Below are 56595 nucleotides of genomic sequence, written 5' to 3'. Positions count from 1 at the left end.
CAAAGTATGTGCAGAATGATTCTGGCGCATGGCAGGTTCGACAGCGCTCAGATTCTGGAGGCGGCGCGCGCCATGAGCTGCGGCGAAGGAGCCGAACACGATGGCCCAATTAAATCCCATCCCAACGGCTGGGGCTGCCTGTGGCTGGAAGCGGGGGAGATCCGCACCCTGCACGGCACAGGCGCGTTTGCGGAAGCGCTGCCGGACATCGATGTGGATCGGCTGCGCAGTCCGTTTCTGGCTGTGCATGTGCGCCACGCCACGCTGAGTAAAAATCAGGGGCTGGCCTTTTCTCATCCGCTGACGCGCCACAGCGCGGGTCATCAGTGGTACATGATGCACAACGGCTTTCTGCCGACCATCCACCGCCAGCTTGGCCTGGCGGAATCCCGTTTCGATTCAGAAGAGTACCTGCGCTACCTGGTCGATCAGACCACGCCCGCCGACTTCACCCGCGACTATCTGCGCGCAAAGATGGCGCAGGTGGAACCCGGCGGCAGCGCAGGCAATGCCATTTTCGTCACCCGTGACAAAGCCTGGGCGTGGCAGTGGTATCCCCACGACACCCCCTGGCCTGACTATTTTACGATGCATTTTCGGCAACAGGAGGATTGCACGCTGATCGCTTCTGAACCCGTGACAATACCAGGCAGCGCCGGCAGCTGGCGGCGAATGAACAATCATGAACTCTATGAAATTCCGTTTAGGGAGTGATAAACATGGCTATTTTCAATCAGTTCCGCGTGATTAATCCCAGCATGTTTGTGGAGTCGACCTGGCTGGATGACATCGTCACGGCGCGTGTGCCGCTGCTGGTGCTGCGTAATTTCCTGACGCCGGAGGTGCGGGAAGCGGTGGTGGCGGATCTGCAGCGCTGCCGGGAAAAGATCCGTGTTTCTCACTATCCGAATGGCGCACTGACCACGCTCGGTCCCTATCTGGCGCGTCACACCGCGGAGCCCGATAACTATTTTACTGAGCTGCGCGATATCCAGCCGGCGCTGCCCCCTTCACTCACCACCCTGCGTGAGCAGATCTACCTCTGGGTTCAGCATGCGCTGCGGCTGGAGAGCCTGCGCATCGCCCTGGAGCCGGGCCACGGCGACTATGCCGGTTCTATCGTCCGGTTTCATGCCGATGGCGTCGCGAACCCGTTACACAACGACAATATCGTGCGTGATGCCGCCGGAACCGGGCTGGCGGTGACGCAGATTCTCCATCAGCTCAGCTGCGTGGTCTGCCTGCAGGAGTGCAACGCGGGCGGGGCGCTGCGGATCTACAACAAAAAATGGGCACCGGAGGATGAGCGGTTCAAAACGGCCGGTGAGCTGGGCTATCCCGCTGAGGTGATTGAACACAGCGAAGTCTGCGAATTTTCACCACGCAGTGGCGATATCTATCTGTTTAATCCTGCTTTTTATCACGAGATTGATCGGGTTGAAGGTGATACCCGCATCACCATGGGATTCTTTTTCGGGCTGACCGATAAAAAAATGAAACACGCTATCGCCTGGAGTTAATCCGGTCCGGGCCAGACAAGGAGAGGGATATGACGACGTTTGAAAAAATCACCGCGCTGCTGGATCAGCATCAGGCCAGCTACCGCGTCGTGGAGCATGAGGCGATAGGGCAGACCGACCAGATCAGCCAGATACGCGGTAATGCACTGGGTCAGGCGGCTAAGGCGATGGTGCTGGAGGTCGTCATGCCGGACGGCGCGCCGCCGCGTCCGCTGCTGGCGATTGTGCCGGGCGACTGCCGGATCAATTTTAAAAGTGCGGCGCGCGCTATCGGCGGAAAGAAATCCTCTTTCGCCGCGCCGGAGCTGGCGCAGGCGCTGACCGGCTGTGTGATGGGCGCGGTGCCGCCATTCAGTTTTGATGACCGGCTTGCGCTGCGGGTCGATACCCGGCTGCAGCAGGTTGGAACGTTATGGTTTAACGCGGGCGAGCTGGATAAATCGATCGCGCTGGCTGTAGATGACTATTTTCGCATCGTGGGGGAAGCGTGCTGTGCTGACATCGCGACCCCGATTGCGATCACCGCCTGACGGCGGCTCAAGGAGTTTCTGATGTCGGTAAAAGATATGCTGTTAGCGTTGTGCGTGGTGGTGGCGTGGGGCGTCAATTTTGTGGTGATCAAGCTGGGGCTGCAGGGGATGCCGCCTTTTCTGCTCGCCGGACTGCGATTCACGCTGGTCGCCTTCCCTGCCATTTTCTTTGTGCGCCGTCCGCCGATCCCGCTGCGCTGGCTGGTGGTTTACGGTATGACCATCAGTTTTGGTCAGTTTGCGTTTCTCTTCCTGGCGATTCAGCTCGGTATGCCAGCAGGCCTGGCCTCCCTGGTGCTGCAGGCGCAGGCGTTCTTTACCCTGCTGCTGGGGGCGCTGCTGCTGGCGGAGAAGCTGCGCTGGAACCACATCACCGGGATTATCATCGCCACGCTGGGGATGTTTCTGCTGGCTACGGCAGGCATGGAGGGACAGACCAGCGCCGGCATTACGCTGACGACTATGATGCTGACGCTGTCGGCGGCCCTGTCATGGGGGCTGGGTAACATTACCAACAAGATCATTATGCGGAATCGCAGCGTGCCGATTATGTCGCTGGTGGTCTGGAGTGCGCTGGTGCCGGTCATTCCTTTCTTTGCCTGCTCGCTGCTGTTTGAGGGGCAGGAGGCTATCGTCAGCAGCCTGCTGCACATCGGGCTGCAGACGGTACTGGCGCTCTTCTATCTGGCCTTTGTCGCCACCATCGTCGGCTACGCCATCTGGGGAAATCTGCTCAGCCGTTACGAAACCTGGCGCGTTGCCCCGCTGTCGCTGCTGGTGCCGGTGGTCGGGATCATTACCGCTGCGCTGGTGCTGGATGAGCATCTTTCCGGGCAGCAGATGCTGGGCGCCTCGGTGATTATTGCCGGCCTGCTGATCAACGTGTTTGGCGGCGTACTGGGACAGCGTTTCGCGATGCGAACGCAGCCGTAAGGGCAAGGCCGGCGTCAGATATAAGGGCAAAAAATACTGCCTTGAGGTCAGGTGACAGGCTCAGGGAGCATACGCCTTTCGCAAAGACGCAATAGACGCCATCCCTGGCATGCTCAGCGCGGCCCATCCCTGGTCCGCGATGCTTTGCTACAGGCGTATGCTCCCATCGCTTTGAACTTATCAGCCGTCTGAAACAGGGGATCGGAGCAACATTTTTTGCCTTATGAATCTCCACTGATCTTAAAAACGAAAAACGCCGCATTAGCGGCGTTTTTTATGGTTACTTCATAAATTACTTCAGAATCTCAATACGGCGTGGTTTGGCTTCTTCCGGCACCAGACGTTCAAGATCGATACTCAGCAGACCATTTTCGAGACGAGCGTCGCGCACCACGATGTGGTCGGCAAGCTGGAATTTCCGCTCGAAGTTACGCTCGGCGATACCCTGATACAGGTATTTACGCTCGGCCTGCTCTTCCGGATGGGCACCCCGTACAGTCAGCACATTGTCGTGCGCTGTGATATCAAGCTCGCTCTGAGAGAAACCGGCCACCGCGATGGTAATGCGGTAGTGATTTTCATCGACCAGTTCAACGTTATAGGGAGGATAACCCCCGTTGCTCTGATTCTGGTTTGATTCGAGCAGGTTAAACAGGCGATCGAAACCGATAGCTGAGCGATAAAGTGGGGTGAGATCAAAGTTACGCATATTAAGACTCCTGAATTTCAGCAAGTTTTGGCAACCTTCCACTACTGGACAGGCTGGATCCGGCACCTCACTGTCCCTTTCGGCGACGGTGAGCGCGTCCGTAAACTAAAAATGGGTGCCAAAGGAGAATTTTCAAGCGTGCAGAATGCAATTTTTTTCGCCAATCTCAGGAAATGACATACACTCAGAACACCTTTTGTCAGACCCGAACGGACTTCGCCCCAGAGTGTTGACGTTGTCTGGCAAGCCAACTCAGCCCGGCGCATGTCAGGGCTGAAGGGATGATGATAATGAAATTGATGAAGACCTTACCTCTGGCTGGAATGGTTTGCTGCGCAATGGCGACAACCGGTTGTTCCAGCGTGATGTCACACACAGGTGCGAGTCAGGGCTATTATCCAGGCACCCGGGCCAGCGCGGATATGCTGACCGACGGGGACACCAGCTGGGCGCTGAAGCCGCTGGCGCTGATCGATCTTCCTTTCTCCGCCGTGATGGATACGCTGCTGCTGCCGTGGGACTACTACCGCAGCGACAAAGATAAATCACTCGACTCCCCGCGGGAACGCATTCTGCAGAGTGAAAAGCTGGCGCACACGCAGGAGAGCCTGGCGCAGGCGCAGCCTATGCCTCCGCTGCGCCCTCAGCCGCAACCGTAAACAGCTGCCGCCAGCCCTCCACCTCGCGCATATACGCAATCTGCGTGCCGTCAGGTGACCAGACAACCGCGTCGCCTGAGGGGGCGTCATCCGTTCTGCGCGTCAGACGCTGGCACTCGCCGCTCTCAGCGTCACAACGCATCACGCTGTTATCACAGATAAAGGCGACGGCCTGGCCATCAGGATGCCAGCTGAAGGCGGACTGAATGCTGCTGCCGAGACGGGTCACCTGACGCGGTTCGCCGCCGTTGGGAGAGACCGTCCAGAGCTGGATCACCCCTCCGTCATCTGCCATCAGAAACGCAATCTGGCTGCCATCGGGCGCACTGCGCAGCCAGTGGCGCGGTTGCAGCGCCAGACCACGACCGTACGTCAGACGGCGCTGCCTGACGCCAGCCGGGGGCGCAGGTAACTGCTGGCTGCTGCCCTCCAGCGGGCTGGCACCGGGCCGGGCGTAATCGTCCAGGGCTTCGGGCAGATCAACAACAAACACTTCAGGACGCTTCTCTCCCTCCGCCGTCAGCGTGTCGCCGATGAACGCGATGGCCCAGCGCTGCCAGCGGCCGTCCGGTTTCTGATAGCCGCGGTTACCGATCCAGCACTCTTCATAGGCACGGTTGATCTGGTCGCTGCCCGGCTGCGGTGCCGGATGCGTCTCGCTCACCAGCAGGCAAAAGTAGCTGCCGTCATACTCCCGCGGATGCTGCTTAACCGGCGTGACTGCGCGCAGCGGCACCGCGATGCCGACGTTGCGCAGATCCAGCCGGGTATCCTGCTCATGCATGACATGGTCATTGTAGGTAAAGCTCAGGCGTGAACCGTCGGGACTGAAGACATGCACATGCGACCCGCCCCGCAGCGCGCCAGGCGTAAAGGGGGGCGTGATATCGCAGGCATCCAGATTGATGGCGGTGGCGTTCTGAACGATTACCCCGCGGCGGTGATGGAAATCATACTGCCACCGGGCATCGGGATGTTCCGGGCCATGAATGCAGACGTAGCGCGGCGGCATATCGGGGCTGACCGTCACCACGCCGACATGAGCCCCGTGCTGTGCCTGATAGAGCACCTCCACCTCACCGGTCATCACATTGACCCGCTCAATGGTCTGGCTGGTAAAGGAGGCGCCCGAAGGACGCACGTCAAATGCCAGCCACTGGCTGTCGGCAGTCCAGACATTGATATTGGTGAGCTGATGCTGACGGGCAGCAAAGGTGATCTGTTTTTCTGACATGGTGAAACCCGTGCAGGAAGCGATGCCCGACAAATTACGCGATTCTGTTTCGCGCTGCAGCTTTTTTACCGGGTTCCGGGCCAGCGCGGCCCGGAAAGCGCAGGGCGGTTACAGCACTAACTCTTCAATGGCATGTGCGACGCCATCTTCCATATTGGTTTTTGTGATGAACTGAGCGATAGCCTTGACCGAATCAATCGCATTGCCCATGGCGACACCCGTGCCGGCATACTCAATCATCGCCAGGTCGTTCTCCTGGTCACCTATCGCCATCACCTCTTCCTGCTTCAGGCCGAGCTTCTCCGCCAGCATTCTGACGCCCTGACCTTTGTTGACCCGGCGATCGAGGATTTCCAGATAATAAGGCGCACTCTTCAGGATGGTATAGGTCTGCTTAGCATGCTCTGGCAGGCGGGCAATCGCCGCGTCGAGCAGGGCCGGACGGTCGATCATCATCAGTTTTGGGAAGCGCGTCGCGCGGTCCATCTCTTCCACCGCACGATAGCGCACCGGAATCCCGGTCAGGCTCGCCTCATGGATGGTGTATTCGCTGATGTCTTTGTTGGGTGTATAGAGATGGGATTTGTCGAACGCCTGGAAATGGACGCCAAGTTCACGCGCCAGCTGCTCAATGTAGAGGTAGTCGTCAAAGGTCAGCGTCACTTCCGCCACGCACTCACCATCTTCAGCCTGATGAACCAGCGCGCCGTTGTTACTGATCGCGTACTGGCCGGGGGTCTGCATATCCAGCTCCATCAGATAGCGCTGGATACCCACAAACGGCCGGCCGGTGGTCAGCACAATCGATACCCCCTGCTGGCGGGCGCGATCAAGGGCAGATTTCACCCCCGGCGTGATCTCATGCTGCGGATTGAGCAGGGTGCCATCCATGTCGATAGCGATCAATTTAATAGCCATAGAGTCCTCGTTGCGTCTGGGTTTGGTTCAATGCTAGCGCGATTCAGCGCGTATTGACCAGTTTCATAGCAGGCGGGCACCCCCGGCCGACCGTCAGTGTCAGGCCGTAAACAGATCGCGGTGAATTTTAATCACGGCTTTTCGGATAATGGCGGGTTCACCCGGCGCGCAGCAGGGGCGATGAATATCGTGCGGAAAAAAGATCGCGAACATGCCGGGCAGCAGCGTGATCACCGACTCATTCAGCGTCTTCTGATAAAAGACCACGTCGCGTTGCTGAGCAAAATCCTCGGTCACTCGCTGATCGGGGTGGGCACGGGCCACGCCGATATTCTCGCTGCCGGCCAGCAGAAACTGAATGTCGATGTAGCTGAAGTGGGATTCTGCCCGACGCGCGCTCGCCGGTTCGGTCATCATCTCCTGCACCAGGCAGAACATCTTATCCTCAGGCAGGATGGCATATTTACCGGTGTCGAGCTGGCTGAAGTCGGTGTCAGTAATCCAGCGTATCGCCTGATCGATAACCGGATGAAAGGCGTGACGTTCTCTGTTCCAGTCGTGACAGTCGCAGACAATCATAAGGTAACTCCCTGTATTAACGTTGTGCGCGCTGAAGGCGCAAAGAGAGGCAAGCGTAAAGGAGCAGGGCGAGGGAAAACGTGATCGGTCTCGCAGCACCGGGCGCGGCGTTCGCCGCGGCGGCATAAAAAAAAGGCCATCACCGGAGTGATGGCCTGTCCGGTCTGCGACCAATCAGATATCGATATTGGCTGCTTTCAGCGCATTCTCTTCGATGAAGGCGCGGCGCGGTTCAACCGCATCGCCCATCAGCGTAGTGAACAGCTGGTCAGCACCAATGGCATCTTTGATGGTGACGCGCAGCATACGACGGCTGTCCGGGTCCATGGTGGTTTCCCACAGCTGATCCGGGTTCATCTCGCCCAGACCTTTGTAGCGCTGAACAGAGAGGCCGCGACGCGACTCTTTAACCAGCCACTCAATCGCCTGTTCGAAGCTGGCCACCGGCTGACGACGCTCACCACGTTCAATGTAGGCATCTTCTTCCAGCAGGCCACGCAGTTTGCCGCCAAGATCGCAGATTTTGCGGTACTCCGGCCCCTGAATGAACTCCGCTTCCAGCGGGTAGTCGGTATCCACACCGTGGGTGCGAACGCGCAGAACCGGCTCGAAGAGGTTCAGCTCGCGGTTTTCGCGAACCTGGGCCAGATAAGTACTGCCGTGCGCTTCGCGTTCAGTCAGATAGCTCACCAGGCCGTTCAGCCAGGTCGTGACCTCCGCTTCATTGGTCAGATCGCTCAGCGTGTCGTGATAAATCAGCGCGCGCAGCATGGCCATCGGATAACGGCGCTCCATACGCTTGATCATCTTCTGCGTGCTGTTGAAGTCAGAGACCAGCGTCTCCAGCGGCTCACCGCCCAGTGCCGGAGCGCTGGCGTTGGTGTGCAGCGTGGCACCATCCAGCGCGATGGCGATCTGATACTGATCCATCGCCTCGTCATCTTTGATGTACTGCTCCTGCTTGCCTTTCTTCACTTTGTAGAGCGGCGGCTGGGCAATATAAACGTGGCCGCGCTCAATGATTTCCGGCATCTGACGATAGAAGAAGGTCAGCAGCAGGGTACGGATGTGTGAACCATCAACGTCGGCATCGGTCATGATGATGATGCTGTGATAGCGCAGCTTGTCCGGGTTGTATTCGTCGCGGCCAATGCCACAGCCCAGTGCGGTGATCAGCGTGGCCACTTCCTGAGAGGCGAGCATCTTATCGAAACGCGCTTTCTCAACGTTCAGGATCTTACCTTTCAGCGGCAGGATCGCCTGGTTTTTACGGTTACGGCCCTGTTTGGCCGAGCCGCCTGCGGAGTCACCCTCCACCAGGTAGATTTCAGAGAGCGCCGGGTCGCGCTCCTGGCAATCCGCCAGTTTGCCTGGCAGGCCAGCCAGATCCAGCGCGCCTTTACGGCGGGTCATCTCGCGGGCGCGACGGGCCGCTTCACGGGCGCGCGCGGCGTCGATGATTTTACCGACCACGATTTTGGCGTCTGCCGGGTTTTCCAGCAGGTATTCCGCCAGCAGTTCGTTCATCTGCTGCTCAACCGCCGATTTCACCTCTGACGAAACCAGTTTGTCTTTGGTCTGTGAGGAGAATTTAGGGTCCGGTACTTTCACCGACACGACGGCAATCAGGCCTTCACGGGCATCGTCACCGGTGGCGCTGACTTTGGCTTTCTTGCTGTAACCCTCTTTATCCATGTAGGCGTTCAGGGTACGGGTCATCGCCGCACGGAAACCGGCAAGGTGCGTACCGCCGTCACGCTGCGGGATGTTGTTGGTAAAGCAGTAGATATTTTCCTGGAAACCGTCGTTCCACTGCAGCGCCACTTCCACGCCGATGCCATCTTTCTCGTTTGAGAAGTAGAAAACGGTCGGATGAATCGGGGTTTTGTTTTTGTTCAGGTACTCAACAAACGCCTTGATACCACCTTCGTAGTGGAAGTGATCCGTTTTGCCGTCGCGCTTATCTTCCAGACGGATCGAAACGCCTGAGTTCAGGAAGGAGAGTTCACGCAGGCGTTTCGCCAGAATGTCATACTCAAAATCGCGGACATTGGTGAAGGTTTCGTAGCTCGGCCAGAAACGGACGCGGGTACCGGTTAAATCGGTATCACCGGTCACGGTCAGCGGCGACTCGGGAACGCCGTGGACGTAAATCTGCTGATGCACTTTGCCTTCGCGACGAATGGTCAGCTCCAGCTTCTGCGACAGGGCGTTAACGACCGAGACACCCACGCCGTGCAGGCCGCCGGAGACCTTGTAGGAGTTATCATCGAATTTACCGCCCGCATGCAGAACGGTCATGATCACTTCAGCGGCGGACACGCCCTCTTCTTCGTGAATACCGGTCGGAATGCCGCGTCCATCATCCTGCACCGAGACGGAGTTATCCGCATGGATGGTGACCACAATGTCACTACAGTGACCAGCGAGCGCTTCGTCGATTGCGTTATCCACGACCTCGAATACCATGTGATGCAGACCGGTACCGTCATCGGTATCGCCGATATACATGCCCGGGCGTTTACGTACCGCATCAAGCCCCTTCAGGACTTTAATACTGGAGGAGTCATAAGAATTCGACATCAACGTTTCTCGCTCATTTTAATCTTCAGGTTGAACCGCTATTTTACCCTGTTCCACGCGGAACATCTTGCCCTTTTCGTCGCTCATGTCGATTACATGTCCGGCCGAAATGGCGCTGACAAAGACCTGAGCCTGGGTGGCTTTTAACCGTTCCGCCAGCAGGCGTCGGCGGCTCTCATCCAGCTCAGAAGCAAAGTCATCAATGAGGTAAATACAGCGGCGTCCGCTCTGGCTTGTCAGGAACTCGCCCTGTGCCAGACGCAATGCACACATCAGCAGCTTGAGCTGCCCGCGTGAGAGTAAATCTTCCACCGGCGTCCCTTCAGCCCGGATTCGAAAGTCCGCTTTATGGGGGCCGCTGGCGGTGTAGGTCAGTGCACGATCGCGCTCAAAGTTACGCTCCAGCAGATCGCCATAGTCGCTCTCTTTGTCCCAGCCGCGCTGGAAGGAGAAGCGCAGGTCAAATTCCGGCAGGAACTGGCTGCAGGTGCCGGTGATTTCGGCGGAAATGGCGGCACTGTACTCCGCCCGCCACAGGCTGATCTGTTCAGCCAGCGGCACCAGCTCCTGATCCCAGGGACGGATCTGGCTGTAGCGGGTGACCTGACGCAGCGCGGCGTTGCGCTGCTTAAGCAGGCGACGCAGGTTGTTCCAGGCGTTGAAAAAACCAGGCGTGTTATGGAAGCAGCCCCAGTCAACATAGGCTCTGCGGTATTTGGGGCCGCCATTAAGCAAACTAAAGCCTTCGGGCGTAATTAATTGCATCGGCAGCAGCTGTGCCAGCTCGGCGACTTTGTGCCCGTCGCTGCCATCAATGCGCACTTTACTGTCACCGGCCCGGTTTTTGGTCAGTCCGACCGAAATTTCCCGCTCTTTGCTCTCGAGCCGTCCGTGCAGCACAAAGGCCGCCTCGTCGTGACGGATGACGCGCCCCGCCTGCAGGCTGCGAAACGACCGGCCATGCCCCAGCGTATGGATCGCCTCTAACACGCTGGTTTTGCCGCTGCCGTTGACGCCGACCAGAAAATTAAAGCCGGGAGCCAGTTGCAGGTCAGCCTGTTCGATATTACGAAAATCTTTAATAAGAAGGCGGGTTAAAGCCATGAATCAGTCCAGCGTGAGGGGCAATGATCGGGATAAAATGGTAAAAATTCAGGACTTACCTTTAACAATCCAGGGCGTCGACGGCGAAGCAGGTTTGCCCGACATCCCCGTCACCAGGCCGTCGGCGTCGCCGCCAGTCTGGTTCCGGCCAGCGCGCAGACCCTGGGAGCATACTGAAGTATGTGACCAGGGGCGAGCACTGCCCGGAATCAGAATGGCAAGTAAGCCAGGCCGATATGTAACACCTACAAGCGCATGGGCATGACGACATAGGCCGCAGCAGGACTCGCCACATCCTCAATCTGCACGCTCGACACCGAATCGGTCAGCAGCAGACGCACGTTCTCACACTTCAGCGCGTTCAGCACATCCAGCACGTAACTGACGTTAAAGCCAATCTCCAGTTCGGTGCCGTTATAGCTGACATCCAGCATCTCTTCCGCCTCTTCCTGTTCAGGGTTATTGGCAGTGATCTTCAGCTGGTTTTCGGTGATATAGAGGCGCACCCCGCGGAACTTCTCGTTGGAGAGGATAGCCGCACGGGCAAACGCCTGTTTGAGCAGGTCACAGCCCGCTTCCAGCACTTTGTCGGGATTCTTCGGCAACACGCGGCGATAATCGGGGAAACGACCATCAACCAGCTTAGAGGTGAAGATGTAGTCGCCGACGTGTGCACGAATATTACTGCCGCCAATCTGCACCTGCAGCGGGGTCTCGCCGCCATCCAGCAGACGCAGCAGCTCAATCACGCCTTTGCGCGGCACAATCACCGAATGACTCGGCAGCGCCTGGCCAACCGGCATTGAGCAGACGGCCAGACGGTGACCGTCCGTCGCCACGGTGCGCAGTTCTTCCCCTTCGGTTTCAAACATCATGCCGTTGAGGTAGTAACGCACATCCTGATGCGCCATGGAGAACTGAGTCGCTTCGATCAGCCGCTTCATCGTCGCCTGCGGCAGGGTGAATTCGACTTCACTCTGCCAGTCGTCAAGATTCGGGAAGTCACTGGCGGGCAGGGTGGACAGCGAAAAACGGCTGCGTCCTGAGCGCACCAGCATGCGATCGCCTTCCAGCGCCAGCGTGATCTCTGCGCCATCCGGTAAGCCACGACAGATATCGAGGAATTTACGCGCCGGAACGGTGGTCGCGCCAGGCTCATGCGCCTGCGTCAGCGCCACGCGTGCCACCATCTCCATTTCCAGATCGGTACCGGTCAGCAGCAGCGAACCTTCTGTTACCTGCAGCAGCAGGTTTCCAAGGATTGGCAGCGTTGGACGCCCGCCCAGCGGGCCACTTACTTGTTGCAGCGGCTTCAGCAGCTGCTCACGTTCAACAATAAATTTCATAGCGTCACGAAGATAATGTTCTGATGAGATTAGAGAAATCTTCTTTGATATCGTGGCTCTCTTCACGCAGCTGCTCAATCTTGCGGCAGGCATGAAGCACCGTTGTATGGTCGCGTCCCCCAAAAGCGTCGCCGATTTCCGGCAGGCTATGGTTCGTCAACTCTTTCGCCATCGCCATCGCCATCTGGCGCGGACGTGCAACCGAACGCGAACGGCGCTTGGAAAGCAGATCGGCGACCTTGATTTTGTAGTACTCAGCCACGGTCTTCTGAATATTATCGATGGTGACCAGCTTTTCCTGCAGCGCCAGCAGATCGCGCAGCGCTTCACGCACGAAGTCGATCGTAATCGCCCGGCCGGTAAAGTTGGCGTTGGCGATCACGCGGTTCAGTGCGCCTTCCAGCTCACGCACATTGGATCGTAAACGCTTGGCAATAAAGAAGGCGACTTCACCCGGCAGGCGGATGTCATTCTCATCCGCTTTTTTCATCAGGATCGCCACCCGCGTTTCCAGCTCAGGCGGCTCGATCGCCACCGTTAACCCCCAGCCGAAACGGGATTTAAGACGATCTTCCACCCCGTTGATCTCTTTGGGGTAACGATCCGAGGTGAGGATGATCTGCTGATTGCCTTCTAATAAGGCATTAAAGGTGTGGAAGAACTCTTCCTGCGATCGCTCTTTATTGGCAAAGAACTGAATGTCATCGATCAGCAGGGCATCTACTGAACGGTAATAGCGTTTGAACTCTTCGATCGCATTGTTCTGCAGGGCCTTAACCATGTCCTGCACAAAACGCTCGGAGTGCATGTAAACCACTTTTGCATTGGGTTTACGGGCAATGATGCCGTTACCTACCGCATGCAGCAGGTGCGTTTTACCCAGACCGGTGCCGCCATACAGAAACAGCGGGTTATACGCGCCGCCGGGATTATCCGCCACCTGACGTGCCGCCGCGCGCGCCAGCTGGTTGGATTTACCCTCGACGAAGTTGTCGAAGTTATGACGGTTATTCACATTCGAGCGGTAGGTCACGTCGGCCGGTGCCGGCACATTGTCCCAGCTGGGACGCACGATCTGCGTCGGTGCCGGACGAACATGGCTCTGCACGGGCATTACCGGTGCGCTGACGCTGGCCATAACCGGCTGGCTGACCGCTGCCGCCTGCTGCTGAACCGGGCGCGTGCCGACTTCAAAACGCAGCGCGGGCACATTCGGGCCACAGAATTCATTCAGCAGCGCATTGATACTATTGAGGTATTTATCCCGGACCCAGTCGAGTACGAAGCGATTTGGAGCATACAAGGCAAGCGTATTGTCGTTTAACTCAGCCTGCAGTGGACGGATCCACATGCTGAATTCGGTGGCAGGAAGCTCATCCTGCAAACGGGCAAGACACTGTTGCCAAAGCGTAAGTGACACGGCGGACTCCACTCGTACAAATTCGATAAGAATAGTAGGCGTTACTCTAAGAAACGTTCATTTTTTGACACAGACGAAAGAAAGCGCCTGCGACCGCTATCAGCGGTTTTCCAGCCTGCAATCAGCGGAGGATCGTCAGCGGAAGGGCGGATCATAGCGCAAAGCGAGACAGAGATCTTCCCTTTCTACACAGTTTTGATCCTTTTTATCCACAGGCCTGAGGCGCGCAAAGAAGTTTACGCCAGTTGCCGGAAAAACCCGCAGGGATCTGGCGAAAAGCGTCAGAATTTCGGACGATGTCTCGTTTTATCCCCACGATCCCGCCTCCCGATCGTAATAAGATCCCGTACGATCCTTGCGCTTTAGAGCGGAGCCCGTATAATTCCCCACCCGACATTGCGCCCCAAAGCAAAATGTCGGAACTCAGCGGGCTGTATGCGGGTTTTCAGGTACCGTGCCACGCGAAGTAAATTGACTCGGGACTGTACAATTATTACAATCCCGCCTCTTTATTAAAGACACATTGAGGCGTCGGTCGATTTACTGGCCCGAAACGCGTCACCCAGTGAAAATTTTCAAGTTTAGGTAGAAACCGCCATGAAACGCACTTTTCAACCGTCCGTACTGAAGCGCAACCGTTCACACGGTTTCCGTGCTCGTATGGCAACAAAAAATGGTCGTCAGGTTCTGGCACGTCGTCGTGCTAAAGGCCGTTCTCGTCTGACCGTTTCTAAGTAATAAAGCTAGCCCTGATGGGTAAGCTCGCATTTCCCAGGGAGTTACGCTTGTTAACTCCCACTCATTTCACTTTCGTCTTCCAGCAGCCACAACGGGCTGGCACGCCGCAAATCACTATTCTCGGCCGCCTTAACGCGCTGGGGCATCCCCGCATCGGTCTTACCGTCGCTAAAAAACATGTGAAACGCGCCCACGAACGCAACCGGATCAAGCGATTGACCCGCGAAAGCTTTCGTCTGCGTCAACATGAACTGCCGTCGATGGACTTCGTGGTGGTCGCGAAGAAGGGGGTTGCCGATCTGGATAACCGTATGCTGGCGGAAGCGTTGGAGAAATTATGGCGTCGTCACTGTCGCCTGGCGCGCGGCTCCTGATCGTCCTGATACGCGTCTATCAACGCGGTATCAGTCCATTACTGGGACCACACTGTCGGTTTCACCCGACCTGCTCTCATTACGGAATTGAGGCGTTACGCAGGTTCGGCCTGATAAAAGGCAGTTGGTTGACATTAAAACGCGTATTAAAATGCCACCCCTTGAACCCGGGTGGTGACGATCCTGTGCCGCCAAAAACCTTTGATACCAGAGAACATTAACGATGGATTCGCAACGCAATCTCTTTCTCATCGCTTTTCTGTTCGTGACCTTTATGATCTGGCAAGCCTGGCAGACGGACCACGCTCCGCAGCCACAGCAGACGCAGACCACACAGGGCACCAACAGCGTAGCGGGTGATACCGCCAGTCAGGGTGTACCGGCCAGCGGTCAGGGCCAGACGATCACCGTTAAGACTGATGTCCTGTCATTAAATATCAACACCCGCGGCGGTGATGTAGAACAGGCACAGCTGCTGACTTTCCCGGACAAACTGGGTTCTGACCAGCCGTTCCAGCTGCTTGAAACGACGCCAGCCTTCCTTTATCAGGCGCAGAGTGGTTTAACCGGCCGTAATGGTCCGGATAACCCCAACAACGGTGCGCGTCCGCTGTTCACCACGGCACAGGATCACTTCGAGCTGGCTGATGGCCAGGCTGAACTGCGTGTGCCGATGACCTATACCGCTGAAAATGGCGTGGTTTACACCAAAACCTTCATCTTCAAGCGTGGCGAATATGCCGTTAATGTCGACTATCATGTCAACAACACCACCCAGCAGCCGCTGGAAGTGTCGCTGTTTGGCCAGCTGAAGCAGACTATCGATCTGCCTAAGCATCGTGATACCGGCAGCAACAACTTTGCACTGCACACCTTCCGTGGCGCGGCGTACTCCACCAGCGAGTCGAAATATGAGAAGTACAAATTCGACACCATCGCGGATAACGAGAACCTGAACACCACCACCAGCAATGGCTGGGTGGCGATGCTGCAGCAGTACTTTGCAACCGCATGGGTTCCGCGTACCGAAGGCACCAACACCCTTTACACCAGCAACCTGGGTAACGGCGTGGCGGCGATTGGCTATAAATCTGCACCGGTGACCATCGCGGCAGGCGCACAGCAGAATCTGGGCGCAACCCTGTGGGTCGGCCCGGAAATTCAGGACAAGATGGCTGCTATTGCGCCGCATCTTGATCTGACCGTGGATTACGGCTGGTTGTGGTTTATCTCTCAGCCGCTGTTCAAGCTGCTGAAATTTATCCACAGCTTCATCGGTAACTGGGGCTTCTCCATTATCGTGATCACCTTCATCGTGCGCGGCATCATGTACCCGCTGACCAAAGCGCAGTACACCTCGATGGCGAAGATGCGCATGCTGCAGCCGAAAATTCAGGCGATGCGTGAGCGTCTGGGTGATGACAAGCAGAAGCAGAGCCAGGAAATGATGGCGCTGTATAAAGCAGAGAAAGTGAATCCGCTGGGTGGCTGTCTGCCGCTGGTGATTCAGATGCCTATCTTCCTGGCGCTCTACTACATGCTGTCAGGCTCGGTTGAACTGCGTCATGCGCCATTCATTCTGTGGATCCATGACCTGTCTGCGCAGGACCCGTACTACATCCTGCCGATTCTGATGGGCATCACCATGTTCTTCATTCAGAAGATGTCACCGACCACCGTGACCGATCCGATGCAACAGAAGATCATGACGTACATGCCGGTGATCTTCACCGTCTTCTTCCTGTGGTTCCCGTCAGGTCTGGTGCTGTACTACATCGTCAGCAACCTGGTCACCATTCTCCAGCAGCAGCTGATTTATCGCGGCCTGGAAAAACGTGGTCTGCATAGCCGCGACAAGAAGAAAGCGTAAGCGATCCAGCGCGGGAGCCATCCCGCCCTATATAGTCTATTCTCAGGCGGTCAAAGTGACCGCCTGTGTTTTTTGTAGCGAGAGAAAATTTATGAGCCACAGCGATACCATTGTTGCCCAGGCAACACCGCCCGGACGCGGCGGCGTCGGCATTCTGCGCGTCTCTGGCGCACAGGCGGCAGAGGTCGCCCGCCAGCTGCTGGGCAAACTGCCTAAGCCGCGCTACGCCGATTATCTGCCGTTTACCGACAGCGACGGTAGCGTGCTGGATCAGGGTATCGCGCTGTGGTTCCCTGGCCCCCACTCCTTTACCGGCGAAGATGTGCTGGAGCTGCAGGGCCACGGTGGCCCGGTGATCCTCGACCTGCTGCTGAAGCGCATCGTGGCCCTGCCAGGCGTGCGGATTGCTCAGCCGGGTGAGTTTTCCGAACGGGCGTTCCTGAATGACAAGCTCGATCTGGCGCAGGCCGAAGCGATTGCCGATCTGATTGATGCCAGCTCCGAACAGGCCGCTCGTTCTGCCGTTAACTCGCTGCAGGGCGCTTTCTCGGCCCGTATTCATCATCTTGTGGAAGCACTCACGCATCTGCGCATCTACGTCGAAGCCGCGATCGACTTCCCGGATGAGGAGATCGATTTCCTCTCAGACGGCAGAATTGAAGCGCAGCTGAATACGGTGGTCAGTGACCTGGATGCCGTCCGTGCCGAAGCGCGTCAGGGCAGCCTGCTGCGTGAAGGGATGAAGGTGGTGATTGCAGGCCGGCCAAATGCCGGTAAATCGAGCCTGCTGAATGCGCTGGCGGGCCGTGAAGCCGCCATCGTGACCGACATTGCGGGCACCACCCGCGACGTGCTGCGCGAGCATATTCATATTGATGGCATGCCGCTGCACATCATCGACACCGCCGGTCTGCGTGAGGCCAGCGACGAAGTGGAGCGCATCGGGATTGAGCGGGCCTGGCAGGAGATTGAACAGGCGGATCGCGTGCTGTTTATGGTGGACGCCACCACCACCGATGCCACCGAAGCGGCGGCCATCTGGCCCGATTTCGTTTCGCGTCTGCCGCCACAACTGCCGATCACGGTCGTGCGTAATAAAGCGGATGTGACCGGTGAGTCTCCCGGTCTGACGGACGTCAATGGTCACTCACTGATTCGTCTGTCGGCACGCACCAGCGAGGGCGTCGATGCGCTGCGGGATCACCTGAAGCAGAGCATGGGCTTCTCCGGCAATATGGAAGGGGGCTTCCTGGCGCGTCGCCGTCATCTGCAGGCGCTGGAGTTAGCGGCAACCCACCTGCAGCAGGGCAAAGCACAGCTGCTCGGCGCCTGGGCGGGCGAGCTGCTGGCTGAAGAGCTGCGCCTTGCTCAGCAGGCGTTAAGCGAGATCACCGGCGAGTTCACCTCTGACGATCTGCTGGGACGCATCTTCTCCAGCTTCTGTATCGGTAAATAATCCCTCTGGCCTGGCGGCGTAGGCTGTCAGGCTGGCTTTCCCGCCGTGCGCGTTCCTCCGTTATTCCCCTCTCTGCAGTGATTCTTGCCGATATGTTATTTTGCGGCGGCACGCCATTATCGTATAACGGTAGAGGCGCCGATCTGATGTGCCGCCGTGAGCGATCCCGCTCCCGCCGCGTCAGGCCGCAAGCCAACCCTATACGTGAAGCTATTCGGGCGAACCTTTTCGCCTGCTACAGGAGAGTTGCATGAGTACACCGCTCGATAAGACCGCTCTGGACACGCTGTTTAACGACGCCCGCACCCACAGTTACTGGCAGGATAAGCCGGTCGATAATGCCCTGCTGGAACAGCTCTATACCTTGACGGCTCTGGGGCCAACGTCGGCAAACTGCTCGCCTGCGCGTTTTGTTTTTGTGACCTCGGCGGAGGGGAAAGAGAAGCTGAAACCGGCCCTCTCTTCCGGCAACCTGGACAAAACCATGAGCGCACCGGTCACGGTGATTGTGGCGTGGGATCGTGAGTTCTATGAGCAGCTGCCCGCCCTGTTCCCGCATGCTGATGCGCGCAGCTGGTTTACCGGCAGCCCGGAAGCGGCAAAAGAGACGGCTTTCCGTAACAGCAGCCTGCAGGCGGGTTACCTGATTCTGGCGGCCCGTTCGCTGGGGCTGGATGCCGGTCCGATGTCCGGTTTTGATCCGGCGAAAGTGAACGACGCCTTCTTCCCGGACGGTCAGTATCAGGTCAACCTGCTGATCAACCTTGGCTATGGTGAGGCATCAAAACTGCATCCGCGCCTGCCGCGTCTGAGCTTTGAGCAGGCGAGCCGTTTCGCCTGATGCTACCCGCGTCGCGATTCGCATCGCGACGCGCATGAACCGCACAGCCCATCATCAGAGACTCCCCCCTGTGAATGCCTCAGCGGCGCAGTATCTTCTGCAGGCGCTTTTGCTGCCAGCGGTTCGCCAGCCCATGAAAAACAAAAGTCCGCATCGCGCGGATGATCAGTAAGGCCCCCCAGATAATCGCCACCCAGCGTGCCCAGTGATTGCCAGGCGCCGTCACGTCGTTAAGCGCGAAAAGCAGTACGCAGACGACCACCGCGGTGATCAGGGAGCGATAAAAGCGTGCTTCCTCCGCGATCCTGCTGCGCGCATCAACAATCCGCTGATCCAGCGCCGGATTCTCGCCATTCTGCGGATCGGTCAGATCACTAACGCTGACCTCAAAGACCGCAGCCAGCGCACTCAGCGTCTCCAGACCCGGCCGCTCGCCATTTTCAATCCGCTGTACAGTACGGGTGCTTAATCCGGCCAGCTCTGCCAGCTGCTCCTGTGACCAGGCGCGGGCCAGGCGCAGTGCTTTAAATCGGTTGATGCTGCTCATTCGCGTTCTCCGTTGAATCGACAGGAAGAAAAGTGTGCGACAGAAAGCCCGGCAGCAACACGATCCGGACCCGACAGCATCATGACACCCGCACGACAGCGGTGTCACCGTGTGTAAAACTCTTTCCGGGAACGGATGATGAGGTCAGGGTTCACGCATCAAATCCGGTTCCGATGCAGGTGTTCCCTGATGAAAAACCATACGCCAGGTTTGCCCCTCACGCACCCAGTGTGAGGCACGCAGTGCGGCCCTTTGACCGTCAGCATCCCAACTCCGGTAGTGCAGTATCAGACTCACCTCGCTTGTTCGCACCAGCTGAAAGCCACTGCTGAGCATGACGGGCTGTGGCTCTTCTTTTATCAGTGCTTCAATGGTTTGCGCCCGGGTGATAAAACTTCCTGAACGGGTTATCTCACAAAATTCAGGATGGAGTATCTGTTCAAGCCATGGCCGCTCGCGGCGCTGAGAACCGTGCAGGCTACGCTCTCGCTTCACCATCTCGTCCAGCAACATAGTTCATCCTCTTCTTACTCCGCATCCAGAGTTCGCAACAGTAATTTCTTTTAACTGTGATAATACTGTCCGCTTTGCCCCCGTGAATCCGTTCGTCCTATTCCGAATTTAGCCCAATCCGTGCGTTGCCGGGTGCATTAGGTTAAGAAAATTCTTACAATGCCTCTGATGATTATCTGACCATTTTCACGGAGCGACAGATGGCTGGTCATTTTGTACGCTGGACGGGTGACCCCGGTTTCCCGGCCAGTGAGATGCACATTCCCCAGGCAATCCGTGACACGGCACAGCAGTTTGCTGATAAACGCCGTGGACGCTTCCTTGCCGCGCGTATCCTGCTGGCACAGCTGATGCAGCGGATTTATGGCATCAACGAGCTGCCGCGCTTAACCATTCAGGATAACGGACGGCCCGCCTTTGCCGACCGCGATCTGCCCGATTTCAGCATCGCCTATGCGGGTAATACCGTAGGGGTGCTGCTGGCCGAAGAGGGCGGACGTGCCGGTCTGGATATGGAGATCGTGCATGCGCGGAGCCGTCAGACGCAGGAGCAGCTGATTCAGGGGCTGACCTCCGGCGAAATCGCCTGGATCAATGCCCAGCAGGATGCGATGGAAGCGGTGACCCAGATCTGGACGCTGCGCCAGAGCATTCTCAAGCTGACGGGAGAGGGCGATCGGGGGCTGGATTCGCTGCGCCTGCTGCCGGGTGCGGGGCGGCTGCGGTCGTCGCTCTATCCCGATATTCAGGTGGTCTGCGATGCAGAGCCTGTGCTGGTCTGGTCGTGTGCGCTCTCATCCGCGACTCAGCGGCTCTATCTGTGGGAGATGGATAACGCCTTTCAGTGGCGCGCATTACGGGAAATGGAGATGGGCAAGCCCAATATCGGGCCGCATGCGCTGCGGCTGACCAGCCTGCCCAGCGAGCGCAATCTGCATCCTGAGATGTGACAACGCCGCAACCGGTGTGTTGCGGCGCTCAGTCACTGCGCTCAGTGCGCGTCGATAAAGACAATCTTCAGTACGAACAGCAGGGCAACAATCACCACGCAGGGGCTGATTTCACGCCAGCGCCCGGTGCCCAGCTTCATCACGCAGTACGCGATAAACCCCAGCGCAATGCCTTCGGTGATAGAAAAGCTGAACGGCATCATGGCGGCGGTGACAAATGCCGGAACGGCTTCGGTTAAGTCATCCCAGCGCACGCGCGACAGGCTGGCCGTCATCAGCACACCCACGTAAATCAGCGCGCCCGCCGCGGCGTAGGCCGGCACCATGGCCGCCAGCGGTGACAGGAACGTCACCAGCAGGAACAGCAGGCCGGTGACGACCGCCATCAGGCCGGTACGGCCACCAATCGCCACCCCGGAGGAGCTCTCAATATAGGCGGTCACCGAGGAGGTGCCCGCCAGCGCGCCACTCACTGAACTGATGCTGTCGACATACAGCGCCTGCTGCATGCGCGGGAAGGTGCCGGTTTCATCGGTCAGGCCCGCTTTATCGGTGACGCCAATCAGCGTGCCGGAGGAGTCGAACAGATTGACCAGCATAAAGGAGAAGATCACCCCGGCCATGCCGATGTTGAATGCACCTTTGATATCGACCTGACCGACCACCGACGTTACCGACGGTGGCGCGGAGAAGAGGCCGACAAACTTCACATCGCCCAGCATCCAGCCGATAGCCGTGGTGATCACCATGGAGATCAGCACCGCCGCGTGGATATTACGCGACGCCAGAATGGCGATAATAAAGAAGCCCAGCGCGCCCAGCAGCACGCTGTGCGAGGTCAGGTTGCCTACGGCCACCAGGGTATCGGGATTAGGCACGATAATGCCCGCATTCTTCAGCCCCATCATGGCGATAAACAGGCCGATACCGGCGGTAATGCCGACGCGCAGGCTGAGCGGGATATTGGCAATCATCCAGTAGCGGACCCGCAGCAGCGTCAGGATCAGCAGGCCGACCGCACCCCAGAAAATGGCGCCCATGCCGACCTGCCAGGAATACCCCATCGCCCCGACCACCACAAAAGCGAAAAAGGCGTTCAGTCCCATAGCGGGTGCCAGCGCTACCGGCAGATTGGCAAACAGGCCCATCAGAATGCTGCCGAAGGCGGCAATCAGACAGGTGGTGACAAACACCGCCTGCGTATCCATGCCCGCGACGCCCAGGATCTGCGGATTGACGAAGACGATATAGACCATCGTCAGAAAGGTGGTGATACCCGCGATCACTTCGGTACGCACCGTGGTGCCATGTTCCTGCAGCCTGAAAATGCGCTGCAAAACGCCTTGCTTGCTCATGCCATCCATCCAGAAGAAAAAATCATCGGCGCGTATCCTGGCGATTTTACCGGGGCAATACAATGATTTTTCGCAACCGATTGCCAGTCTCGCAATCTGTACGGAGTGCGGTAAAGTGAGGAACCCACACCTGAATCGAAGGATAGAATCTGATGTCAGTAGAATGCGTCTTTTTTGATTGCGATGGCACGCTGGTGGACAGTGAACTGCTCTGCACCCAGGCCTACGTGAATACCTTTGCCCGCTATGGCCTGACGCTGTCGCTGCAGGAGATGTTTGAAAAGTATAAGGGCGTCAAACTTTACGACATCATTCGTGATGTGGGTGAGGCGCATCAGGTGTCGCTGCCGATGGAGGAGGTCGAAACCGCCTACCGCGCGGAAGTGGCGCGACTGTTCGACCAGCAGCTGCAGCCGATCGCCGGTGCGAAAGCGCTGGTGGAGCAGATCAGGGTGCCGATGTGCGTGGTCTCAAACGGAACGGTAAAGAAGATGCAGCACTCGCTGGGATTAACCGGCATGCTGCCGCTGTTTGCTGAGCACCTCTACAGTGGCTATGACATTCTGCACTGGAAGCCCGATCCGGAACTGATGTACCACGCGGCGGAGCAGATGCAGGTGCCGATTGAGCGCTGCATTCTGGTGGATGACTCCGAAGCGGGCGCCCGCGCCGGGATCGCCGCCGGGATTCCGGTCTACTACTACTGCGCAGACGCGCATAACCCGGAACTGGATCATCCGCTGGTGACGCGCTTCGATGACATGGCGCAGCTGCCTGCGCTGTGGCGCGCCCGTGGCTGGGATCTGGTGTAGCGCGGCCTATGAGTCACACCGTCTGGTTTTTAACCCTGCCTGGCGTCATGGTGCTGGATCTGACCGGTCCGGCCGAGACGCTGAAACTGGCGGGCGATCATTTTACGCTGCGCTACATTGGGCCGCAGCCGGAGGTTGTCTGCTCCACCGGCATGACCATTGGCGGCATCGAACCGCTGCCGGAACAGCTTCCCGCCGACAGTCTGCTGGTGGTGCCGGGCGTCTATGACTCCCGGCACTGCTTCGCCACGCCGCAGGCCGCCGAGGCGCGCCAGTGGCTGACCCGGCAGCAGGCTGCGCTGCGCGCGCAGACCTGTATGCTGGTCTGCGTCTGCTCAGGTGCCCTGCTGGCCGCGCAGGCGGGGCTGCTGGATGAGGTTGAATGCACGACGCATCATGATGTGATTGCCCGTCTGAAAGCGGCCGCCCCGCGTGCACGGGTCAAAGAGAACCGTGTCTTTGTCGGGCACGGGAACATCTGGACCAGCGCGGGCATCACGGCGGGTATCGACCTGGCGCTGCATCTGATTAATCAGCTCTGCGACACGCCCACGGCGCTGGCGGTGGCGCGCGAAATGGTGGTCTGGTTTCGGCGCGCCGGTGATGATCCGCAGCTCTCGCCGTGGCTGCGTTACCGCAACCATCTCCATCCCGCCATTCACCGGGCTCAGGATCTGATGATTGCCCATCCTGAGCATGGCTGGACGCTGACCGAACTGGCCGGACGCACGCACGTCAGCAGTCGCCATCTGGCGCGGCTCTTTCGTCAGCATCTGGGGATCAGCGTGCGTGAGTACCACGAACAGCTGCGGGTGGGCGTGGCGCGTCAGCGGCAACAGCAGGGAGAGTCCGCCGAGAAAGCGGCGCTCGCGGCAGGATTTTCATCGGCGCGCCAGCTACGACGCGCCCGTCAGCGCGAAGCCGATCAGCTGACAAAGTGACGGGTGTCGACGCGTTTCAGTGCCATGCCCAGCAGCAGGCTGCCGCCCAGCGTCAGCCCGAACACCCAGGGCAGGTCGAGCCACGGGCGTGACATGTCATCGTAGTGATGCGTGCGCAGATAGTGGATAAACAGCGCGTGAAAGCCGTAGATCGGCAGTGAATAGCGCGCAATCAGCGAAAAACCGGGCAGGGTGCGCTGGTTGAGACAGTTTTTAAACACCACCAGCAGGCTGATCGCGGCGATAAACACCAGCGGTCCGCAGTAGAGATACCAGGTATCGTTAAACGCGCCATTAACGATCAGCGCCTTTTTGGTGCCGAGGGTAATGCCCGCCACACAGGCGATAAACAGCCCGGCGGCGAGCGGTGTCAGGCCGCGCCGGGTGGTCTCCATCGAACCGATAGCCCGCCCCAGCAGCGCATAGAGCAGATAGTAGATACTGTCGCCACTGACATAGAGATTCACTGGTAGAAAATGAAAGGGGCCCAGCGACTGGCTGACCGTATTCGGGTTGGCCAGCACCGCCAGCACCAGCACCAGCAGCGCCACATAGCGCGCCTGCACCGTTTTCACCTGAATCAGCGGCGACAGCAGATAGATACCGATCAGCGCAAAGAAGAACCAGAGGTGATAAAACACCGGCTTCTGCAGCATCTTCAGGATCGATCGCCCTTCGCTGATGGGGGTCAGCCAGGTGATATAGGCGAGTGATACGGCGCTGTAGAACAGCAGGCAGAGAACCAGCCGGAGCATATGGCGCGGCTGGGCGCTGCGCTCACCGAAAAAGAGGTAGCCGGAGATCATAAAGAATAGCGGAACGCAGACGCGTGAGGCCGAGTTCAGCAGATTAGCGGCATCCCAGGCGACCCCCTTTACCGCCATCGGCCCGGTGATGTACCAGGTGGTGGTGTGAATGACGATCACCATCAGGCAGGCAACCGCGCGTAAATTATCGATCCAGTAAATCTTCTGCGGCATAGCGTCCTCTTGCGCATAGCGTCCGTGCGGGAAAGGGTAGCCAAATGCGACCAGTGCAACAACTGCCGCCAGCAGGATTCAGACCCCTCTGTACACCAGCGTGCTGAATCCCCCTTAAACGGGCCGCTATCGTCCGGGATTTACGGCTGCACATCGCGCGGTCAAAGGGTATACTGTCGGCCTCTTTTTTTAATCCAACCGAAGCGCGTGCACACTTAACATGCAAAAGTTTGATACCAAGACCTTTCAGGGGCTGATCCTGACCTTGCAGGATTACTGGGCGCGTCAGGGCTGCACCATTGTTCAACCGCTGGACATGGAAGTGGGCGCTGGCACTTCACACCCGATGACCTGCCTGCGCGCACTGGGCCCGGAGCCGATTGCCGCCGCCTACGTGCAGCCATCACGCCGTCCTACCGATGGCCGCTACGGTGAAAACCCGAACCGTTTACAGCACTACTACCAGTTCCAGGTAATCATCAAACCCTCACCGGATAACATTCAGGAGCTCTACCTTGGCTCACTGAAAGAGCTGGGTATGGACCCGACGGTGCATGACATTCGCTTCGTCGAAGATAACTGGGAAAACCCGACGCTGGGTGCCTGGGGACTCGGCTGGGAAGTGTGGCTCAACGGCATGGAAGTGACGCAGTTCACCTACTTCCAGCAGGTTGGCGGCCTGGAGTGTAAGCCGGTGACCGGCGAGATCACCTACGGCCTGGAACGTCTGGCGATGTATATCCAGGGCGTCGACAGCGTTTACGATCTGGTGTGGAGCGACGGTCCGCTGGGCAAAACCACCTACGGCGACGTGTTCCATCAGAACGAAGTGGAGCAATCCACCTATAACTTCGAATACGCCGACGTCGACTTCCTCTTTACCTGCTTTGAGCAGTATGAGAAAGAGGCGCAGCATCTGCTGGCGCTGGAAAAACCGCTGCCACTGCCCGCCTACGAACGCATTCTGAAAGCGGCGCACAGCTTTAACCTGCTGGATGCCCGCAAAGCGATTTCGGTCACGGAGCGTCAGCGCTATATCCTGCGCATCCGTACTCTGACCAAAGCCGTGGCTGAAGCTTACTACGCCTCTCGCGAGGCGATGGGCTTCCCGATGTGCAATAACAAAAAGTAAGAGGCAGCCATGACTGAACAAACCTTCCTGGTGGAGATCGGCACCGAAGAGCTGCCACCAAAAGCCCTGCGCAGCCTGGCGGAAGCCTTTGCTGCGCAGGTTACCGCGGAACTGGATGCCGCGAACCTGAGCCACGGCGAGGTCAGCTGGTTTGCTGCACCGCGTCGCCTGGCGCTGAAAGTGGCGAACCTGAGCGCCGCACAACCCGATCGGGAAGTGGAGAAGCGCGGACCGGCCGTCGCTGCGGCGTTTGACGCAGACGGCAACGCCACCAAAGCGGCCGAAGGCTGGGCGCGCGGCAACGGCATCACCGTCGATCAGGCCGAGCGTCTCGCTACTGACAAAGGCGAATGGCTGGTTTATCGCGCCCAGGTGAAAGGCGAAGCGGCTCAGACGCTGCTGCCAGCAATGATTGCTAACGCGCTCGGCAAACTGCCGGTGCCAAAACTGATGCGCTGGGGCGACAGCGATGTGCAGTTTGTCCGTCCGGTACACACCGTGACGATGCTGCTGGGCGATGAGCTGATCCCTGGCACCATTCTGGGCATTGAGTCAGGACGTCACATCCGCGGCCACCGCTTCATGGGCGAAAACGACATCATCCTTGAGAGCGCCGATCAGTATCCTGACGCGCTGGAAAAGCGTGGCAAAGTGATCGCCGATTATCAGACCCGTAAGGCGATGATCAAAGCGGATGCTGAAGCGGCCGCGCGCCGTTTAGGCGGCAATGCCGATATCAGCGACAGCCTGCTGGAAGAGGTCACGTCGCTGGTGGAGTGGCCAGTGGTGCTGACTGCCACCTTTGAAGAGAAATTCCTCAAGGTGCCCGCCGAAGCGCTGGTTTACACCATGAAGGGCGATCAGAAATATTTCCCGGTGTATGACAACGACGGCAATCTGCTGCCGAACTTCATTTTCGTTACTAACATCGAATCCAGCGATCCGCGCCAGATTATCGCGGGCAACGAAAAAGTGGTGCGTCCACGCCTGGCCGATGCGGAGTTCTTCTTTAATACCGACCGTAAAAAGCGTCTGGAAGATCACCTGCCGCGTCTGGAAACCGTGCTGTTCCAGAAAGAGCTGGGCACGCTGCGCGATAAAACCGATCGCATTCAGGCGCTGGCGGGCTGGATCGCCGGCCAGATCGGCGCCGATGTGAACCACGCCACTCGTGCCGGCCTGCTGTCGAAGTGCGACCTGATGACCAACATGGTCTTTGAGTTCACCGACACCCAGGGCGTGATGGGCATGCACTACGCGCGTCACGACGGCGAAGCCGAAGATGTGGCGGTCGCGCTGAATGAGCAGTATCAGCCGCGCTTTGCCGGTGACGATCTGCCGTCCAGCCCGGTCGCCTGTGCGCTGGCGATTGCCGATAAGATGGATACCCTGGCCGGTATTTTCGGCATTGGTCAGCATCCGAAAGGCGACAAAGATCCGTTCGCGCTGCGTCGTGCGGCGCTGGGCGTGCTGCGTATCATCGTTGAGAAGAACCTGCCGCTGGATCTGCAGACCCTGACGGAAGAAGCGGTGCGTCTGTATGGCAGCAAGCTGAGCAACGCCCGCGTGGTGGATGATGTGATCGACTTTATGCTGGGTCGCTTCCGCGCCTGGTATCAGGAAGAGGGTCACAGCATCGATACGCTGCAGGCGGTACTGGCGCGTCGTCCGACCCGTCCGGCTGACTTTGATGCACGTATGAAAGCCGTGTCGCACTTCCGTACGCTGGAGGCGGCGTCAGCACTGGCAGCGGCAAACAAACGCGTCTCAAATATTCTGGCAAAAGCGACTGAACCGCTGAATGAGAGCGTGCAGGCGTCGCTGCTGAAAGAGAATGAAGAGATCCAACTGGCGACTTTTGTCACCGCGCTGAGCAGCAAGCTGCAACCTTACTTCGCGGAAGGCCGTTATCAGGATGCGCTGGTCGAACTGGCACAGCTGCGTACCGCGGTCGATAACTTCTTCGATAAAGTGATGGTGAACGCCGACGATCAGGCGGTGCGAATCAATCGCCTGACGCTGCTGTCAAAACTGCGCGAGCTGTTCCTGCAGGTGGCGGATATCTCGCTGCTGCAGTAATCCTCTCTGGTTGAGGCAAAAAGGGACGAGCAATCGTCCCTTTTTTATTTTTTTTCTGGTCTGCATCCTGAATCCGGCGGTCAGCGTGACCGTTTCAGCGGCCGCTTTTTTATGCTTAGGCTCTCGGGGGCGTGGCGTCTGGCTGAACGTGGGAATAGCGGCAGGTGGCGTAGTGCTTACTGATGGGCTGATGTCAGCGCTATTGTTGGGGCGGCATCAGGAGTTTGGGCTGGAGGATAGTCCGGAGAGTTAACTCCTTTCTCTGGAGAAGTTAATAACCTGTTTGGTGGCATCAGAGGAGAAATTATAAGTAATAAGTTTGAGGATAAAGTTAATGGAAAAATAAAAAAGCACCGGACAGACCCACTTTTACTGTTATCCTGTTAAGCACGATTTATTATGGATTTTGTTCTTTTCGTTTGTTTTCTTGATTAATAACGTAGTCATGAAGTTAATTACATCCGGAGACATTGATTTATCCAACAGGTCATTAAGCTATCTGTCTATTGTGAGTCTGATTATTGGCATAGCGTTGGCATCAGGAATAGGGCTCTTTGCCACGATAGAAGAACGCAAAGCCCGCAAATCTCCCCCATCATATCCACAATAATCCCGGCCCAATTGAGCCGGTATTCTTTACCTGCCAATCACTCCTCAGCCAGGCGAATAATCAGCTGCCCCTGCCCGACAATGATGCTGACCGGATGGCCTATAATAAATCCCCACTGTTCGAGCCATCGTCCTTTAATAGTCAGTTGAGGTAATGGATTCGGTCTGCCGCCATTGGGACGATATCCGACGATGCTTTTGCGTGCTTGGGGTACAGCGGGTTCTGACGTAGAATCTGTTCCAGCCATAATTAACTCCAGTTCAGTTAGTTGTGGTCAGCGGGCTGTTGGTGTTCCACCACCTTCAACCCGCGCTAAAAATCTCTCGTTATTATCTTCCTTTATAGTTTTCTCCTGTTCAAATATACACCGCCTGCTTTGTAAACGCGCTGAAAGCCAGGTAATAGATTGCGAGGCGTCTCTGCGAAACGGATTGTTTCTCCGTTTACCATTTCGTTTGCATCCTCTTCCTCATATCCTCTTTAGCACCCGTAATCGGTTATTTAGTTCTATTAGCGTGGCGATTTCCGGCATCGCTTAAGCGTGAGATGAAGGTGACAGAGAAAAGGATGACAGGCATGATGACACCACAAATGACACCACGCGAGAGGCAGCTTATGAGTACTATCCACTTCAGGATTGATGACGACGTTAAACGACTTGCCATGCAGGCAGCCGAGCGACAGAAGAAGACGCTGACAGAGGTTATGCGTCAGCGAGTGGAAGAGCTGGCTGCTGAAGAGCGGCAATATCAGGATGGCCAACATGATGCATGGCTGGAACAGCAAATCACGGCGGCGTTCAGCCGTTATGATGCCGGTGAAAATGAGTTCATCAGTAACGATGAAATGAATGCCCGCATGGAAGAGCTGAAAGCGCAGGCCGCGCGGGGAACATTGTGATATCAGGCGTTCAATGGGAAAAACAGGCGCAGGCTGACAGGGAGACGATATTTCGTTATCTGTATCGTGAGGCTGGCCTGCTGGTAGCCAGTGCAACAGACGATAAGTTTACCCGTATGGCCAGTCTGCTTAGCGAGAACCCGCGGGCCGGAATAAAAGTCGGCACAGAAAAACAATATAAACTGGTGGTGCCGCGCTTTCCGTTCATCATTATCTATGTTGCCGAAACAGAGGGAGTTCGCATCCTGAGGATACTTCACACATCCCGGAAAATAACAGGCCGCTATCAGCGATAGTCAGCCAGTTCATCCTGCGTCAGATTGTCAGGCCTGAGGACGTCGTCAGACAGAACGGCACGCTTCGGAGCTGGATTAGACCATTAGCCCCCCAACCGCACCTTTTGATTTTGTCACCTGCCCTCTACAGCACCCATCACGCCGCAGGCGGCGTTGTCATTGCAAAGCTCTCACGCTGAAACAGCGTTTCCGCCAGCTTCACCAGTGCCGGACGCTCAACACACCAGTTAGGCACCACGCGGCGGAAATTGAGATAGCCAATCATACAGCCGGTGGCGATATCCGCCAGATTGAGCTGACCGTTGTTGAGCCATTTTCCCTCTGCGGCCTTCGCTTCCAGCATGTCGAGGCTGCGCTGAATCTTTTCCCGATTGCGTACCAGCACCTCCTCTGACTGCAAATCCCCCGGCCGCAGCTGCTCGCGCACGATCACCAGCGCGGCATCGCAGATGCCATCCGCCAGCTTCTCCAGCTGACGGATGTTAAGCGACGCAAGCGGATCAGCAGGCAGCAGGGCAGGCTCTGCCCCGCGCAGTTCCAGAAATTCCGCGATGATGCTGGAGTCGAACCAGATTTGCTTATCGTCAGCGACCAGCGCCGGGACTTTGCCCAGCGGATTGTAGTGCGGTACGTGGCTGTCATCGCTGTAGGGCGAGGCGTTGACGAATTCAAACGTAATGCCTTTTTCCAGCATGATAATCGAAATCTTACGCACAAACGGGCTGGTATAGCTGCCAATCAGTTTCATCGGGTTCTCCGGATTCATCGCCTATTCGCCAGGAAACATAAAGGGGTTGAGACTGCTGCGAGCAAAACCTTCCTGCTCCATCCGGGCATCCAGTATCAGCGATGCCAGATCGTCGGCCACCGGTTCGATGGCCGGATCTTTCTCCTGATAGAGCATCTTCAGGTAGGTGCCACAGTCGCCGCAGCTCTCTGCCTTCACCGCCGCCAGCTCGCTGTTGAGCGACCAGTAGTGCAGATCGCGGGACTGCTCGCACTGGGTACACTTACTGCGTACCACATGCCATTCACTTTCGCACAGATTACAGTGCAGGTAACGCGCGCCTTCATCACTGCCCATATGGACCACGCTGGCGACCGGCATACTGGCGCACACCGGACAGAACTGCCGCTGATCGCCCATCTCCGCCCGCGCTTTGCCCGGGATCAGGGCCGCCATCTGCGCCCAGTAGAGCGAGAGCGCCGCCCAGATAAAGGGCGCTCTGTCGCTGCTGACCTGCGCATAATCGCCGGTAAACAGCGCACTGGCCAGCGTCTCCAGCTCGGTGGCGGAGGCTTTTTCCAGATTCTCCAGCACCGCCAGCGCCTGACCGCTCATCTCCGGCTTCAGTTCGGCAATCAGTGAGTGCAGCAGCCGCTGCCAGTGCGGATCGCGCGGCAGGGTGTGGATGTTCAGCGGCGGCTTACCCTCGCTGGCGCTCTGCGTCAGTCGGGCATGCAGATCGATATGCAGCGGGTGGTCATACAGCACAATCTCCTGCGCTTCGGCGATCGTTGCCGCAAAGCGCAGATAGTCGCCGAGTGGATTTTTCGCCGCCAGGTCGCGCAGTCGCGCAGCACGACGGCTGTATAAATTTTTCAGCCGTGGAAAAAGTAACGGCGGAATCCTCTCCGCCGTCTTCTTTTCGCCTTTCTCCAGCTGATCTTGCGGGATTATGCGAATACTCATCAGGGGCGTTTATCCTGTTTTTCTGGCAGTTTACGCTGCTCACGAAACCAGCGGGGATGGTGATGTCTGGCCCAGTCGGCGCTGACCCAGCCCTCAACCATCGCGGTCAGTGTGCCTTTGACCCACAGTGCAGCATAAACATGCACCATGATGACGATGATCAGTACCACTGCTGACACCGAATGCACCACCAGTGCCAGACGAATCAGCGGAATGGCGAAGGCATCAGCAAAGTAAGGTCGCCAGATCACAATGCCGCTGGCAAGCAGCAGGACTAAGCTGATGATAGCAGCCCAGAACACACACTTCTGACCAAAGTTATATTTACCGGTATCACCCACCTCTTCATTGCGTGCAATCCGGTGAATATTTCTGGCCCAGCAGAGGTCATCACGATTGATCAGGTTCTCTTTCCAGTAGCGCAAAAACATCAGCATAAAAGCGGCAAACATCACCACACCGGTGAAAGGATGCAGAATACGCGCCAGTTGTGGCGTGCCGAATATCTGCATCAGCCAGTTGAAGGAGGGAAAGAAAAAACCCAGACCGCTTAAGGCCGTGATGACAAAGCAGATTGCGACGATCCAGTGATTAATGCGTTCCGGTGCGCGGTAGCGCACCAGACGATCGGGCTTGTTCATTATTTATCCTCCCTTTGCTGATCGTCGTCACTGTCGTGTGCGTCGGTGACGCGATTCGGACCGACGCCGACATAGTGGAAAATTGATGCGGCGAACGTGGCGGCAAAACCCACCGCCGCCAGCGGTTTCCAGATCCCCTTCCAGAAGGTCACGGTCGGGCTGATGCCCGGATTCGCCGGCAGGCCGTGATAGCGCTGGGGCTTGTCAGCATGATGCAGCACATACATCACATGGGTGCCGCCCACGCCTTCCGGGTTGTAGAGACCCGCCTGCGCAAAGCCGCGTGACTTCAGCTCTGTTACGCGCTCCTCCGCCAGCGTCAGCATGTCGCTTTTGCTGCCGAAATGAATGGCACCGGTCGGACAGGTCTTCACACAGGCGGGTTCCTGGCCGACGCTGACGCGGTCCACGCACAGGGTGCATTTATAGGCGCGGTTATCCTCTTTATTGATGCGGGGCACGTTGAAGGGACAGCCCGCGATGCAGTAGCCGCAGCCAATGCACTGCTCAGACTGAAAATCGACGATGCCGTTAGCGTACTGGATGATGGCGCCTGCTGACGGACAGGCCTTCAGGCAGCCGGGATCGGCGCAGTGCATGCAGCCATCTTTGCGGATCAGCCAGGCGAGCCTGCCGTTCTCTTCCACTTCTGAAAAGCGCATCACTGTCCAGGATTTGGCGCTCAGATCGGTGGGGTTGTCATAGACCCCGATGTTGTGACCGACCTCATCGCGGATGTCGTTCCATTCGGAGCAGGCAACCTGGCAGCCTTTGCAGCCAATACAGGTGGTGACGTCAATAAGCTTCGCCACTTCGCGCTGGTGATCGCGCGCCTGCGGCGGCGGGGTAAAGCCACTGGTCGCAGAGCGACGGATAATATCTTGTGATTGATAAGCCATGGTCATCCACCGTTACGCTTTTTCGACTTTCACTAAAAACCCCTTGTACTCCGGGGTCTGCGAGTTGGCGTCGCCAACGGAAGGCGTCAGCGTATTGGCGAGGAAGCCCTTACGCGTGGTGCCCTCAAAGCCCCAGTGACAGGGAATACCCACGGTATCCACCGGCCTGCCGTCAATCATCAGGCGCGGGAGACGGCGGGTGACCACCGCTTTGGCCTCGATATAACCCCGGCGTGACGAGACTCTGACGCTGTCACCGGCCTGAATGCCTTTCTCCTCCGCCAGTTCGGTGCCGATTTCGACAAACTGCTCCGGCTGCGCAATGGCGTTCAGCAGGGCGTGCTTGGTCCAGTGGCGGAACAGCTCAGTGATGGAGTAGGTGGTGGCGACGCAGGGATAGTCAGCGACCTCGCCCAGCTGTGCGACGTCACTGCTGAAGAGACGAACGACCGGGCTGTGACGCTGCTGCGGATGCAGGGGGTTGTCGGCGAGGGGACTCTCCATCGGCTCATAGTGTTCCGGGAACGGGCCATCCGCCATTTTATCCAGCGCAAACAGGTGACCCATGCCGTCGGGCTGCATGATAAACGGCCCGGCCTGCTGCTGAGGTGGCAGCGTGACCGGATAGTCCGGCACATCGATGCCGTGCCAGCGTGCGCCGTCCCACTCAATCAGACGGCGCTGCGGGTCCCAGGCTTTACCCTGCGCATCCGCGGAGGCGCGGTTGTAGAGAATGCGGCGGTTGGCCGGCCATGACCAGGCCCAGCCGGAGACCGCGCCCAGCCCGGAGGGATCGGCATTGTCGCGCCGCGCCATCTGGTTACCGTCCGGCGTCCAGCTGCCGCTGTAGATCCAGCAGGCGCTGGCGGTGGTGCCATCGTTACGCAGCTCCGAAAAGCTGTTGAGCTGCTGACCTTTTTTCAGCAGCAGCCTGCCGCTGGCGTCATAAATATCGGCCAGCGCCTGACCGTTGCTCTCCTGCGCCACCTCTTCCGGCTCAGGATTGAACGGATCGCGGTAGTCCCAGCGCATGGCCATCAGCGGCTCAGGGTTTGCTCCGCCTTCGAGACGATAAAGTTCGCGCAGCCGCATAAACAGATTGCCGAGAATTTTTCCGTCGTGCAGCGCTTCTCCGGGCGGCTCGGCGGCAGCCCAGTGCCACTGCAGCCAGCGTGACGAGTTTGCGACCGAGCCCGACTCTTCCGCGAAGCATGAGGAGGGCAGACGGAACACTTCGGTCTGGATTTGCGCCGGGTCGACGTCGTTGAACGCACCGTGATGTTGCCAGAAGCTGGCGGTTTCCGTACTGAGCGGATCGATCACCACCATAAACTTCAGCCGGGAAAGGGCCCGCACCGCCTTATTTTTGTCCGGGAAGGCGGCCAGCAGGTTAAAGCCCTGAATCAGACAGCCATTCAGCGCGCCCTGTTCCATCATCTCCGCCTGCGCCATGCAGTCATAACTTTTGTCCCATTTCGGCAGCCAGTCGTAGCCCCACTGGTTTTCCGCCGTGGCCTTATCGCCGTAGAAACTCTTCATCAGGCTGACAAAAAATTTGTCGGTGTTCTGCCAGTAGTTGACCTGCCCCGGCAGAGGCGCAACCGGCGTGGCCTTCTCCAGCCAGCTGGCCAGTGTGGTCATCTTCTCGGAGGGCAGCGGCAGATAGCCCGGCAGACTCTGTGACAGCAGTCCGAGATCGGTAAATCCCTGCACATTGGAGTGACCACGCAGCGCATTGATGCCGCCACCCGGCATACCGATATTGCCCAGCAGCAGCTGGATCATCGCCGCCGTGCGGATAATCTGCGAGCCGTTAGTGTGGTGGGTCCAGCCCAGCGCATAGAGGATGGTGGCGGTGCGATTCGGCACGCAGGTCGACGCGAGCTGTTCGCACACCGCGATAAAGGCGTCCTGCGATGTGCCGCACAGGCGCGTCACCATCTCCGGCGTATAACGGCTGGCATGGGTTTTCAGCAGGTTCAGCACGCAGCGGGGATGAGTGAAGCTCTCATCCCGTCGTGCATGGCCGTTTTCATCCAGCTCATAGTGCCAGCTCTGGCGATCGTACTGACGGGTGTCGGCATCGTAGCCGCTGAACAGACCGTCGCTGAAGCTGAAGCCGTCACTGACGATCAGGGCCGCGTTGGTGAAGGCGCGAACATACTCCTGCTGGATCAGGTTGTGCTGCAGCAGATAGTTAATCACCCCCATCAGGAACACGACGTCGCTGCCCGCCCGCACGGGCGCGTAAAAATCGGCAACGGCGGCAGAGCGGTTAAAGCGCGGATCGATCACGATGACCTGCGCCTTGTTCCGGGTTTTCGCTTCAATGACCCATTTAAAGCCGACCGGATGCGCTTCGGCCGGGTTGCCGCCCATGATCATCACCACATTGGCATTTTTGATGTCGTTCCAGTTGTTGGTCATGGCTCCGCGACCAAAGCTGGGGGCCAGTGCCGCCACGGTCGGGCCGTGACAGAGACGCGCCTGGTTCTCCAGCGCCAGAATGCCCAGCGAACGGGCAAACTTCTGGTCGAGCAGGCCGGTCTCATTACTGGCGGCGGAGGAGCAGAACATGGAGGTGGTTGGCCAGCGGTTTACCGTGACCCCTGCGGCGTTGGTGGTCTGGAAGTGGGCATCGCGATCCTGCTTCATCAGGCGGGCAATACGATCAAACGCCTCCTCCCAGCTGATGCGCTGCCATGTGTCAGAGCCCGGTGCACGGTATTCCGGGTACTTCAGCCGCTGCTCGCTGTGAATAAAGTCGATTACGCCCGCGCCTTTGGGGCAGAGCGATCCGCGACTGACCGGATGGTCCGGGTCACCTTCAATATGATAAATCGAGGCGCTGGCATTTTTAGCGCCATCCCCCAGGCTGTAGATCAGCATGCCGCAGCCGACGGAACAGTAGGTGCAGTTATTCCGTGTCTCTCTGGCGCGAATGAGCTTGAACTCCCGGACACTGGCTAAGGCTGTGGTGGGGGCAAAACCGAGCAACGCCGCGCTGGTTCCCGCCAGTCCGCCCGCACAGATCTTAAAAAAACTCCGTCTGTTAATTTGCATGTTATCGTTCTTCTTTTCCGGCTCCATTGCGAAGCCCTGCAAAATAACAGCCCTGATTGCCTGTAAGTTGACCGGGGTCAACAGGTTAGCGATTAGTAATTCTTTTTCTAAATTTTGTTAAAACCCTGCGGTGGGGGAGCGGCATTGCAAGTCCATTTTCAGCGTCAGCCGCGGATGGCGGGGGTGATTTGCTCCCGGATGTTAATGCCGGAGCCGTGCCCCTTCTCATTTTGCACACCCGCGGCCGTGGCCGCGCCCCTGGCACACCTGAAACCGCATGAATTGCCCCGCTGTTTATTTGCGCTGTGCCGGGCCTGCAGGCAAAATCAGACGCTGTCAGCCCCTCGCCGTGCAGCCGCACCGGCAATTATTTATTAACAACAGGTCCTATTTTTTGAAAGCTATCCAGCCTGACTCAGGCGAAGATTTAACAATTCAGGCCGGCGTCAGCACAACGCAGGTCTGGCAGCGTGCCGATCTGATGACGGCTCAGCCTGACTGGCTGGCGGATGAGGTGCCGGTGGCGCTGGTCTATAACGGCATCTCTCATGTGGTGATGATGACCACGCCTAAAGACCTGGAGGCGTTCGCGCTGGGTTTTTCGCTGTCAGAGGGCATTATCGACGCGCCGGGTGATATTTTCGGCATGGACATCGTGCCGGGCTGTCATGGTATTGAAGTCCAGATTGAGCTTTCCAGCCGCCGCTTTATGGCGCTGAAAGCGCAGCGCCGTGCGCTGGCGGGCCGGACCGGCTGTGGCGTGTGTGGCGTTGAACAGCTGGATCAGATCGGCAAGCCGCTATCGCCGTTACCCTTTACCCAGACCTTTGCGCTGGAGAAGCTCGATCGGGCGCTGGGACAGCTGAAAGAGTTTCAGCCTGTCGGACAGAAAACCGGCTGCACCCATGCGGCGGCGTGGATCCAGCCCGATGGTCAGCTGGCCGGCGGCTGTGAAGATGTGGGTCGCCATGTGGCACTCGATAAGCTACTGGGCTATCGCAGCCAGGCCGCGTGGGGGCCGGGGGCGCTGCTGGTCTCCAGCCGCGCCAGCTATGAGATGGTGCAGAAGTCCGCCATGTGCGGCGTCGAGATCCTGTTCGCCGTCTCTGCCGCGACCCGTCTGGCGGTTGAGGTGGCTGAGCGCTGCAACCTGACGCTGGTCGGCTTCAGCAAGCCGGGCCGGGCCACGGTCTACAGCCACCCGCAGCGGCTGCGTTAAATTACCTGCCGTTGCCGCTTCGCTAAACCACGATCAACCGGGGCAGCGCCTGCTGCAACGCATCCAGTTCGGCACCGTTATCCCCGCCGCTGTCGGTAATCAGCAGGCTGATCGCCTGCGGCGGCGCGTAGATTGTCCGGCTCACCACGCCCAGCTTGGTGTGATCGGCCAGCAGATAGCAGGCGGCGGATTGCTGAACCATTGCCCGGGCGATGGCCGCTTCATGCGGATGAAAACTGCTGGCACCACAATCGGCCTCAATGCCAACCGGCGACAGCAGCGCCACATCGGCGCGGTAGCGGATGATTTCGCCCACGGTGATCTCACCGCGCGTCTGTTGCGCCCCGGCGGACATATTCCCGCCCAGCAAAATAATCTGATTATTCAGAGGCTGGTCTTCCTCTCCGGCGCTCAGCGCCAGCGCGGCCTGCAGGCTGTTGGTCACGATCGTCAGGCCGGACAGGGCGTGCAGCTCTTCTGCCAGCAGCGTGGTGGTACTGCCCGCATCAAGGAACAGCGTCTGTCCGGGCTGCAGCAACTGCGCGGCGGCGCGGGCGATCGCGCGCTTCTCCCGGGTCTGCGTACTGCGACGTTCCGTCAGCGGCGGCTCCGCCGAGGGTTCTATCGCCACCAGTCCGCCATGGACGCGGCGCGCCAGCCCCAGCGCTTCCAGCTCGATGATATCGCGGCGCGCGGTTTCGCGTGATACCCCCAGCTCCCTGATGATGCGCTCGGTACTGACCTGATTGAGTCGGGTCAGCAGGGCGCGGATGCGATGAAGGCGCGTTTCCTGCAGCATAGCGGTTTCCTTTTAAAGCGCGAAGAGCACGGATAATACGCCAGTGAGGCGCAGGAGTCCGTCTGAATCAGGCATCAGCTTAACGCGGCGATCTCCCTGCGTCATGTGTATTTTGTTGTATTTGTGTATTTGGTTGCATTTTATTTTCAGGCAGGCATGATGGAGGGGTCTGATCTTCCTCCTTCATCCTTGTCACGGGAGTCATTATGGCCACGCGTTCCACCATTATGGATACCAACAGTTTTCGTGCCGAACATGCCGATGCGCTGGACAGCGACACGCGCAAACTGACCGATAAACGCAGCAAAGTGCTTGGCGAATCCTATCGTCTGTTCTATCGCAAACCGGTTCATCTGGTGCGGGGTGAAGGGCAATACCTGTGGGATGCCGCAGGTGATAAATATCTCGATGTGTATAACAACGTGGCGAGCATCGGCCACTGCCATCCGGCAGTGATCGAGGCGGTGACGCAGCAGATGAAAATGCTGAACACCCACACCCGTTACCTGCATGAAAATATCCTCGATTACAGTGAAGCGCTGCTGGCGACCACACCTGCGGCGATCGATCGTGCGATGTATATGTGCACCGGCTCGGAAGCGAATGACCTGGCAATCCGCGTCGCGCGCGCCTTCAGCGGCGGCACCGGCATCATTGTCAGCAAGGAGGCCTATCACGGCACCAGTGAGCTGACCTCCGGCGCTTCCCCGGCGCTGGGCAGCGGACAGCCGCTGGCCCCCACCACACGGCTGGTGATGCCGCCGGATGCCTACCGGGTGGATGCGCCCGACCTTGGCGACTGGTTCGCTGACCAGATTCAGCAGCAGATCGATGACATGGCGGCGCACGGCATTAAATTTGCCGGTTTCCTGGCGGACTCGATTTTCTCCTCGGACGGTGTGCTGCCCAATCCGCGCGGCTTCCTGAAAAAAGCGGTCGATGTGGTGCACGCCAACGGCGGGATCTTTATTGCCGATGAAGTCCAGCCTGGCTTTGGCCGCACCGGCGACGCCTTCTGGGGCTTTGGCCGCCACGATGTCGTGCCCGATCTCATTACCACCGGCAAGCCAATGGGCAATGGCATCCCCGTTTCCGGGCTGCTGGCAAAAAGTGATGTGCTGGCCGCCTTCAGCGACTCGATTCCTTACTTCAACACCTTTGGCGGCAATCCGGTCGCCATGGCCGCGGCGCAGGCTGTGCTGAAGGTGATCACCGAAGAGGGGCTGCAGGAACACAGCCGGGTCGTCGGCGCGAAGCTGCTGGCTGAGCTGAAAACCCTGATGGATCGTTATGAGTGCGTAGGGGATGTGCGCGGTGCCGGACTCTTTATCGGCTTCGAGCTGGTGACCGATCGACACAGTAAAACGCCGGATAAAACCCTGGCGCTGGATTTAATCGAGAAGCTGCGTGAACATCGCGTGCTGACCTCGGTCGCGGGCCCCTATGGGAATGTGCTGAAACTGCGTCCGCCATTGGCATTCCAGGAGGGTGACATCGACTGGCTGGTCGGCGCACTCGACAGCGCGCTGCGCGAGCTGGGCAGGTAGTCCGCAGGTCAGGGCTGACGCGGCAGGCGGGCGGACAGACCGCCTGCTCTGCGTGCGGGATCGGCATCCCGGTCCGACGGACGGAGAGGGTCAAAAAGGCAGGGTGAGGCGCAGCATCTTGTAAAAACAACGGGTTGCTATTGCCGGATTTCTCAATTCCTTAGGTTTTATAGGGCATTGATTACCCTTTTACGCTACATGAATTTAACTATAATGATTCGACTGCTTACGCGGCACGTCCTGAATCCGTCGTGCTGCACCCACTAAATGGAGAGGAAGAACATGAGTTATTCACTGCCATCCCTGCCTTACGCATACGACGCACTGGAACCGCATTTCGACAAGCAGACGATGGAAATCCATCACACCAAACATCACCAGACCTATGTGAACAACGCTAACGCGGCGCTGGAAGGCACTGAATTTGCCAATCTGCCGGTTGACGAGCTGATCACCAAACTGGATCAGCTGCCAGCAGACAAAAAAGGCCCACTGCGCAATAACGCAGGTGGTCACGCTAACCACAGCCTGTTCTGGAAAGGCCTGAAAACCGGCACCACGCTGCAGGGCGACCTGAAAGCCGCGATTGAGAAAGATTTCGGCAGCGTAGAAAAATTCCAGGAAGAGTTTGAGAAAGCGGCAGCCACCCGTTTCGGTTCTGGCTGGGCATGGCTGGTTAAGCAGGGTGACAAACTGGCTGTGGTATCAACCGCAAACCAGGATAACCCACTGATGGGCGAAGCGGTTGCCGGCGTGTCTGGTTTCCCGATCATCGGTCTGGACGTGTGGGAACACGCTTACTACCTGAAGTATCAGAACAAACGTCCTGATTACATCAAAGCGTTCTGGAACGTCGTTAACTGGGACGAAGCGGCTGCGCGTTTCGCTGCTGCTCAGTAAGTTAACCAAACGTAAACATGATGAAGATAAACCGGTAAATTCTATTTTGCCGGTTTTTTTTATCCCTATTTTATGCAGTCTCAAAGTGAACCAGAAATCGTAAAATATCCGCTTTAATGTTGTCCGATATTAACCTGCCGTTGATATTGGCCATGTTATTTTCAGTGACATCGTTGCTTAACTCTTTGTGTGTCGCTGATTATGTCAATTATAACTACTCATGAATCCACGACCGATTCAACTGCCTCGCTTTTTTTCCAGTTAATCAGTGGGAAATATGTGCCGGATAAACTCTGGCTGAGTAAACGCTTCCGGCTGAAATTTGTGTTAAGAACATTAATATCGCCGCTGACTACGCTGCATTATCTGGATGCGCTGTCGCAATTACCACAGCGCGCCCTACTGATGAGCACCCAGGGACTGCTGCCAGCCAAGCTGCACCGGCCCTATCTGCGCTCGGGGATGAGCATTGCGGCCCGCGCACAGGCCATTCTCGATCACTACACCCTGATGAATAATCTGGCGAATCCGGCGCTGCGTCAGCTGCTGCAGAGCGCGTCTGATAATCCGCTGGCGACGCTGATCGGTAAAAATGGCGAGAAATTCCTGCTCTCCTGCAGCTCGGGTTATTTCGACCGTGAAGGTGAAGTGACGCTGGTATTGCGTTATAACGACGACGTGATCGCCTCGCTCTCTTTTTCTATTCTGAACGAGAATAACCAGCGCACCCTATTAATTGGCGGATTACAGGGCCCGCGGAAACATATCAATAATGAGGTGATCCGCGAGGCGACCAAAGCGGCGCAGGGTCTCTTTCCGAAACGCCTGTTAATGGAAGCGGTATTTATTGTGGCGAAGCAATGCGGCGTGGAAGCTATTCTGGCGGTGGGCGATGAGACGCACGTCTTCCGCAGTCTGCGTTATCGTCACAGCAAAGGGGATAAGTTCTTTGCCAGCTACAGTGAGTTCTGGCTGTCGCTGAGTGGCGAGGCTCGCCCGGACGGGATGTTCAGACTGCCGCTGAGCCTGCCGCGTAAAACGCTGGAGGAGATCGCCAGTAAGAAGCGGGCAGAGTATCGCCGTCGCTATGAACTGCTGGATTCGCTGGCGGAGCAGGTTTATGCCGCCGCCGGCGAACACCAGGCCGATGTCGATCAGGCTGCCGCCTGATCGCGGGCTCAGAATGCGGTTCTGGCGAAGCCGGTCATCACTTTCAGACCCATTTCACGTCCCAGCGCGGTCATTGGATGCACCACGACCAGGCCGCGCACGCTTTTCTTCAGCGCACCCAGATTTGCCTGCTCTTTTTTGGTAATTTCGCGGCTGAAGCCCATCTTTTGCAGCTTCTGCGCTTCAGCACTCAGCTTTTCAACCCGCTGATTGCGCAGACGCTCAATTTCCGTGACCAGCGTTTCTTTCTCTTTTAGCAGCGCGCCCAGTTTCTCGGCATCACCCGATTCCAGTAACTGCGGCTCTTTGCGGTTCAGTGCGTCCAGCTGATCGCTGAGACGTTTGATTTCGTTCTTTTCTTGCTCTTTCATGACAACAACTCGTTGAGGAAAACAGGCCAAGGATACACCAAATCTGGCGCCGGTTCCCGACAGGTTAAGGCAAAAAAGGCGCCGCAAGGGCGCCTGACGGGATTAGCTGCCGGACTTTTTAAACGCCTGCTTCATACTGATGCGGGCGATAAGCTCGGTGAGGGAGAGAACCATGGTGGATCGCACCATCTGCAGATAGCGCTGCTGCTGCATGCTGCGCAGTTCTGCATCGTCGGTGTGAAACACCGGTGCGGGCGGCCAGGCGGTCACGCAGTGCAGCTCGCCAAAGGGGCCCAGAATTTCATCGTCGGTAAAACGATACTCCCCGGTGTCGTGATTCAGCTCTTCGCGGAGCGCCAGCAGCAGCTCAGCATCTTCATATTCGTGCCGGCTGATGACGCCCAGGCCGTAGATCAGCTTCAGGCGAACCGAGAGTTCGCCTAGAGGCCCATCGCCCAGCAGCAGCGGTTCTACCGCATATTTGACCGCATAGTCATCTTTGCGGAACACCTGCAGCACCAGCAGATTGACGGCTTCCGCCAATAGCTCAACGGCGGCGATCAGAAAGCTTCTCACCGAACGACCGGCGTTCAGGCGCTCAAGCACCCGGTTCTCAAAAGCTTGCTTCTCTTCCATTATTGCCTGCATGGGTTCAATACCGCCGTTGGGCGCAGGCGAACTGCGCCCGGCTTGCGTCACTAACACGCGCGCATTATGCCATAGCGTGCCAGGCGCTCACCACCGAAGCCACGACCTCGCTGTCAGCATCCAGCCCTGAGATCTCCGCCAGCGTCGCCTGTGGACCTTTCTCTGCCAGCAGTGCAGCCAGCTCCTGCGCCTGCGGGTCCTGGTCGCTGTGATAGTGCATCGCCGCGGCAATTCCCTGCACCAGGCTGGCGTGCGGTAAACCGTACTCCAGCGTCCCCAGCGTCGGCTTGATCAGGCGATCGCCCGCGCTGAGTTTACGCAGTGGCTGACGCCCGACGCGCTCAACCTCATCTTTCAGATAGGGGTTTTCAAAACGGCCGAGGATCTTGCGGATGTAAGCCGCATGTTTCTCTGCGTCAAAACCGTAGCGCTTAATCAGGACGGCGCCGCTCTCCTCCATCGCGCCTTTCACCATGGCCCGGATTTTTTCGTCAAGAATGGCATCGCGAATGGTCTGGTGACCCGCCATCTGGCCGAGGTAGGCGGTAATCGCGTGGCCGGTATTCAGGGTGAAAAGCTTACGCTCGACAAACGCCATCAGGTTGTCGGTCAGTTCCATGCCCGGAATAGTCGGCAGGTCACCTTTGAACTGGGTTTTATCCACGATCCACTCGCTGAAGGTTTCAACCGTCACCTCCAGCGGATCGCTGCTGCCCGCTTCGGTTGGCGGCACGATGCGGTCAACGGCGGAATCCACGAAGCCAACATGCTGCTCCAGCCAGGCGTGATACTGTTCGGGCAGCGCCTTCAGCACATGCTGTTTCAGCTGGCTGGTGCCGCGCACCATGTTCTCGCAGGCGATGATATTCAACGGACGGGTATTACCGTTGTCGCTGCGTTTTGCCAGCCCTTTGGCCACGCTACCGGCGATACGCTCCAGGATCTGCGGCCCCACGGCGGTGGTGACCAGATCCACCTCCGCAATCAGGGTGACGATCTCATCACTGGTGCTGTTTACCGCGCTGACGCCTTTAACGGTTTCTGTTCTGGCCTGCTCGCCAACCACATGAACGGGGTACTCATGACGCGCGTTCAGTGCATCCAGCACCGCCTGATTCACATCAGCAAAAACCAGTTCGATACCTGCATCAGCCAGTAATTTGCCGATAAAGCCGCGACCAATGTTTCCTGCTCCGAAATGTAACGCTTTCATAATTTTTGACCCATATCAAATGACGATGGGGCGGGCAAACCCGCCCCAGGAAATCGGGACGGGCATGACCGCCCCAGGGAAAAACAGCCTTGAATTACGCGAGTGCCGGTTTGCCTGACAGCAGATCCAGCACTTCCTGCACGCTGCTGGTGTTCGCCAGCTTCTCAATCACGCTGTCATCATCCAGCGCATTGGTCAGGCTGGTGATGACCTGAATGTGCTCGTTGTTGCGGGCCGCAATACCAATTACCAGGCGCGCCACATCGTCCGCATCTTCGCCGAACAGGACGCCTGCCGGATACTGGCAGAACACCACGCCGGTTTTCAGCACGCGATCTTTGGCTTCAACCGTGCCGTGCGGCACCGCGATCGACTCGCCGAGGTAGGTCGGCGTCAGTTTTTCACGCGCCAGCATCGCCTCAACATATTCAGGCTCAACGTAACCGCCTTTCACCAGCTGCTCACCCGCAAAGCGGATGGCCTGCTCTTTGTTGCTGGCGCTCAGGCCGAGGAAGACGTTATCCGCGCCCAGCTTAAACAGGTGTGCGTTGCCTTCATCGTAACTGTCAGACAGGGCAGTGTTGACCGTTTCACGATGGAGGTCGCTGCGGTTTGCCGCCACCAGACGCTCGGTCAGGGTGCTGTAGAGCGCGCTGTCGAGGAAGTTGTTCAGCGAAATATGCTGTGCATGCGGTGCCTGACGAATGGCGCGTTCGGTCAGGTCGCGGTGGGTGATCACCAGATCGACATCGCCCGGCAGAGCGTTGATGGCGGTATTGGTTACCGAAACATTGCTCAGGCCCGCGTCCTGCACTTTCTTGCGCAGCACGCCTGCGCCCATGGCGCTGGAGCCCATACCGGCATCACAGGCGACGATGATTTTACGGACGTGATGCAGATCGACGCTCATGGCATCGCTGGCGATAGCGCCACCCGCTGCACCCTGACCTTTCGACTGCGCTTTCATCTCATGCATGCGCTGGGTTGCCGCTTCGATATCGTCATCTTCTTTGACTTTGCTGGTTTTCAGCAGGATCGCAGAGACCACGAAGGAGACAGCGAAGGCGGCAGCAATCGCCGCGATGTTGGCGAAGTAGGCACCTTTTGGCGTCATCGCCAGCACCGCCAGGATAGAACCGGGTGAAGCCGGAGAGACCAGGCCGCCGTTCAGCACGGTCAGCGTGAAGACACCGGTCATCCCGCCCAGGATCACCGCCAGCAGCAGGCGAGGGGCCATCAGCACATACGGGAAGTAGATTTCATGGATGCCGCCCAGGAAGTGGATAATCGCCGCACCCCCCGCAGACTGTTTGGCACTGCCGCGACCAAAGAACATGTAGGCCATCAGCACGCCCATACCCGGACCCGGGTTGGCTTCGATCAGGAAGAAAATCGATTTGCCCGCTTCACTCGCCTGCTGGATACCGAGCGGCGAGAAGATGCCGTGGTTAATGGCGTTGTTCAGGAACAGGATTTTCGCCGGTTCAACGAAGATGGAGGTCAGTGGCAGCAGGTTGTTCTGCACCATCAGGTTCACGCCGGCGGCGAGAATGTGAGACAGACCTTCCACCAGCGGACCGATGGCCAGGAAAGCCAGCAGCGCCAGGATCATCCCGATAATACCGGCCGAGAAGTTGTTAACCAGCATCTCGAAGCCGCTTTTGATTTTACCGTCGATCGCCCGGTCAAACGAGCGAATGGCCCAGCCACCCAGCGGACCGGCAATCATCGCGCCGAGGAACATCGGCATATCGGCACCCACGATCACACCCATGGTGGTGATAGCACCGACCACGCCGCCGCGATCGCCGCCCACCAGACGCCCGCCGGTAAAACCGATCAGCAGCGGCAGCAGGTAGGTGATCATCGGGCCGACCAGTTTGGCCAGCGTTTCGTTAGGGATCCAGCCGGTTGGAATAAACAGTGCGGTGATGATACCCCAGGCGATAAACGCCCCGATGTTTGGCATCACCATATTACTCAGAAAGCGACCAAAGCTCTGTACTTTGACCTTGACTGATGAGGACATAAACCCACCCCTTATTGAGACGCGCTGCAATAGGAGAGCGCGTTTGTTTTTGTTTAGCCACCCCGACCAGAGCCGGTGGTATTACTGTATGCACGCGGACTCTATCACGCGAATCTGGCACTGCGTAGGGCCCGGAATAAGTGTGATCCACATCACTCATTTACGGTGGGGACGGGGTCTATTAGCGTGACTTTGATCACAAATACAGAGGCGGGCACGGTGACTTTGCCTGAATTATGACCGGCGCACCGGCTTATCTGTGATGAATATCACATTCGTGATGGCAGGGTTTGTTATGTAAATGTGACTGAGATCACAAACTATTTTTGGTCGAAAATGCGCCAGATCACACTTTAGTCAGCGGGGGATTCAGGGGCAGAAGAGGCGGGGAAAAAAAGGGGCAGGCGATCGATGCCTGCCCGTAAAAAGTGTTACTGCAGACCCGCCTGAACGGCGGCCTGAGCCTGAGGCAGAGCCTGCGCATTGGCTGACACGGTGCTCATCAGCGCATTGTATTGCGAAGCCTGCTCCTCGGTCGGGAACTGCACACCGCCATCATTGAAGCTGACGCGGGTTCCCTGCGATTGCAGGAAGTCGCCAGCCTGGACCGCGCCCTGACTCAGCGCCTGGAGCTGAGGCAACAGCGGGATCAGTTGATTGGCAGGCACCGTCACCACTTTGTTGTAGGCGCTGTCGTAGACCTTTTTCAGATCATCCTGCTGCTTCAGGGTCGCTTTGCTGCTGTCCGCCTGCATTTTGGCGCTCTCAATCTGCTGCGTGACGATCACCAGGGCGCTGGTGGCCTGGCGGAGTGAGTCACGACGGCTGAGGTAATCCTGCGGCACGCGAATGGCAGACAGCTCATCGACCACCGGGCGCATCCCCTGCTCAACGGCTTTATTCGCCTGCTGTGAGAAGCCATACAGGATGGCGTAGTCGCTGGCGAAGTTGCCAAAACTCTGCTTCTGATTTTCGCTCAGGCTGGGCAGATGCTCGCCGCTGCGCATAACGGTATTCTGGAGGAAATCGATAAATGCTTTGCGCTGCTCGCCTTCTTTATCACCGCACGCGGTGAGTTGCAGCACGATCAGCACGCCAGCGATCATCATGCCGCTGCGTGCCAGGATGCGGGTAAGTCCTGAAGCCATGGGTTCAACTCCTGTCGGTGATACTGTCTGATATCCAGGTAAGAATGGCCTAAAGAATAGAACAATCCCTGGTCACGGCACAATGTGAAACCACACGTGAAACAGAGACTTTCTGCAACCCGCGTCATCGCACCTCCGCGCCGGGGCGTCAGGGCGTGCCAGGCAGCACGCCCTCTGTGATGCTGAGCAGGCTGAACGTCGCTTCAGAACACCACCGCCTGACCATCTTTACGGCTCTCGCTGGCCGCAATGTAGAAACCCTGAGGATCGCGCACGATTGCCTGCGCACCGCCAAAATTGTAATTGCTCAGCGGATCTTCCAGCACCACGTTGTGTCCCATGCGGCGCAGGGTGCTCAGGGTATTGCGATCGATCGTTGACTCAAACACCACCTCGCGTCCCTGCACCACCCGCCAGCGCGGCGCATCAATCGCCGCCTGAGGATTTTGCCGGTGAAGCATGATGCGCAGCGCCAGCTGGACATGCCCCTGCGCCTGCATCGGGCCGCCCATTACGCCAAACGCCATCAGCGGCTGGCCCTGCTCATCCCGCGCAAAGGCCGGAATGATGGTATGGAAGGGGCGCTTACCCCCCGCCACAAGGTTAGGATGAGAGGGGTCAAGTGAAAACCCGGCACCCCGGTTCTGCAGGCTGATGCCCGTGTCAGGCACCACCACCCCGGAGCCAAATCCCATGTAGTTAGACTGAATAAATGAAACCATCATGCCGCTGGCATCGCCGGTGGCCACATAAACGGTGCCGCTTTGCTGCGGCGACCCAAAGCGAAAATCGCCCGCCTGGCCAGGGTCAATCAGCGCGGCGCGCTGGCGGAGGTAGTCGCTGCTCAGCAGGCGGTCAGCCGGAAATTCGAGGTGATCTTCATCGGTGACATAGCGCTCCAGATCGACCAGAGCCAGCTTCATCGCCTCAATCGACAGATGCAGCCACTGCGGAGAATCGGGCGCGTAGCGATGAATCTCCCACTCCTCCAGGATGCCGAGCGCAATCAGGGTGGCGATGCCCTGACCGTTAGGCGGCAACTCCTGAACCGATCCGCCGGCAAACGGATGGGAGAGCAGGGTGACCCAGTCGGCGCGATGATTTTTCAAATCCTCCAGCGTCAGGGCTGCGCCATGCTCGCGGGCAAAGTCTGCCATCTTCTGCGCCAGTTCGCCGCGATAAAAACTCTCTCCCCGGCTCTCAGCGATCGCCTGCAGGGTGCTGGCCTGCGCCGGGTTGCGGAAAATGTCACCCGCGCGCGGTGGGCGGCCCTGCGGCGCAAAGCAGCGGCTGAAGCCAGGCTGATCCCGCAGCTTGTCATAGCCGCGCTGCCAGAGCTGAGCAATCAGCGGTGAAACCGGAAAACCGTCGCGCGCATAATCGATCGCTGGCTGCGCCAGAGTGGTCAGCGGCAGTGTGCCGAAGCGCTCAGCCAGGGTGACCCAGGCCGAGACGGCCCCCGGCACGGTGACGGACTCCCAGCCGGTTTCAGGCATGGTGTCTGATGCGGCAAAGCGTTCAGGATGCCAGGCGGCGGGGGCTCGGCCGGACGCGTTCAGCCCGTGCAGCGTGTGGCCGTCCCAGACAATGGCAAAGGCATCGCTGCCGATGCCGTTTCCGGTCGGCTCCAGCACGGTTAAGGCCATGGCCGTGGCGACCGCCGCATCCACGGCGTTACCTCCCTGTTGCAGCATACGAAGACCGGCCTGCGCCGCCAGCGGCTGGGAGGTGGCGACGGCGTTACGTCCCATCATCGGTACGCGATAAGAGGGATAGCCGACATTGAAATCTGTTTCACGCATCGCTTTTCCTTAGAGAGTTCAGCTCCCGGTCTGGCCGTCATCGGCGTGCCATAGCGCCTGCACTTCTTTCGCGCAGGCGCATCAGCATTGACGGAGCGCTGCACCGGCAGAAGGCAGAGACCGTTTCATCAGGGAGTCTGCTGTTTTATCCGGTGATGTCTGGCTGTGCAGAATAGGTGATTCATCCAAAACCTGCTGTGAGCCGCCGCGCGGCCGCGCACAGGGGGTTGCCAGGACTATTCTTAATTTCATAAAGGCAGTGAATATAAGTGTTCAGGAAGTAAACCATTGGCGTATATTTTGCACTCACTATCTGAAGAGGCAGACCGCCTCACAAAATTGAGAAGATGCCTGCGAAAAGCATGACGGCACCCGCATAAATAGCAAACAGCATTTGATTTTTTTGTCCGCTATGAGGGCACAAAAACCAGTTGCCTCAGCGTCTTAGAGGCGTCGGAACAACTCCGGCAAAAGATAGTGAAAAAAATAATGAGAAATTGCGCGGCAAATAGTCAGGTCTCTATCCATACTTAGTCTCCCGGCATTTGTTGCATTGAACTGACACCTTTTAAAGCAGTGCACAGCAGGCTGCGTCCCGTAGTGGTTTCAAAAATAACAAAAACAAACCCTTGCGGGATCCAGCCTGTAACAGGCCCGGTTTCAGAGCCCCAGGTTGAGGCTCTTACCTCTCTACTTTCACGTGCTTCATAGCGAGTTTTAAGGAGTTCTCTATGGAATTAAAAGACCCGATGTTTGAATTGCTCAGCAGCCTTGAGCAGATTGTTTTGACACGTGATGATCGCGCCGCCGACTTACTGATTCAGCGTCAGCAACCCGCTCAGCCAGAGCCACAGCGCCTGCGCGAAATGACCGGCATGCAGGTTGATGAGTTTGCTAAAGTGATGGGCGTGAGCGTTTCTTCCGTGAAAAGCTGGGAAGCCCGGCGCACCCGTCCTTCTGCGACGGCACAGAAACTGATGAAGTTGCTACATGCTAATCCCTATCTGGGACGGCAGTTGCTTGACTAAGCCTGTTTCAGAAAAGAACCCGCCGCTGGCGGGTTTTTTATGCGCGTAATTCGCTGTATTTGGCCGCCTGCTTCACGAACCAGCTTTCCGGGACGTTATAGGGTGATTCCCGCAGCTGTGCGATCCCACTCTCTATAATGGTGGAAGCCTGCTGCCATAACTGCGCATCGCCCTGTTTCAGCAGCGTAATCTGTATCTGCTTTTCCACCAGATAGACGCGGGCAAAGTCAGGATCGAAGCGCACAATCGCGCGGGTATTGTCGATGATATCGGCCAGTTTTATGGTTTGCGCCTCAGGACTGGCGCTGGCAGTATGGCGAAAGTGCGCCAGTTTACGGGCTGCCCGATTTCTGGCCGTGGCAGGCGCGCTATCGGTCAGCATTTCAACCAGGCTGGCCACGCGCGCGCCGAAGTGGGCTTCTATATCGCCCGGCGTGGTCGGTGTATCTTCTACGGTGTCGTGCAGCCAGGCGGCTGCCAGCAGGGCATCATCATGGCTGACGCTGCGGACCAGCTCCACGACCGCCGCCGGATGAACGATGTAAGGCTCGTCGGTATATTTGCGGCGCTGACCGGCCCGGGCATGCGCCTCGGTGGCGAAACGACGCGCCTGTTCTTCCAGTGAATTCTGCATGCCTGTTCCCCTGATAAAAGTTTGCTTGCAATTATCTAGTGCGCTACCTATATTAAACACCATGAACAGTGATCAAGATGACAAAAAAGTGAAACCGATGCCACTGTTGGTCGATCAGCAGCTCTGCTTTGCGCTTTACTCTGCCAACCTGGCGATGAATAAAGTCTATCGCCAGTTGCTGAGCCAGCTCGACATCACCTATCCACAGTATCTGGTAATGCTGGTGTTGTGGCAGAAAGATGATGTCACCGTCTCAGAGATCGGCGAGCAGCTCTTTTTAGACTCCGCCACCCTGACGCCCCTGCTGAAACGACTGGAGAGCGCAGGTCTGATTAACCGGCAGCGTACCCGTCAGGACGAGCGTCAGGTTGCTGTGACGCTCACCGAAGCGGGCGAGGCGCTGCGCATTAAAGCCGCCTCTATTCCTGAAGCGGTGAAATGCGCCACAGCCTGTGACGATGAGACCCTGCTGGCGCTGAAAACAGAGCTGGATGGGCTGCGGGATAACCTGAACCAGTCCCGATAAAAATTGCTGACGGGTGCATGGCACCCGTTAAACCTCATCGCCTGATACCGCACAGATAAGTAGCGGGCGATTAAATAGCGTAACGGAGAAATGTCATGTCTTTAGAACAAGTGGTTTACCGCGCCAAAGCCAAAGCAACCGGTGGTCGTGATGGTCGTGCAACCTCTTCTGACGGTGTACTGGACGTGAAACTGGGTGTCCCGAAAGAGATGGGCGGTGCAGGCGGCGAAGCGACTAACCCTGAGCAGCTGTTTGCTGCGGGCTACTCTGCCTGCTTCATCGGTGCGATGAAGTTTGTGGCAGGCCGTGACAAGATCGCCATGCCAAAAGATGCCTGGATCGAAGGTGAAGTTGGTATCGGTCCTATTCCCAACGGCTTTGGTATCGAAGCGACCCTGAACATCCATCTGCCAGGCATGGATGAAGCAGAAGCGCAGAAGCTGGTTGATGCGGCGCATATCGTTTGTCCTTACTCAAACGCGACCCGCAACAACATTGACGTGACGCTGAATATCATTCGCTAAGCGAACAGTGGGCCTGAGTTACTCAGGCCCCTCTTTTTTTCCATCCCCGATTCCGCTCTGCCACCCTCTGTTTGCCCGCCACGATCTGTCTTGTACAAAAAATGTGCTAATCAGGTCGACAAAGATTATTTTCTGGTCTATCAAACGCAGCCATGTTTTACTGGGCCACCTCGCGTTATAGCCCATAAACCCGTTCAGAATTTTCCTTCATCTTGTCCGGCCCGCTTATTCAGCGAACTCTGCCGCGATTCGGCAGTCACATTAAAGATTTGTCAGGCGCTTCACACCGGAGAAACCCCCTTTTTCATGAATTACATTAAAACGCTAACGCAGCAAAAGTTATCGCTATTGCTGGCGCTCTATCTCGGTATCTTGCTGAATTTACCGATTTTCTATCGTCGTTTTGACGGTTTTCTGAAGCAATCTACAGTCACGAACTGGCTGACGGCGGTCACCGAGGTCGTGGCGATCGTGCTGCTGACATTCTTCCTGATGCGCCTGCTGTCGCTGGGAGGCAAGTGGTTTTATCGCGTGCTCGCCACGCTGATTGTGCTGATTTCTGTTGCCGCCGCCTATTACATGGCGTTTTTCAACGTGGTGATTGGCTACGGCATTGTGGCGTCGGTGATGACCACCGACACCGATCTCTCTAAAGAGGTGATCGGCTACCACTTCGTTCTGTGGATGGTGCTGGTCAGTGCGTTACCGTTGCTGATGATCTGGCGCAACCGGCTGAGCATGACGCTGAATGAGCAGCTGCGTACGCCGGGACAGCGTCTGAAACCGACCCTGATTATGCTGCTCTGCGTGGCGCTGGTCTGGCTGCCAATCCGTTATTTCGACAAGCTGCAGAAGCATAATGAAGAGATCACGAACATCGATCTGCCGAGCTACGGCGGCGTGGTCGCGCACTCCTATCTTCCTTCCAACTGGCTGGCGGCGGTCGGACTGTTTGCCTGGACCCGCATGGATGAGTCGCTGCAAAGCGAGGAGCTGCTGGATCCGGCGAAGAAGTTTACCTACGTCGCGCCTGCCGGGCTGGATGATACCTATGTGGTGTTTGTGATTGGTGAGACCACGCGCTGGGATCACATGGGTATGCTGGGTTATGAGCGTGACACCACGCCTAAACTGTCGAAAGAGAAAAATCTGGTCGCGTTCCGGGGTGAATCCTGTGATACCGCAACCAAGCTGTCGCTGCGCTGCATGTTCGTGCGCGAAGGCGGCACGATGAATAATCCGGGCCGTACGCTGAAAGAGCAGAATGTGTTTGCGGTGATGAAAGAGCTGGGCTTCACCTCTGAGCTGTTTGCGATGCAAAGCGAAGTCTGGTTCTACGACAACGTTAATGCCAATAACTTTGCCTTCCGTGAGCAGATCGGTTCCGAGAAGCGCAATCAGGGCAAAGCCGTGGATGATATGCTGCTGGTGCCTGAGATGAAGGCGTCGCTGGATCGTTTCCCGAAGGGCAAGCATCTGGTGATCCTGCATACCAAAGGATCGCATTATCTCTATTCACAGCGTTACCCGCGCAGCTTCGCGAAGTATCAGCCGGAGTGTATGGGGGTAGATGAGACCTGCAGCAAAGCGCAGTTGATTAACGCTTACGATAACTCGGTGCTTTATGTGGATAGCATGCTGGACAGCGTGCTGGATCAGCTGCGTGATAAGAAGGCGATCGTCTTCTATGCCGCCGACCACGGGGAGTCGATCAGCGAGAATATGCATCTGCACGGCACGCCGCGTGAGATGGCGCCGCCTGAGCAGTTCCGCGTGCCGATGATGGTCTGGGCGTCTGATAAGTATCTGGAAGACAGCCAGAACCGCAGTAATTTTGAGCGTCTGCAGGCGCAGCAGCGTGTGGGGCGAACCCATCGTCACGTTGAGCTGTTCGATACCATCCTGGGTTGTCTGGGGTATACCTCGCCAGATGGCGGCATTAACCCGGCCAATAACTGGTGCCAGGCACCGGCGAAAAGTCAGGCTAAATCGCTGTAATGGTGTACGAAAGGGGAGGGCAGGCGGCTGATTTCCGGTAACCGCATGCTTTCCAGGCGATCGGCGGCAAAAGCTTAAAAAGCGGTTGACGCTAATCCGGGGTAGCAGTAACATGCGCCCCCATCGGCGAGTAGCGCAGCTTGGTAGCGCAACTGGTTTGGGACCAGTGGGTCGGAGGTTCGAATCCTCTCTCGCCGACCATATTTAAGAAACCTGTCTGAAAAGACAGGTTTTTTTTCGCCTGTTGAAAGGCAAAGAGTGATTTTTGAGCGGGCTTCAGGAAACGTATTCCCGGCAGCCGCATCCCGTTTCAGAAAGGTGGCGGCTGATGCTGAGCCGGCTTCAGGGAGCATACGCCTTTCGCAAAGACGCAAAACCCGCCATCCCTGGCGGGCTCAGCGCGGGCCATCCCTGGCCCGCTATGCTTTGCTACAGGCGTATGCTCCCTTCGCTTCACGTCCTGCAGTCGCATTCTGTTTCAGGAAGGCCGCTGCGAATAAAACGTGAGCGTAAAGAATGTGACAGCAATTGATAAGTTTAAAGCGCAGGTAACCCGGTCAGAAGAGGAAAGCGTCCCACGGCAGGGACAAAAACGCCGGGAGCGTTTTTGAACAACGCAGCGCGTTGACCCGTTTACGGGCGCACCTCAGGGATGAGGTGCGTAATCGCGTGGGCCGAGCGTCCAGGGATGGTTTAAGCGACTTTCCGATCTGACCGGGTTACCTGAGCAGGCTCGATCTCCCCGCTAAGCAGATACGATCATAGACGCGCTCTCACAGCGAACCGGCTCACCGCGTCCTTCACAGCTTCACGTTTTATCTGCCTTCTTCCAGAAAGTTCCAGAAAAAGGCATTCGCCGCGCCAGATGCTTACCAGCCGTTATTATCGCCGTTTTCCTGCTCGCAGGCCTTGCCACATCAGAGATGCCATCATAATTCGCGACACGTTCTTCTTATGACCGAAAGCAGCAACATGCTGATTTCTTATACATCAAAACCAGCATATTCCGCTGGATGAACGTCATAACGCACGGTGAATCGTTCAGTTATTCAACATTTGCCGGTAAAAGTTTTAAGTTTTTTAGCGGTGAGAATCACTAGCGATAAAGCTGGCATCCAGCACAATGCACGGATATCGGGGCTGCAGCACTGTGCATTGTATGGCTTTTGTGCGGAAACGGTATTTATTACCGTTGCATGCTATTCCTCACACTCTGTGTAAATAAGTAACCCTTGTATTGACGTTCTTTGCAACTGTTGACAAATTGATGCGTCAATAAACCGCAGTTACGGAATTTTCTGAATGCCCAACCCGCTTCGGAAAAACAAAAAAAACGTAGCGCGATTTAACCACCTGTTCGGTGGTACGCCTGAACCGCATAAAAAAACCAGAGGTCAGGCAATACACACAACATCACATCACAATGGAGCAAAAGCATGATCAACTCCCTGGCTAAATCCGGGATGCTGAAGGTCGGTCTGAGCCTGATTGCTATGACTGTCGCCGCCGGTGTTCAGGCAAAAACCCTGGTCTACTGTTCTGAAGGTTCTCCGGAAGGCTTTAACCCGCAGTTATTCACTTCGGGCACCACCTACGATGCCAGCTCACGTCAGATCTACAACCGACTGGTTGAGTTCACTGTCGGCACGACCGAACTGCATCCTGCGCTGGCAGAGAAGTGGGACGTCAGCGACGATGGCAAAACCTACACCTTCCACCTGCGCAAGGGTGTGAAGTGGCAGACGACCAAAGATTTCAAACCTACGCGTGACTTCAACGCGGATGATGTGGTGTTCACCTTTGAGCGCCAGCTGGATAAAAACAACGCCTATCACGGCGTCTCCGGCGGCAGCTATGAATATTTCGAAGGCATGGATATGCCGAAGCTGATCAGCAAAATCGAGAAGGTGGACGACAACACCGTACGCTTCGTGCTGACCCGCCCTGAATCGCCGTTCCTCGCCGACCTCGGCATGGACTTCGCCTCTATCCTGTCCAAAGAGTATGCGGACAACATGCTGAAAGCCGGCACGCCGCAAAACGTCGACCTGAACCCGGTCGGAACCGGTCCGTTCCAGCTGCTGCAATACCAGAAAGATTCGCGCATCCTCTACAAAGCGAACCCGAACTACTGGGGCGAAAAGCCAAAAATCGACCGCTTAGTCTTCTCCATCACCCCGGATGCGTCAGTGCGCTACGCCAAACTGCAGAAGGGTGAGTGCCAGGTCATGCCTTATCCGAACCCGGCTGACATCGCACGCATGAAGCAGGACAAAAACATCAACCTGTATGAGCAGGCTGGCCTGAACGTCGGCTATCTCTCTTACAACGTTGAGAAAAAACCGCTGGATAACCTCAAAGTGCGTCAGGCACTGACCATGGCTGTCAACAAAAAGGCCATCATCGACGCGGTTTATCAGGGTGCAGGCCAGCCGGCTAAAAACCTGATCCCGCCAACGATGTGGGGCTACAACGACGCGGTCAAAGACTACGCCTACGATCCTGAGAAAGCCAAAGCGCTGCTGAAAGAAGCGGGCATGGCCGACGGCTTCTCCATCGACCTCTGGGCGATGCCGGTTCAGCGTCCTTACAACCCGAACGCACGCCGCATGGCGGAAATGATCCAGAGCGACTGGGCGAAGATTGGCGTGAAAGCCAAAATCGTTACCTACGAGTGGGGCGAATACCTGAAACGCGCCAAAGCGGGTGAACATCAGACCGTCATGATGGGCTGGACCGGTGACAACGGAGATCCGGACAACTTCCTGGCGACCCTGTTCAGCTGTTCAGCCGCGAAAGATGGCTCTAACTACT

54 protein-coding genes and 1 tRNA gene (2 of these 55 running past the window's edge) are annotated in these 56595 nt (G+C 57.4%); 29 read left to right on the top strand and 26 right to left on the bottom strand.

The features are described from left to right. The 5 genes in view from FJW00_RS10495 to FJW00_RS10475 are tightly spaced (at most 29 nt apart) and all read left to right on the top strand, a layout consistent with a single transcriptional unit that may run on beyond the window. Positions 1-19, top strand: partial view of an ATP-grasp domain-containing protein gene (locus FJW00_RS10495; RefSeq protein ID WP_046100906.1) — the 3' portion only. Its footprint begins 1256 nt before the window's first position; 19 of the gene's 1275 nt are visible here — the last part of the coding sequence; its start codon lies off the left edge, out of view; its stop codon occupies positions 17-19. Continuing rightward, on the top strand, positions 7-714 hold the full coding sequence (locus FJW00_RS10490) for a class II glutamine amidotransferase (protein ID WP_033736116.1): 708 nt from the start codon (positions 7-9) through the stop codon (positions 712-714). The genes FJW00_RS10495 and FJW00_RS10490 overlap by 13 nt, the downstream gene beginning before the upstream one ends. Before the next feature lie 5 nt (positions 715-719). Beyond that, complete coding sequence (locus tag FJW00_RS10485; protein ID WP_140923987.1) at positions 720-1520, top strand: 2OG-Fe(II)-dependent halogenase WelO5 family protein; 801 nt, start codon at positions 720-722, stop codon at positions 1518-1520. A 29-nt stretch (positions 1521-1549) separates the two neighbouring features. After that, entirely contained in the window at positions 1550-2050 is a 501-nt protein-coding gene (locus tag FJW00_RS10480; protein ID WP_046100909.1) for a YbaK/EbsC family protein, read from the top strand. Positions 2051-2071: 21 nt separating this feature from the next. Then, positions 2072-2983, top strand: coding sequence for an EamA family transporter (locus FJW00_RS10475; RefSeq protein WP_009088275.1), 912 nt, complete (start codon positions 2072-2074; stop codon positions 2981-2983). 292 nt (positions 2984-3275) lie between these two features. Here the strand turns inward: FJW00_RS10475 and ibpA are convergent, their stop codons facing one another. Further along, on the bottom strand, positions 3276-3692 hold the full coding sequence (gene ibpA / locus FJW00_RS10470; protein WP_009088277.1) for a small heat shock chaperone IbpA: 417 nt from the start codon (positions 3690-3692) through the stop codon (positions 3276-3278). 290 nt (positions 3693-3982) lie between these two features. Between ibpA and FJW00_RS10465 the strand changes: the two genes are divergently transcribed. After that, a complete protein-coding gene (locus FJW00_RS10465) occupies positions 3983-4351 on the top strand; it encodes a YceK/YidQ family lipoprotein (RefSeq protein ID WP_033736117.1) in 369 nt (122 codons plus the stop codon). Here the strand turns inward: FJW00_RS10465 and FJW00_RS10460 are convergent. From FJW00_RS10460 to dnaA, 7 genes are all read right to left on the bottom strand, one after another. Then, positions 4317-5585: a YidR family protein gene (locus tag FJW00_RS10460; RefSeq protein WP_140923985.1), complete on the bottom strand. Its 1269-nt coding sequence runs from the start codon at positions 5583-5585 to the stop codon at positions 4317-4319. The genes FJW00_RS10465 and FJW00_RS10460 overlap by 35 nt on opposite strands. 108 nt (positions 5586-5693) lie before the next feature. Then, positions 5694-6503 (bottom strand): sugar-phosphatase, encoded by an 810-nt coding sequence (yidA, locus tag FJW00_RS10455; protein WP_140923983.1) that lies wholly within the window; start codon positions 6501-6503, stop codon positions 5694-5696. 99 nt (positions 6504-6602) lie between these two features. Continuing rightward, a complete protein-coding gene (locus FJW00_RS10450) occupies positions 6603-7082 on the bottom strand; it encodes a NanQ anomerase/TabA/YiaL family protein (protein ID WP_009088284.1) in 480 nt (159 codons plus the stop codon). Positions 7083-7256: 174 nt separating this feature from the next. Further along, entirely contained in the window at positions 7257-9665 is a 2409-nt protein-coding gene (gyrB, locus tag FJW00_RS10445) for a DNA topoisomerase (ATP-hydrolyzing) subunit B (protein ID WP_009088286.1), read from the bottom strand. Positions 9666-9683: 18 nt separating this feature from the next. Beyond that, entirely contained in the window at positions 9684-10769 is a 1086-nt protein-coding gene (gene recF / locus FJW00_RS10440; protein ID WP_140029615.1) for a DNA replication/repair protein RecF, read from the bottom strand. 245 nt (positions 10770-11014) lie between these two features. Further along, positions 11015-12115, bottom strand: coding sequence for a DNA polymerase III subunit beta (gene dnaN / locus FJW00_RS10435; RefSeq protein WP_009088289.1), 1101 nt, complete (start codon positions 12113-12115; stop codon positions 11015-11017). Positions 12116-12119: 4 nt separating this feature from the next. Then, the gene (gene dnaA, locus FJW00_RS10430) at positions 12120-13535 is read right to left on the bottom strand and encodes a chromosomal replication initiator protein DnaA (protein WP_009088291.1); all 1416 of its coding nucleotides are present in this window, start codon (positions 13533-13535) and stop codon (positions 12120-12122) included. A 597-nt stretch (positions 13536-14132) separates the two neighbouring features. Between dnaA and rpmH the strand changes: the two genes are divergently transcribed. The 6 genes from rpmH to FJW00_RS10395 all read left to right on the top strand — a co-directional run bounded on the left by rpmH (position 14133) and on the right by FJW00_RS10395 (position 18814). Next, the gene (rpmH, locus tag FJW00_RS10420) at positions 14133-14273 is read left to right on the top strand and encodes a 50S ribosomal protein L34 (RefSeq protein WP_003849659.1); all 141 of its coding nucleotides are present in this window, start codon (positions 14133-14135) and stop codon (positions 14271-14273) included. A gap of 14 nt (positions 14274-14287) precedes the next feature. After that, complete coding sequence (gene rnpA, locus FJW00_RS10415) at positions 14288-14647, top strand: ribonuclease P protein component (protein WP_008926396.1); 360 nt, start codon at positions 14288-14290, stop codon at positions 14645-14647. Beyond that, positions 14611-14868 carry a membrane protein insertion efficiency factor YidD gene (gene yidD, locus FJW00_RS10410; protein WP_008926397.1) on the top strand — a complete coding sequence of 86 codons (258 nt, stop codon included), beginning with the start codon at positions 14611-14613 and terminating at the stop codon, positions 14866-14868. The genes rnpA and yidD overlap by 37 nt, the downstream gene beginning before the upstream one ends. Positions 14869-14870: 2 nt before the next feature. After that, a complete protein-coding gene (yidC, locus tag FJW00_RS10405) occupies positions 14871-16517 on the top strand; it encodes a membrane protein insertase YidC (RefSeq protein ID WP_046100913.1) in 1647 nt (548 codons plus the stop codon). A gap of 91 nt (positions 16518-16608) precedes the next feature. Then, a complete protein-coding gene (gene mnmE / locus FJW00_RS10400; protein WP_009088296.1) occupies positions 16609-17973 on the top strand; it encodes a tRNA uridine-5-carboxymethylaminomethyl(34) synthesis GTPase MnmE in 1365 nt (454 codons plus the stop codon). A gap of 250 nt (positions 17974-18223) precedes the next feature. Next, entirely contained in the window at positions 18224-18814 is a 591-nt protein-coding gene (locus FJW00_RS10395) for a malonic semialdehyde reductase (protein WP_046100914.1), read from the top strand. Between the two features lie 79 nt (positions 18815-18893). Here FJW00_RS10395 and FJW00_RS10390 read toward each other — a convergent pair whose 3' ends face one another. Both FJW00_RS10390 and FJW00_RS10385 read right to left on the bottom strand, forming a co-directional pair. Continuing rightward, positions 18894-19361, bottom strand: a complete 468-nt coding sequence (locus FJW00_RS10390) for a helix-turn-helix domain-containing protein (protein ID WP_140923980.1) — start codon at positions 19359-19361, stop codon at positions 18894-18896. Between the two features lie 144 nt (positions 19362-19505). Next, positions 19506-19874, bottom strand: a complete 369-nt coding sequence (locus FJW00_RS10385) for a nuclear transport factor 2 family protein (RefSeq protein WP_140923978.1) — start codon at positions 19872-19874, stop codon at positions 19506-19508. Between the two features lie 200 nt (positions 19875-20074). On the opposite strand from FJW00_RS10385, the gene FJW00_RS10380 reads away from it, so the two are divergent. Further along, positions 20075-20824 carry a 4'-phosphopantetheinyl transferase family protein gene (locus tag FJW00_RS10380; protein ID WP_046100915.1) on the top strand — a complete coding sequence of 250 codons (750 nt, stop codon included), beginning with the start codon at positions 20075-20077 and terminating at the stop codon, positions 20822-20824. Between the two features lie 41 nt (positions 20825-20865). On the opposite strand, the gene FJW00_RS10375 is transcribed toward FJW00_RS10380, so the two are convergent. After that, on the bottom strand, positions 20866-22179 hold the full coding sequence (locus FJW00_RS10375) for an NCS2 family permease (protein ID WP_140923976.1): 1314 nt from the start codon (positions 22177-22179) through the stop codon (positions 20866-20868). 152 nt (positions 22180-22331) lie between these two features. Between FJW00_RS10375 and yieH the strand changes: the two genes are divergently transcribed. Continuing rightward, positions 22332-22991, top strand: coding sequence for a 6-phosphogluconate phosphatase (yieH, locus tag FJW00_RS10365; protein ID WP_009088307.1), 660 nt, complete (start codon positions 22332-22334; stop codon positions 22989-22991). 8 nt (positions 22992-22999) lie between these two features. Then, the gene (locus tag FJW00_RS10360) at positions 23000-23932 is read left to right on the top strand and encodes a GlxA family transcriptional regulator (RefSeq protein WP_140923974.1); all 933 of its coding nucleotides are present in this window, start codon (positions 23000-23002) and stop codon (positions 23930-23932) included. On the opposite strand, the gene FJW00_RS10355 is transcribed toward FJW00_RS10360, so the two are convergent. Further along, positions 23917-24912 (bottom strand): acyltransferase, encoded by a 996-nt coding sequence (locus tag FJW00_RS10355; protein WP_009088311.1) that lies wholly within the window; start codon positions 24910-24912, stop codon positions 23917-23919. The genes FJW00_RS10360 and FJW00_RS10355 overlap by 16 nt on opposite strands. 220 nt (positions 24913-25132) lie before the next feature. Between FJW00_RS10355 and glyQ the strand changes: the two genes are divergently transcribed. Continuing rightward, a complete protein-coding gene (glyQ, locus tag FJW00_RS10350; RefSeq protein WP_003849680.1) occupies positions 25133-26044 on the top strand; it encodes a glycine--tRNA ligase subunit alpha in 912 nt (303 codons plus the stop codon). 9 nt (positions 26045-26053) lie between these two features. Continuing rightward, on the top strand, positions 26054-28123 hold the full coding sequence (glyS, locus tag FJW00_RS10345) for a glycine--tRNA ligase subunit beta (protein ID WP_009088313.1): 2070 nt from the start codon (positions 26054-26056) through the stop codon (positions 28121-28123). Between the two features lie 647 nt (positions 28124-28770). Here glyS and FJW00_RS10340 read toward each other — a convergent pair. Beyond that, positions 28771-28980 (bottom strand): SymE family type I addiction module toxin, encoded by a 210-nt coding sequence (locus FJW00_RS10340; RefSeq protein WP_072215482.1) that lies wholly within the window; start codon positions 28978-28980, stop codon positions 28771-28773. Between the two features lie 368 nt (positions 28981-29348). Here FJW00_RS10340 and FJW00_RS10335 point away from each other — a divergent pair, with 368 nt between their 5' ends. Next, positions 29349-29633 carry a DNA-damage-inducible protein J gene (locus tag FJW00_RS10335; protein WP_009088317.1) on the top strand — a complete coding sequence of 95 codons (285 nt, stop codon included), beginning with the start codon at positions 29349-29351 and terminating at the stop codon, positions 29631-29633. Further along, complete coding sequence (locus FJW00_RS10330; RefSeq protein ID WP_009088318.1) at positions 29630-29929, top strand: type II toxin-antitoxin system RelE/ParE family toxin; 300 nt, start codon at positions 29630-29632, stop codon at positions 29927-29929. Before FJW00_RS10335 ends, FJW00_RS10330 begins: the two co-directional genes overlap by 4 nt. Positions 29930-30065: 136 nt before the next feature. On the opposite strand, the gene FJW00_RS10325 is transcribed toward FJW00_RS10330, so the two are convergent. The 5 genes from FJW00_RS10325 to fdnG are packed head-to-tail and all read right to left on the bottom strand — an operon-like array spanning position 30066 to position 36225. Beyond that, positions 30066-30677 (bottom strand): glutathione S-transferase, encoded by a 612-nt coding sequence (locus tag FJW00_RS10325; protein ID WP_058957167.1) that lies wholly within the window; start codon positions 30675-30677, stop codon positions 30066-30068. 21 nt (positions 30678-30698) lie between these two features. Beyond that, positions 30699-31622, bottom strand: a complete 924-nt coding sequence (gene fdhE, locus FJW00_RS10320; RefSeq protein ID WP_009088322.1) for a formate dehydrogenase accessory protein FdhE — start codon at positions 31620-31622, stop codon at positions 30699-30701. After that, the gene (gene fdoI / locus FJW00_RS10315; protein ID WP_111209058.1) at positions 31622-32263 is read right to left on the bottom strand and encodes a formate dehydrogenase cytochrome b556 subunit; all 642 of its coding nucleotides are present in this window, start codon (positions 32261-32263) and stop codon (positions 31622-31624) included. The genes fdhE and fdoI overlap by 1 nt, the downstream gene beginning before the upstream one ends. Continuing rightward, complete coding sequence (gene fdxH / locus FJW00_RS10310; RefSeq protein WP_111209063.1) at positions 32263-33162, bottom strand: formate dehydrogenase subunit beta; 900 nt, start codon at positions 33160-33162, stop codon at positions 32263-32265. The genes fdoI and fdxH overlap by 1 nt, the downstream gene beginning before the upstream one ends. A gap of 12 nt (positions 33163-33174) precedes the next feature. Continuing rightward, entirely contained in the window at positions 33175-36225 is a 3051-nt protein-coding gene (gene fdnG / locus FJW00_RS10305; protein ID WP_140923971.1) for a formate dehydrogenase-N subunit alpha, read from the bottom strand. Positions 36226-36619: 394 nt separating this feature from the next. Between fdnG and fdhD the strand changes: the two genes are divergently transcribed. Further along, the gene (gene fdhD / locus FJW00_RS10295; protein ID WP_140923967.1) at positions 36620-37444 is read left to right on the top strand and encodes a formate dehydrogenase accessory sulfurtransferase FdhD; all 825 of its coding nucleotides are present in this window, start codon (positions 36620-36622) and stop codon (positions 37442-37444) included. 22 nt (positions 37445-37466) lie between these two features. On the opposite strand, the gene FJW00_RS10290 is transcribed toward fdhD, so the two are convergent. Beyond that, positions 37467-38243 carry a DeoR/GlpR family DNA-binding transcription regulator gene (locus FJW00_RS10290; protein WP_009088330.1) on the bottom strand — a complete coding sequence of 259 codons (777 nt, stop codon included), beginning with the start codon at positions 38241-38243 and terminating at the stop codon, positions 37467-37469. A gap of 206 nt (positions 38244-38449) precedes the next feature. On the opposite strand from FJW00_RS10290, the gene FJW00_RS10285 reads away from it, so the two are divergent. From FJW00_RS10285 to FJW00_RS10275, 3 genes are all read left to right on the top strand, one after another. Continuing rightward, the gene (locus FJW00_RS10285) at positions 38450-39790 is read left to right on the top strand and encodes an aspartate aminotransferase family protein (protein ID WP_140029631.1); all 1341 of its coding nucleotides are present in this window, start codon (positions 38450-38452) and stop codon (positions 39788-39790) included. Between the two features lie 282 nt (positions 39791-40072). Beyond that, positions 40073-40690, top strand: a complete 618-nt coding sequence (sodA, locus tag FJW00_RS10280; protein WP_009088335.1) for a superoxide dismutase [Mn] — start codon at positions 40073-40075, stop codon at positions 40688-40690. 201 nt (positions 40691-40891) lie between these two features. Further along, positions 40892-41860, top strand: coding sequence for a VirK/YbjX family protein (locus FJW00_RS10275; RefSeq protein WP_140923965.1), 969 nt, complete (start codon positions 40892-40894; stop codon positions 41858-41860). An 8-nt stretch (positions 41861-41868) separates the two neighbouring features. Here FJW00_RS10275 and FJW00_RS10270 read toward each other — a convergent pair whose 3' ends face one another. The 6 genes from FJW00_RS10270 to FJW00_RS10245 form a co-directional block, all read right to left on the bottom strand. Continuing rightward, entirely contained in the window at positions 41869-42231 is a 363-nt protein-coding gene (locus FJW00_RS10270; protein WP_058957163.1) for a YibL family ribosome-associated protein, read from the bottom strand. A 102-nt stretch (positions 42232-42333) separates the two neighbouring features. Next, the gene (gene mtlR, locus FJW00_RS10265; protein ID WP_181161962.1) at positions 42334-42879 is read right to left on the bottom strand and encodes a mannitol operon repressor MtlR; all 546 of its coding nucleotides are present in this window, start codon (positions 42877-42879) and stop codon (positions 42334-42336) included. Positions 42880-42943: 64 nt separating this feature from the next. After that, positions 42944-44092, bottom strand: coding sequence for a mannitol-1-phosphate 5-dehydrogenase (gene mtlD / locus FJW00_RS10260; protein ID WP_140923962.1), 1149 nt, complete (start codon positions 44090-44092; stop codon positions 42944-42946). Between the two features lie 94 nt (positions 44093-44186). Beyond that, a complete protein-coding gene (locus tag FJW00_RS10255) occupies positions 44187-46121 on the bottom strand; it encodes a PTS mannitol transporter subunit IICBA (protein ID WP_009088344.1) in 1935 nt (644 codons plus the stop codon). A 431-nt stretch (positions 46122-46552) separates the two neighbouring features. After that, complete coding sequence (locus FJW00_RS10250; protein WP_140923960.1) at positions 46553-47269, bottom strand: DUF3053 domain-containing protein; 717 nt, start codon at positions 47267-47269, stop codon at positions 46553-46555. Between the two features lie 203 nt (positions 47270-47472). Then, positions 47473-49071, bottom strand: coding sequence for a gamma-glutamyltransferase family protein (locus FJW00_RS10245; protein WP_140923958.1), 1599 nt, complete (start codon positions 49069-49071; stop codon positions 47473-47475). Positions 49072-49802: 731 nt separating this feature from the next. On the opposite strand from FJW00_RS10245, the gene FJW00_RS10240 reads away from it, so the two are divergent. Next, on the top strand, positions 49803-50099 hold the full coding sequence (locus FJW00_RS10240) for an HTH-type transcriptional regulator (protein WP_009088351.1): 297 nt from the start codon (positions 49803-49805) through the stop codon (positions 50097-50099). Between the two features lie 37 nt (positions 50100-50136). On the opposite strand, the gene FJW00_RS10235 is transcribed toward FJW00_RS10240, so the two are convergent. Next, entirely contained in the window at positions 50137-50733 is a 597-nt protein-coding gene (locus tag FJW00_RS10235; RefSeq protein ID WP_009088354.1) for an HD domain-containing protein, read from the bottom strand. A gap of 61 nt (positions 50734-50794) precedes the next feature. Between FJW00_RS10235 and FJW00_RS10230 the strand changes: the two genes are divergently transcribed. The 5 genes from FJW00_RS10230 to dppA all read left to right on the top strand — a co-directional run. Next, a complete protein-coding gene (locus FJW00_RS10230; protein WP_046100928.1) occupies positions 50795-51259 on the top strand; it encodes a MarR family winged helix-turn-helix transcriptional regulator in 465 nt (154 codons plus the stop codon). A gap of 95 nt (positions 51260-51354) precedes the next feature. Then, positions 51355-51783 carry an organic hydroperoxide resistance protein gene (locus FJW00_RS10225; RefSeq protein WP_009088357.1) on the top strand — a complete coding sequence of 143 codons (429 nt, stop codon included), beginning with the start codon at positions 51355-51357 and terminating at the stop codon, positions 51781-51783. Positions 51784-52089: 306 nt separating this feature from the next. After that, positions 52090-53781 carry a kdo(2)-lipid A phosphoethanolamine 7''-transferase gene (gene eptB / locus FJW00_RS10220; protein ID WP_009088360.1) on the top strand — a complete coding sequence of 564 codons (1692 nt, stop codon included), beginning with the start codon at positions 52090-52092 and terminating at the stop codon, positions 53779-53781. A 124-nt stretch (positions 53782-53905) separates the two neighbouring features. Next, a tRNA-Pro gene (locus FJW00_RS10215) sits at positions 53906-53982 on the top strand. A 1235-nt stretch (positions 53983-55217) separates the two neighbouring features. Further along, positions 55218-56595 carry the 5' portion of a dipeptide ABC transporter periplasmic-binding protein DppA gene (gene dppA / locus FJW00_RS10210; protein WP_058957158.1) on the top strand. 233 nt of this gene lie beyond the right edge of the window, so 1378 of the gene's 1611 nt are visible here — the first part of the coding sequence; its start codon is at positions 55218-55220; its stop codon lies beyond the right edge, outside the window.

Source organism: Pantoea anthophila, from assembly GCF_006494375.1.
In the GTDB taxonomy this organism is placed as follows: Bacteria; Pseudomonadota; Gammaproteobacteria; order Enterobacterales; family Enterobacteriaceae; genus Pantoea; species Pantoea anthophila.
Note: the sequence above shows the minus strand (reverse complement) of the source record. Positions and strands in the feature narration are given on the sequence as shown.

What these genes read in the sequence shown, in the direction of transcription:
- dnaN (WP_009088289.1), bottom strand. Translation starts at nt 12,115, where the DNA reads ATGAAATTTATTGTTGAACGTGAGCAGCTGCTGAAGCCGCTGCAACAA.
- glyQ (WP_003849680.1), top strand. Translation starts at nt 25,133, where the DNA reads ATGCAAAAGTTTGATACCAAGACCTTTCAGGGGCTGATCCTGACCTTG.
- FJW00_RS10355 (WP_009088311.1), bottom strand. Translation starts at nt 24,912, where the DNA reads ATGCCGCAGAAGATTTACTGGATCGATAATTTACGCGCGGTTGCCTGC.
- FJW00_RS10240 (WP_009088351.1), top strand. Translation starts at nt 49,803, where the DNA reads ATGGAATTAAAAGACCCGATGTTTGAATTGCTCAGCAGCCTTGAGCAG.
- FJW00_RS10225 (WP_009088357.1), top strand. Translation starts at nt 51,355, where the DNA reads ATGTCTTTAGAACAAGTGGTTTACCGCGCCAAAGCCAAAGCAACCGGT.
- FJW00_RS10250 (WP_140923960.1), bottom strand. Translation starts at nt 47,269, where the DNA reads ATGGCTTCAGGACTTACCCGCATCCTGGCACGCAGCGGCATGATGATC.
- FJW00_RS10380 (WP_046100915.1), top strand. Translation starts at nt 20,075, where the DNA reads ATGGCTGGTCATTTTGTACGCTGGACGGGTGACCCCGGTTTCCCGGCC.
- FJW00_RS10245 (WP_140923958.1), bottom strand. Translation starts at nt 49,071, where the DNA reads ATGCGTGAAACAGATTTCAATGTCGGCTATCCCTCTTATCGCGTACCG.
- FJW00_RS10230 (WP_046100928.1), top strand. Translation starts at nt 50,795, where the DNA reads ATGAACAGTGATCAAGATGACAAAAAAGTGAAACCGATGCCACTGTTG.
- FJW00_RS10385 (WP_140923978.1), bottom strand. Translation starts at nt 19,874, where the DNA reads ATGTTGCTGGACGAGATGGTGAAGCGAGAGCGTAGCCTGCACGGTTCT.
- FJW00_RS10485 (WP_140923987.1), top strand. Translation starts at nt 720, where the DNA reads ATGGCTATTTTCAATCAGTTCCGCGTGATTAATCCCAGCATGTTTGTG.
- FJW00_RS10290 (WP_009088330.1), bottom strand. Translation starts at nt 38,243, where the DNA reads ATGCTGCAGGAAACGCGCCTTCATCGCATCCGCGCCCTGCTGACCCGA.
- yidA (WP_140923983.1), bottom strand. Translation starts at nt 6,503, where the DNA reads ATGGCTATTAAATTGATCGCTATCGACATGGATGGCACCCTGCTCAAT.
- fdnG (WP_140923971.1), bottom strand. Translation starts at nt 36,225, where the DNA reads ATGCAAATTAACAGACGGAGTTTTTTTAAGATCTGTGCGGGCGGACTG.
- yidC (WP_046100913.1), top strand. Translation starts at nt 14,871, where the DNA reads ATGGATTCGCAACGCAATCTCTTTCTCATCGCTTTTCTGTTCGTGACC.
- FJW00_RS10235 (WP_009088354.1), bottom strand. Translation starts at nt 50,733, where the DNA reads ATGCAGAATTCACTGGAAGAACAGGCGCGTCGTTTCGCCACCGAGGCG.
- fdhE (WP_009088322.1), bottom strand. Translation starts at nt 31,622, where the DNA reads ATGAGTATTCGCATAATCCCGCAAGATCAGCTGGAGAAAGGCGAAAAG.
- FJW00_RS10390 (WP_140923980.1), bottom strand. Translation starts at nt 19,361, where the DNA reads ATGAGCAGCATCAACCGATTTAAAGCACTGCGCCTGGCCCGCGCCTGG.
- mtlR (WP_181161962.1), bottom strand. Translation starts at nt 42,879, where the DNA reads ATGCAGGCAATAATGGAAGAGAAGCAAGCTTTTGAGAACCGGGTGCTT.
- FJW00_RS10335 (WP_009088317.1), top strand. Translation starts at nt 29,349, where the DNA reads ATGAGTACTATCCACTTCAGGATTGATGACGACGTTAAACGACTTGCC.
- rnpA (WP_008926396.1), top strand. Translation starts at nt 14,288, where the DNA reads ATGGGTAAGCTCGCATTTCCCAGGGAGTTACGCTTGTTAACTCCCACT.
- glyS (WP_009088313.1), top strand. Translation starts at nt 26,054, where the DNA reads ATGACTGAACAAACCTTCCTGGTGGAGATCGGCACCGAAGAGCTGCCA.
- fdoI (WP_111209058.1), bottom strand. Translation starts at nt 32,263, where the DNA reads ATGAACAAGCCCGATCGTCTGGTGCGCTACCGCGCACCGGAACGCATT.
- FJW00_RS10285 (WP_140029631.1), top strand. Translation starts at nt 38,450, where the DNA reads ATGGCCACGCGTTCCACCATTATGGATACCAACAGTTTTCGTGCCGAA.
- FJW00_RS10460 (WP_140923985.1), bottom strand. Translation starts at nt 5,585, where the DNA reads ATGTCAGAAAAACAGATCACCTTTGCTGCCCGTCAGCATCAGCTCACC.
- FJW00_RS10375 (WP_140923976.1), bottom strand. Translation starts at nt 22,179, where the DNA reads ATGAGCAAGCAAGGCGTTTTGCAGCGCATTTTCAGGCTGCAGGAACAT.
- yidD (WP_008926397.1), top strand. Translation starts at nt 14,611, where the DNA reads ATGGCGTCGTCACTGTCGCCTGGCGCGCGGCTCCTGATCGTCCTGATA.
- FJW00_RS10465 (WP_033736117.1), top strand. Translation starts at nt 3,983, where the DNA reads ATGAAATTGATGAAGACCTTACCTCTGGCTGGAATGGTTTGCTGCGCA.
- FJW00_RS10275 (WP_140923965.1), top strand. Translation starts at nt 40,892, where the DNA reads ATGTCAATTATAACTACTCATGAATCCACGACCGATTCAACTGCCTCG.
- rpmH (WP_003849659.1), top strand. Translation starts at nt 14,133, where the DNA reads ATGAAACGCACTTTTCAACCGTCCGTACTGAAGCGCAACCGTTCACAC.
- FJW00_RS10360 (WP_140923974.1), top strand. Translation starts at nt 23,000, where the DNA reads ATGAGTCACACCGTCTGGTTTTTAACCCTGCCTGGCGTCATGGTGCTG.
- FJW00_RS10450 (WP_009088284.1), bottom strand. Translation starts at nt 7,082, where the DNA reads ATGATTGTCTGCGACTGTCACGACTGGAACAGAGAACGTCACGCCTTT.
- FJW00_RS10270 (WP_058957163.1), bottom strand. Translation starts at nt 42,231, where the DNA reads ATGAAAGAGCAAGAAAAGAACGAAATCAAACGTCTCAGCGATCAGCTG.
- FJW00_RS10340 (WP_072215482.1), bottom strand. Translation starts at nt 28,980, where the DNA reads ATGGCTGGAACAGATTCTACGTCAGAACCCGCTGTACCCCAAGCACGC.
- eptB (WP_009088360.1), top strand. Translation starts at nt 52,090, where the DNA reads ATGAATTACATTAAAACGCTAACGCAGCAAAAGTTATCGCTATTGCTG.
- yieH (WP_009088307.1), top strand. Translation starts at nt 22,332, where the DNA reads ATGTCAGTAGAATGCGTCTTTTTTGATTGCGATGGCACGCTGGTGGAC.
- ibpA (WP_009088277.1), bottom strand. Translation starts at nt 3,692, where the DNA reads ATGCGTAACTTTGATCTCACCCCACTTTATCGCTCAGCTATCGGTTTC.
- sodA (WP_009088335.1), top strand. Translation starts at nt 40,073, where the DNA reads ATGAGTTATTCACTGCCATCCCTGCCTTACGCATACGACGCACTGGAA.
- recF (WP_140029615.1), bottom strand. Translation starts at nt 10,769, where the DNA reads ATGGCTTTAACCCGCCTTCTTATTAAAGATTTTCGTAATATCGAACAG.
- FJW00_RS10480 (WP_046100909.1), top strand. Translation starts at nt 1,550, where the DNA reads ATGACGACGTTTGAAAAAATCACCGCGCTGCTGGATCAGCATCAGGCC.
- FJW00_RS10255 (WP_009088344.1), bottom strand. Translation starts at nt 46,121, where the DNA reads ATGTCCTCATCAGTCAAGGTCAAAGTACAGAGCTTTGGTCGCTTTCTG.
- gyrB (WP_009088286.1), bottom strand. Translation starts at nt 9,665, where the DNA reads ATGTCGAATTCTTATGACTCCTCCAGTATTAAAGTCCTGAAGGGGCTT.
- FJW00_RS10490 (WP_033736116.1), top strand. Translation starts at nt 7, where the DNA reads ATGTGCAGAATGATTCTGGCGCATGGCAGGTTCGACAGCGCTCAGATT.
- FJW00_RS10475 (WP_009088275.1), top strand. Translation starts at nt 2,072, where the DNA reads ATGTCGGTAAAAGATATGCTGTTAGCGTTGTGCGTGGTGGTGGCGTGG.
- FJW00_RS10325 (WP_058957167.1), bottom strand. Translation starts at nt 30,677, where the DNA reads ATGAAACTGATTGGCAGCTATACCAGCCCGTTTGTGCGTAAGATTTCG.
- fdxH (WP_111209063.1), bottom strand. Translation starts at nt 33,162, where the DNA reads ATGGCTTATCAATCACAAGATATTATCCGTCGCTCTGCGACCAGTGGC.
- FJW00_RS10395 (WP_046100914.1), top strand. Translation starts at nt 18,224, where the DNA reads ATGAGTACACCGCTCGATAAGACCGCTCTGGACACGCTGTTTAACGAC.
- mtlD (WP_140923962.1), bottom strand. Translation starts at nt 44,092, where the DNA reads ATGAAAGCGTTACATTTCGGAGCAGGAAACATTGGTCGCGGCTTTATC.
- mnmE (WP_009088296.1), top strand. Translation starts at nt 16,609, where the DNA reads ATGAGCCACAGCGATACCATTGTTGCCCAGGCAACACCGCCCGGACGC.